Here is a 57,671-nt window from a genome sequence, read left to right as displayed (position 1 = left end):
AGGAACTTCGTATCTATTTTTTTATTATTTACTTTAAGATTCGTCCTGCTGATAGATACATCATAATCTTCATCCTCTTTGGTTTCTACGTATAATGTATAAGACAGTAAGGCTTCATGTTCCTCTCTTCCTATTTTCACGGTACATTTATCCTGTAAAAAATAAGTGGATGTAGGGAATATGTCAGCTTTAGAAGGTATCATTGCGTTCTTATAAATGTGGTTAGAAAAACATTCCTATTGATGTTAGTGATTAAGAGCTTTTATGGCCTGAGCATTGTTAATCGTATATAATGCAAAAACTGAAATAATACTTAAAATATATAATACAAACAGTATCAATAATTTCATTGTTTTTTTGTTGTCCTTTTCCTTTCGTAAACTCAATATCTGAATTAAAAAGAGGATAGGATAAATAAAAGCCATAGCTATAAAAAAGACGAAAAGATAAGTCATTAATAAAGAAAACACGGCCTGGAGGTTTGAAGTGTCAAAGCTTCTGTTGAAATAGGTATGTGCTGGTTTATCCCAGTAATAAATAAATGTAAGGATAGCAAATGCCACAAATATGACTACCTGAATATTGAAAATTTTTTTCCAGTTTTTTATTATAAAATTATTTATCATAATCCGTTCGTTAGTTATATCATTGAGTTATTTTCCTGCTACATACCCGAAGTATCCGTCTTCAAAAGGATCAAAAGACACAGTCCATACCTTACTGATATCCCCCCATGTAAATAGGGTCAATATCACTTTTTCATTTTTTTCATCTAATGTAACTCCTTTAAGTCCTACCCAGTGGTTAGGAATCGTAAATGTACCTTTGCTGTTATTCTGAAAATTACCGGCAGTAATAAGGAGGCCAATACTATAGCCGCTGGTGAGAAGCCCGGACAATTCATTTGCCGAATTTTTTGCACTTGCCCATTTACTTGTCACAAGGTTGGTCTCATTTTTCACATCAGTGTAAGAAAGAATGTTCTTCATCATGCTTGCCACTTCGTGAGGAAGTGTGAGTCCAGTACCTCCTTCTACAAAACCGCCTGCACTTGTACCGTCGGGATCGTAATCAAAAACACTATTCAAATAGTCCTTAATGGTGAATAAAAATATAAAGTCAGCATAAGACATTTTTCCACCATTGCTGTTATTCGGATAGCTGGCATCGGAATCTTTCACTTTGATAAGGTGCTCATCCTTATCCAGTTTAATTTTATATTGAGTAGACGGAACTATAGCTTCACCCGTACGGTGCATGTCTAAAATTATTTTTTCGTAATCAGAGGGTTTCTGGATAGCCAGAAAGTGCCCGATCAGTGCAATAGCACACATTGAGCTTTGTCCCTGATCTATATCTTTTCCGGTATTCATCCTTTGCTGGATTTCCGATTTTAATGTTTTGCGGTCAAAAAACCGGAATCTGTTGTGTTTGAAAAGGGTTAATTTTCCTTCATTATCTACATCGTTGATATATGCTTTGATCTCCAGATTATTTCCACATCCGTTGGCATCATTAAATGTTATACTGATTTCTTCACCAGTATTGGGACCTTCCAAAGCATTTTTGTAGAATTTACCTGTTTCAGTATCTGTATAGCTAACCGCCCACCGAATCATACTAGGATCCTTTGGTGCATCGTTGGTATATGTTTCTACTTTGAATGTATAGGTCTTTCCGTATACAAGCCCTGACTTTTCCTTGATCGTTTTACTTCCGTCGTTTAAAGAACCATCATCCAGGTCAGAAATCAGCTTAATACTTTTGACTTGCGTTGCCTCAATCCCTTTTCTGGGAATGTTGGTCTTTTCATCAAATACTACACCTGCGCCCATGGTTGCTTCTAGTTTTTGTATTATTGTTCAAACTCAAAATCTTCTTCCTTGTTTGAAAGAACATCATAAACCACATTGCCTCTTTCGGTTATATAAAAAATATCCCTGTTTCCTTTATCATATCTGATATAAGCAATGAGATCCTGGTTGTGACCGTCTAATCCTTCTCTTCCAGCCTTATACTGTTGATTCAGAACATCTGTTTTTTTATAGATATAAACAGAATATAACTGATAGTTCTTTATATCTGTCCCTGCTGTTTTGTCATCAATTTTCTTTTTCAATTTTTCATATTCATCAACGTCGTATGAAAAATTTCCTTCAACATAAAAATAGTCGATTCTATTTTTATTTTCTCCTGCTTTAAACTCGTAGTTAACGGGAGATAAAGCAACTAACTGAAAGTCTTCCGACTTGTTTTGGATACATGCCACAAATAATGTTAATAAAATGATTAAGTTTTTCATGATAAATTTAGTCCTTATCGGAATTGCCATTTAAATCTACGCTTTTTTCCATTTCTGTAATGAAAGGTCTTGCCGTTCTGTAATGCTGTAGAATATACCAGGCTTTGAAAAAATCTCCGGTATGGTATTGCGGGATAATGTCACCACCATGTTTTACGATATCATCCCAATCCAGACCATAGTGATCGTAAAACGTATATTTCAGCTTTCCGCTCCATACTTTGGTACATTTGTTATAAGAATAATCCAGGATTTCTGCTTTGGCACTCCATACCTGATGTACTGTAATCCCTAATCCTGACACTTTATCCCAGAATGACGAAAAATTTAAAAGTCCCATCGAAATAACTCCCATTGCAGCTGGATCATAATTACTTTTTTTCAGCTCCTTTTTAAAATCCGTTAGAAACTTATTATGATAAGTGATAAAGGCATCATTGCCTGCAATTTTTTTATTCAGAACATCACTCTTATAAGTTCCACCTGTGCCCTTTTTAAACCGATCCGACATTTCCAGGGCTACAGTTTCCATATCACCAATAGATAAAGACTTCATCAGCTGATCCAGATATGCTCCTAATGTTGCATCATTTAATTTAAAAACCGGATCATTTTGTATGGAGGCGGAAGATGCCGGCTTATCGGCAAAATACATATCTTCGGCCTTTGTTCCGTCAAAATTGAATCCAGGATCCCTTTTGGCCTTGCCAATCAGCTTCTGGCTTATTCGGACTACCCCTTCTTTGCATCCTTCATCACCTTTTCCATCTTTTCCGAAACCTTGTAATATGGCACGTTTCTGACTTGAGAGCTCAAGATTTTGCTTCGTAGCCTCAATAATTACATGTTCCGATTCTTCATTGGAAACTTTGCATAGATTAGTATAGTTATTACTGACCTGTATATTGATATTATTAGCTTTTTTTACAATGGCCATATCACTGTTTTTAATGTGAATTTCCTTGCTCTCCGCTTTGAGATTTTACGGTTTTCTCACTTTGTAAGATCATATTTTCTTTAGTACTCACAACGGTAACCTTTTCAGCATAAGAGTCGCTCTTTTTGGACTGAACATTTCTTTCATTTTCAGCAATCTCTGTTCTCATATCAGAAGACTCATGAATATTTCCTGTAGCAGTTTGTAAAAGGTCTCTTCCGGCTGTATCAACCATGTTTACTCCCGCATTCGATACGATATTGACATTTGCTGTAGCAAATATATTGCTGCCCGCTATGGAAGTAATATCATTTCCTGCGGACATTCTTATATTGTTTCCTGCAGTAAAGGTCATATCTTTTGGGGCATTCACAATAATGCTTCCTTTTCCATCCATAAAGTAGGTATTCCCACTCGGATCTTCTATATAGATACTTCCTTCTGCGTCATTAAAAATTACCTTATTTCCACTTCGCGTTTGTATCGATTTTATATGATTGTTAACGCCTCCTCCTAAACCAACTGCTCCATGAAACATTCCACCCATGGCGAAAGGGAAGTCGGGATGATGATATTCAAAGCCAACCATTACCTGATCTCCAACTTCCGGAATCGCTACAAACCCTCTGTTTTGAGTGATTACATCTGTCCCTCCGGCATCAGGGCTCATCATTCTTATAAAATGAGTGGTGTCATTTAGCTGCCAGTCAAATTGTACTTGTATCCGTCCCTGATTTAACGGATCTGTATTGGAAACTACTGTGGCAATCTGTGGTTCTGCACTTGGGGTAATAAATTCCGGTTTTGGAATAAATCCGGTCCCCTCGGCTATTGCTTCAAATGATCCTGTATAGATACCTCTGGTATTAACTTCATGAGAGACTTCAGTGATCATAAGCTTGGTGAAATAAGTCGTCTGGTTGCTATCCGGTTTTCTCATTTCTATATCTGCAACACAACCAGGATGTAAAAAAGGAACAGAGGTTGTCCCTGATACGGTAAAGACTTCTACTGCAGCACTTCCTGCAGCACTTTTTTGGGAATCATCAACATTTAACGACATATTGGCATTAATTGGAGATGGGTTCAGTGAACGGGTTTTATAGATGTCATTATTAAGATCATAAGCTTTAGCAGCAAGCTGTCCCAAATGCTTTATGCTTGCAGATGTACTTAATAATTTTGTGTGATTACTGCTGTTATATCCAAAAAACTCCGGTTTAGTATGCACCGCTCTCAGTTCCACGGAAACGTCACTTACATTACTTCCGTAAGTAAGGCGTATGGGTTGATCTTTGGGTGGAAGTTTACCGAAATACAGTGTTTCGCCATCATAATAGAATTGCTCTCCGTAGGTTTCGGCAAGCCTCGCAAGGTAATTGTAATGGGTTTCCTTGTACTGGGCGCTGTAATTAATATAGCTTTTGTTCTGGGTATCAACTTTATAGTCAAATTTACCTGAATTAAGGGTCTCCTTTAAAATCCTGTCGGCAATGATAGAAGTATTCACCGGTTTATCACCGCCAAAGCTTTGTGTATGTGGAGCGGAATCCATTAAAATAGTAGGGCTGTATCCTTTCAGAACAATATTGCCTAAACTCATTTTTTCCTGACTAAAAGCCACTTTGGTAATGAGTCCGACGAAAGTTTGTTCAGGACTCTCATTTTCAGCATCCTTATATTTAAAAACGACCGTTAGGCGTTTTCCGAGAAACTGCTGAGCCTGATCAAGCTCATGATTTTGCAAAGACCCTAAAGAATCGTGAGCTAAGGTCAACTCAAAGCTATGATGTCTTCTTGTACTTTGCTGTAAGCGGAAGTGTTTGAAATGGTTAATAATTTTACCTTCAATCACTACGTCCAGCTTCACCACACGCTGTACTCCTGCAATATGATTTTCAGCAATTTTGTCTGCGTTGGTAGTCTTATTTTTCATTCTTATGTTTTTGGTGTTCACTTACTAAATTAGAAATGTTTTCTAATTCAAGTTGATTAATTTTGTTAAATTTTAAAAACTGTAGTAGAATTACGACTTTTATAGATGTAAATGTTTATTTTATAATCGTTATATTGAAAAACAAGTATAAAATATTTTATTTACTAACTGAACAATTTAAGTGACCAAAGAGAATGATTAATTGTATAATATTCTCCCGGAGAGATAAAAAGATCATCCATAGGGATGATCTTTTATGTATAAATGTTTGTAGGCATTGATTATGCACCTGGCCAGATACCTTCATAGATACCGTTACCATAATGAATTTTTTCTGCACTTACGATGAAGCTGATCAGCATACTGTTGTCATCTACAGCATCAAAGTCTACTTCATGTTGAATTACATATCCGTTCTCCCATGTTAAAGTAATTAATGTTCCTTCTTCGTGAGATTTGTTGAAAGTAACTTCACCTGTTGTAGGCTTATATTTCCCGTTAAGTAAGCTTTCTAAGATGTCAGATTTTTCTGTAGCCTCGATCGTTAATTTGATGATTGCGTTGGAAGGGTCAGAAGCTACACGTCCTGAAACGTCTGTAGATCTTGATACGCTGTAGTTAAGCTTTAATAATTTCTGACCTTCACTTCCGTTGAATTTTAAGATTCCTCTTGAATTTGCTGCCATAATGGTAAATTTTAATCGTTATTAAATATTATATAATTCAGTGATTATGTAGCAAATGTATAGTACTTTAATCGGACTCAAAAATTTTTAAAGACAAGATTTGATTTTTGTAGTGGTTCTACGATTTCATGTCGTAGTTCTACGATATTTTGTCGTAATTCTACGATTTGTAAATTTTAAAAGTCCCTGAAATCCTTCTGTTAAAGGGATTTTGCGTTATAAATAGATGAGCTGGGTCTTGATAACTTTCCTTCCGAGACTTTCCAGTACACTTTTATAAGTTTCAATTTGACGGTCATTTTTTTCAGTAACTTCTCCGGTTTTAAAATCTACAATGATATAATCTTCACCATTTTTTAGAATTCTGTCGGGCCGGTAAATTCTGCTTTCCCCTCTTTCGGAGATCATGATATCTTTCTCGTTGATTACTTCCCATCTTTCGTCAAAGAATTCAGCATGAGCTGTAACGATTTCCTGAAGCGTTTCCTCAATTTCATTCTTTTCAGTTACTGTGATTTGCCCTTCCAGAAGGTAGCTTTCCAATACTTTCTGAATATCTTTTTTAGTGTTGATCTTAGATAACAGTTCGTGAACGAAAAGTCCTATCCTCACTTTCTCATTGCGAACCTGATAGTTCTTAGATGGTGTCGCTATTTTTACAGATGTATTTTTTTCGTTGATATTTTTGAGATTCCTGATATCTTTTGTCCTGAAAGATGAGGTTTTGACTTTAGAGTTTTTTTTGAGCATTTCAGGATGTACCTCATAAAGATCAAATTCATCAGACTGTTCTGTATTTTTACCTTGAATAAATTCCAGGATTTCGAGATTATTTGAAGTTTTATTTTGTTTCTGAATATAGAAAAACAGCTGTTCTACAGGACGAGTAGTGGCGACATACTGAAGACACAACCTGTCTATCAGATTTTTATAGAAATTCTTCTTATTGAATTTTTCAATTTCTTCATCATAGACTTCCAGGCTTTTGCTAAACTGATTGATATTAACAGATTTCAAAGCTTCATTGCTGTTGGTTTCAAACCAGTTGGAAAATTCAGCATCACGGTTTTTATTCATCATAGGAATAAAAACAACCGGAAACTCAAGTCCTTTGGCTTTATGAATCGTCATGATCTGGATAGCATCAATATTTTCTGAGGCCTGAATGGTATATGTGGAGGCTTCTTCATCCCAGTATTTTAAAAATTCTTTAGTGCTCGCTCCTGCATTTTGAGTAAAGTTAAAGAGCATTTCAAGAAAGTTTAACAGGAAGTCGGTTTCTTTATTATCAAAAGAAAACTCATTAATATAGTACTCTACAAAATTGTATAAATTAAATCGGGGGAAGTGATCTTGTTTTAGTCGTAAAGCATATTTGTTTTGGATAAACGGGAGGATGTCATCGTGGGATTCAATATCCAGAATTTCTTTCATACTCAGGGTAAAATCTGGCATGTTTACTTTTCCCAATTTATTCAGATAATACATCATCATGATTAAATTGGTTTTATTTTTAGGATTGGTTTCCCATTTTAAGAACTCAATGACAGCCTGAATGGTATTTGAGAGTTCTAGCGTCAGTCCTTTATCTGATATGGTTTTAATATTGGTTTCTTCTCCTCTATACCTCACTTTCAGGTTCCCTAGCTTCTGTGAATAGCTGAAAATATCAAAATTGCCACGACATAGAATAGTAATATCTGCAAACCTGAATCCGTTGTCAAGACAATCCTGAATGTCTTTCTGCATTCTTTCGGAAGTGTCATTGTAGAAATCCTCATTGGTGAGATTTTCAATAAGATTTACTTTGACCCTTCCATCAATTTCTGATTTAGGATTTTGTTCGGCATCCGTCCCAAATATATTTTTATGTTCCTCTTCAAGATTTAAGGCATGAAATTGATACAGTTCATTATTGAATCGAACAATATTTTTTGCACTTCGCCAATTATCTTTTAATACAAGAAGTTCGGCTTGTTTGGGAGAAATTTCTTTTTTGTTGATAATGTCCAGCATGAGCTTGCTCTCACCACCCCTGAATCTGTAAATACTTTGTTTGGGATCACCTACCAATGTAAATGTTGTATTCTCTGTCGAGACACTATGGTCTCTTAATGGGACGAAATTTTGCCATTGTAATTCCGAAGTATCCTGAAATTCATCAAAAAAATAGTGCTGAAACTGGGAGCCTACTTTTTCATAAATAAAAGCCGAAGGTTCATTTTTCAGGTTTTCATTGATGAGGATATTAAATTTAGAAAGGAGAACAAGATCATTTTCCTCTTCAATTTTTTTTAATTCATCCTGAATGTCCTTGTTTACTTTTAAAGGAAGTAATGCAGATAATATTTTCTCCTTTTTCTGTGTTTCAATATAAAGAAGAATAAGCTGCATTCTGTTTTCTAATAATTCATCAAGAATTTCTAGAATTTCAGGCTCTTTACTTTTTGATTTTGAGGCGGCTCCTTTTCTGTAATTATTAACCACAGAGTCTTCCTGAGTTGTCGGAAAAGGAAAACCGGGTCTCTTCTGATGGTAAAAATCCAGAACTTTAGTAAAAAACCCTCCAATACCGTTTTTACCTTGTGCAAAGTCCTCAACATCGATATTTCTTGATTTAAAAAGATCAATAGATTTCGTAGCGATTTCAACAGCTCTTTTCTTATTAAATACAATCTCTTTCCGGATAGTATTCTTTATATTTTCATAATTGGAATCGTCAAAATTGGTATTGCTTTTCAGCTGTTCATAGTGAATATCTTTTACAAACTCTTTTGCAGAGTCATAAAGATTCTTGTTAAGATTGATTCGCTCGTTATTTTCGAGGCTGTAATCCACATAATCCATGAAAGAATTTGATATTGCATCATTCTCACCGATCTGATCAAGCATTTTGTCTACAGCTTCAATGAGGAAAGGCTCTGCTTCAATCTCGAGATTAAAATTTTTAGCTAACCCTAATTCGTAAGAAAAACTTCTTACCAGGCGGGAATTAAAACGGTCGATGGTACCAATATTTAAGGTAGAATAATTATGAAGAATATAATCCAGTAATTTTTTAGACCGGATGTGCAATTCATCAATGGTTATCTTTAAACCTTCTTCTTCAAAAACTTTCTGAATGTTTTTTAAATCATTATTATCAGCGAAGTTGCTTGCAGAAAAGGCTCCCAACCAGGATAAAATTCTTTCTTTCATCTCATTGGCCGCTTTGTTGGTGAACGTTAATGCCAGAATATTTCTGATGGCATGCTGCTGATTAGGATAACGAAGACAGATCATCAGAAGCCTCTGAACCAGCGCATAGGTCTTTCCGGAACCGGCGGAAGCATTGATTACTGTATAAGAATTTTGCATTTTTTGAGATGAATTGAAGATGCAAGTTAGCTAAAATTTAAATGAAATTTTAACAATTGAAAATGGTGCTTTAACAAAATCAGAATGGAAAATCAAAAAAAATGCTAAAACGCGTTAACTGTGGTTAAACTTGTGGAAAACATTAAAAATAAGTTTAGATTTGTTTTATAAAAAAACTTTCCGTGAAATTAAAACTACTTTTTCTTTTATCATTCATTTTCTTCATTCAAAAAATAAAGGCACAGGATTATCTTTTCGGAAAAATAACTTCAGAAGAGCATATAGAAATGCCTGATGTTACTGTAATCAACATTAGAACTGATGAACGTGTAACCACTAATGCTGATGGACATTTTATGATCTCAGGCAGGGAAGGAGATGAACTTCGATTTATAAAAAGCGGTTACGAAAGGATGAACAGGAGAATTACAAAAGACAATATTTCAGCTCCTCTAAGCATAACGTTAATCCGGCAGACTACTCTTATTGAAGAGGTCGAAGTAAAGAAGGGACTCACAGGCGACATGAAAGTAGATTCTAAAAACCTGAACAGACCCAGAAAAGTAGAAAAGTTAACCCAAGATATTGACAAATACATTGCCCGAAAATCTGATCCGAGAATCCTGGCGGCAAAAGCAGGAGAGTTTGTCCAGCCAAAAGGACAAGGGTTTTCAATCGGGAAAGTGAAAGATAAGTGGGACGATGTGGATCTCATGCGTTACTTGCGTAAAAGCCTCGGAGATCAGTATTTTATAGATTTAAAAATAGATAAATCTTTAATCGAGCATTTCATTTATTATGTCTTAAGATCAGGTTTTGAGAGGAGACAGATCCTTAAATACGGTTTTTGCAGTGATGCAGACCTGATGAGATTTCAAAGAGCTGTACTGGCAAGAATTTCCTCATATCGTGCTCCTCAAACCCAGAGATAATCTATGAATGTTTTATGATTAAAAATACTTTGTATATCGTACCATGCTTTGCTTTTGCCCATTTTTATTCGCAACAAAAGATTTCAGGCAGAGTAGCGGATGAGAATAATAATGCTTTGGCGTCTGTTCTTATCTATAATATTTCCAACAACACAAAAACTCAAAGTGATTCTTCCGGTCAATTTGTAATTGAAGCTAAGGAAAACGAAGAGATCCGCTTTGTAAAGCAAGATTATTACCGTATTGATAAAAAGATCAATAAGGAGAATATAAATTTACTATTAGATATTAAACTCATCAAGATTGAAACTCTAATTCCGGAAGTTGAAATTCCTTACAAACCCACAGGTAATCTGGAAAAAGATAGCAAACATTATGATCAGGGAAGGAAGATCCATGTATTAAAATTTGAAATGGACGCCTATATGAGAAGCCCTTTGAAAGAGCCATTACCCGAGAACAAAATTTCTAAAACCTTTAGCGGGCATGATTTTAATGCAGGACAGGTCGATATGGTCAAATTGTTTCTCACGGGTATAGGTCTTATAAAAAAAGCAAGCCAACCCAAAGTTACCAAACCTGATTATTATGAAACCCAAAATTTCATTAACAGGCTTAAACTGGAGATCAATTTAGATTTTCTTGTAGAAAGGGGAATGAATGAAGAGCAGATAGATGAATTTCTGGTATATGCTAACGATAAAAGGTATCTTGCAAAAAAATACAGGAAAACTTTTAATAAAAGCGTGATCGAATCAGAACTAAGAATTGCTTTCATAGAATACGACAAGACCCACGTAATTAAAAATTAATAGTGCAATAAAACAATCATAATTAAATGAAAAATATAATTTTATTTATTGTTTTGTTTATATATGGAATTGCCTATTCGCAACAGATTGTTACGGGGAAAATAACAGATGATAATGACATTAATCTTGGATCAGTTACGGTCATCAACCTTTCAACAGATAAGAAAGTCTATAGTAATTCTTCGGGCGAGTTTTCTATTGAAGCTTCAAAAAATGATGAATTAAGGTTTGTAAGACCTGGATATGAAAGGATTTCTAAAAGAGTTTTTGCAGATGGTGTTGATTCTCAACTTTTCATAACAATGGTAAAAATTCCTGAAGAAATAGAGGAAGTAGAGGTAAAGAAATTATCCGGGGACCTGGCTAAGGATTCAAGAAGTGTTGCTAAAGTTGACAAAGGGGAAATTGTTCAGCAGGCAGTGGGCCTTCCACAACCTGTTGGAAAAATGAGGGAAAAACCGGCAGAAGTAAAACAGGTACTACTTCCGATACTTTTAGGGCAGCTGAATGTTCAGGGAGCCTTTGATCTCATTAGTGGAAAAGCAAGAAGACAAAAACGTCAATACAGATATGACGATCTGCAGGACAATATTTTATGGGTGAGAAAGAGAGTGGATGATGATTATTTTACTAATGCAGGGATTCCTGCGGAAAGAATCTCGGAATTTATAGAGTTTTCTTTTGTTATCAAACCACAAGCCCGAACTTATGTAAAAGCAAGGAATCTCTCGGGGGTGCTGCTGAGATTAGAAGAAACTATGCCGGCATTTTTGGAACGATTAAAAAAGGATTGAACGATTTGTTAAAGAAATCTTAAAATTACGGAATAGAAATTGATGTATCCGTTTATAAGAAAATTTAAATTTAAATGACCAATCAATCAAATTCACAAAATTTTATGAACAAAAATATCATAGTAATGGCTATTGCAGCCATTGGTTTTGTTCTTGGACTGGGACTACTGGGAAATGCTATTAAAAACAGAAATAAATCTGAAAATACAATCTCTGTAACTGGATTGGGAACAAAGCAATTTACATCAGACCTTATCACATGGTCCGGAAGTTTCTCAAAAAATAATTTTGACTTAAAACTTGCTTACGACGGGCTGCTTGCCGATAAAAAAGTGATCAATGATTATCTGATTTCAAAAGGAATAAAGCAAAATGAAATTATTTATTCCTCAGTAGACATTCAGAAACAATTTCGTAATTATAATGATGCCAATGGAAATAGTGTCCAGGGAGAATTTTCAGGATATAACCTAACGCAGACTGTTTCTATAGAAAGTAAGGAAGTGGCTAAGATCGAAAGCCTTTCAAGAAATATTACAGAGATTATCAATCGGGGAATAGAATTTACATCCTCTTCGCCATCTTATTTTTATACAAAGCTAACTGCTGTAAAGCAGGAAATGATCGCTACCGCTACAAAAGATGCCAGAGAACGCGCGGAAAAAATTGCGGAAAACTCAGGAAGTGGTCTTGGAAGTTTAAAAAAGGCAACCATGGGAGTTATCCAGATCACTGCACCTAATTCAAATGAAGATTATTCTTATGGTGGGGCTTTTAACACAACCTCTAAAGAGAAAGTGGCAAGTATCACGATAAAACTGGAGTATGAAGTGAAGTAATAGGAACTGTAATAAACTTAGTGACCATTTAAAGTTCCAAAATGTACGATAAAATTAAAGCCGGCAGATTGTGCTGGCTTTTTATATTTTAATGATAAACAACATCATAAATTTCTTCTTTTATCTTTTTAAGATCTTCAGGAGAATAATTAGCCAGCAGCCATAAGTCTAAAGGCTGCTTACCTTCCCCGTAACTTGGCTGTACATACATTTCTTCTATTAATGAGAATCCGTTTTTCTGGTAAAAAGAATATCGTCTCTGAGCATCTTCCCCAATATGGGCTGGTTCAATTTCAAGAATAATCCTTGGATAATTTTTGAATAAGTATTCTGTAATATGAGAACCTAGTTTCTGGCTTCTGAACTCTGCAAAAACCTCAAAATGTTCTACGAAAATGTAATCGCTTAATTCCCAGAAAATAAGATATCCAATCGCTTTAGATTCGTGCAATACAGAAATAACCTTCACATGAGGATTGCTGAATAACTTCACAAACTGATCCCAGTCTCTTCTTTCATCCTCGGGAAAGGTTGTGGAGTAGGAGTGATAAATATCTTTTATTTTGTAGTCTTCCGGTGAAGTTATAGGTAAAAATTCCATAATTATAAATCAAAAACACTTGGTCTCCTTGTGATGAAAATATCTTTAATCCAAAGCGTAAACGCTAATCCCAGATAGATAAGAAAAAAGAAACCCGCCGTGGCGAAAGTTGAGTAAATGAAGAATACCCGAAGTTTAGAAACAGGAATCCCAAGTTTAGCGCCCATTCTTGTAAGAACACCAAACCATTCTCTTTCCATTTTGTGACGGATATTATCAAGCATCTGAAGAATCTTTTAAAAGTTTAAATCCAATACTGCAATTTAAGCAATTTTTTTCTTCACAGGAATTTTTAAAATGATAAAGGAGGCTTTGGGTTTCTAAGGAACTGGTAATTTTCATCTTCAGATTTTTCCAGGATGTGATAATAGCATTCTTTTCCGGGGCTATTTCTGCATAAAATTTTAATATATCGTCAGTAATTTCTTCATTATGATATTTATGGTAGGTGTATTTTAATGGCAGAATCGTATTTAATATAATCAGCTCGATAAAGTCATTACTTAATGTTTTAACCTGATTAACTGAGGAAATTTTCCCAAAGTTAAAATGGGTATTCCAGTAGCCGGACGCCTGTACGTTCTTAAAAATATCAAACCAGTCCTTACTATTTTTTGAATGTATGACTTTAGAAAATAAATTTTGATGCCGGTGATAAAGATCGGCTAGTTGTGAAAGTCTGATGGTAGGAAAATTAGGAGGTCTCAACCTTAAAAACTTAGGTGGAAACCTCATGTCCAGAATTCGGTATTTTACCTTTATGAACTGAAATTCCCGTTTCCAGATTTCCATTTGTTCGTCTTCCGGATACTCAAGCCACCCCGAAATCCCAAAGAATAAAGCTTCAAGATGTTTTGGGTTTTGTCTGATTTTATTGATGACACTGTAATCAATACTTTCAGCAATTTGTCTGAATATATAGGCATTTACTTTTAGTCCGAAAGAATAGGCAAGACTATGAAAGAGGATAGCTTCGAAATTGTTTTTTGACTGTTGTAAAGCATATTCCAGTTCCTCTGATTTCTCATTTAGTTTTCTTAAAACATTTTCTTCGTGGAAATGAAGAGGAACATTACGCTGATCAAAAATACTTTCGCAGGGAATAAACTGATTTTCTTTGATGAGTTTCTCATACTTCCACAGAATATTTTCATCAATATAATTCTTCAGTTCAAGAGTAGGAATTTTCTTATCATTAAATTCTTCAATCACAATATCATTTTGAAAAACAACATGAAGAATAATATTTTGATAGTTGGGATCCCCGGAATGATTATGGAAGATCCAGTCTGAAGACTTTACATGAAGCTCTATGTTTCCACTCAGGATGAGGTTATTGATTTTAATGGAAGCCAGAAGAAAATCAGGCCCGGCATTGGTATTCCATTTCCCGAAATGTATGATCTCAACGGAATTTCCTTCAATATCCTTGAAGTCAAAATTTTTGAAAACTTTAAAGTTCCAAAGATATTGAAGTAATTTTTCCGTCATGAGTGTGTCACAAATATAATAGATCTATTATACTTTTAACAACTCGTTTTTAAAATTTTCTATGGTTGTTTTGTACATTTCTTCATATATAGGAAGAACGTTTTTCAAATCGAATTTTATCGCCTGTTCTTTCGCATTTATCTTCATTTTGGCTAAAAGTTCATCATTGCTCAATAACTTGATCGTATAGTTGCTCATAGCTTCTACATTTCCGATTTCAGCTAAGAATCCTGTTTCTCCCTGGACATTTACTTCAGGAATTCCTCCTGCGTTGGAACTGATCACCGGAGTATACGCTGCCATGGCTTCCAATGCAGCCAATCCAAAACTTTCCTGTTCTGATGGTAATAAGAAAACGTCAGAAAGCTGAAGAATTCTATACAGGTCATTTACCTTTCCAAGAAGCCTGATTTTAGAAATCAAATCCGGATTTTCTTCTAAAAACTGGTTCACCTTCTCCATATCCGGACCTTCTCCGATAATGATCAGTTTGGATTTTACCTTCTTATGAACATTCTTGAAAATTTGAAGAACTTCATCTACACGTTTTACAGGGCGAAGATTGGAAACGTGTATTAATATTTTTTCATCCGGATCAGCGAACTGCGTTCTCTGGCATTCATTACATTCATCAAATTCAGAATTGTCGATGAAATTCGTGATCACCTGGATTGGTTTTTTAATATTGAAAAACTGTAGCGTGTCTTTTTTTAAACTTTCAGATACAGAGGTAATTGCATCGGATTTGTTGATTGAAAACTCTACAGCATGTTTGTAGCTGGGATGTTGTCCTACCAAAGTAATATCTGTCCCGTGAAGTGTTGTTACCAAAGGAATGTCGTTATTATCTTCCTGTAGCATCTGTTTAGCCGTAAACGCTGCATAAGCATATGGAATGGCATAGTGTGCATGCAATAAATCCAGTTTATACAGATTAACAACTCTGTAGATCATCGAACTCAGTGCAATATCATAAGGTTGATATTGAAACAGGGGATAAGTTTGAACATTTACCCTATGAAAAAAAATATTAGGATTGGTAATATCGAGTCTCGCTGGAAGGGCTGAGCTAATGAAATGGACTTCATAGCCTTTATTAGCAAGAGACATTCCCAGTTCTGTTGCTACGATACCGCTTCCGCCGTATGTTGGATAGCAAAGTATGCCTATTTTCATTGGAATATTATTGTTTTGATGTTGTAAATATAGTTGAATTCACTTTTGTTTCAGAAGCAGTTGCAGGATTCAAATCGAGTCCCATTCCTGCTTTTAGTTGATCATTAACAAGTACCGGAAGTCTTCCCTGGATCTTTGTCTTTCCCAATAGCGCATTAGCTGTTGCAATCATGGAATCGTCATTGTTTTCATAAGAAACAAGAACCGTGGAAATTTTTGAAATATCAATATCTTTTAAAGCATAAGCACTTCCAAATACATTTAAAATAACTTTTTGATTTTTAGTTAAATCAGCAAGAATCTTTTTAGATTCTCCGGAAATTTTATATGGTTTATATGCTGTTGCATTATCCTTATGAAGTCCTGCAATAACTATAGAATTAGCTGGAATTGTACTGATTTCGTCAGCTTTTTTAAGAATGATATTTGAACCTAGCTGATTGGCAAACGTCTGATAAGGAGCTTCCTCTAAAGGAACATAATACACTTGTTTTCCGGTAATGGGAAGTAGCTTTTGCTCATCTTTTAATAGGGTAAGTGCATTAGAATAAAGATTCTGAACCAAAAGTTTGTGTGAATCGTTATTCAGGTCATTATTAATGTTTTCAGGATTTTTGGGATTGTATTTATCCAGCCCTAAATAATATTTGGTCAGTAATATTTTTTTTACACTTTCTTCAACTCTTGATAGTGGAACTTCTCCATTGTCAATAGCCTTCTGAATTAATTTTTTTCCTTCAGACACTCCCTGCGAGAAAAGCATAATATCATTACCTGCTTTAAAGGCTAATGCATCTAATTCCCCGGGCTTATATTTATTGGCTACTGCACCCATATTGAGTGCGTCCGTAATAATGAGGCCTTTATACCCTAACTTCTCTTTTAAAAGTCCGGTGATAATATTTTTGGAAACCGAAGCAGGAATTCCTTTTCCCGATTCTAACGTTGGCACATATAAGTGAGCTACCATTACTCCACCGATACCTTTAGTCATAAGAGCCTTAAAAGGTGCCAATTCAACAGCATTCAGCCTTTCGAGTTGGTGAGGAACTACAGGAAGATCCAGATGTGAATCTGTACTGGTGTCACCATGACCAGGAAAATGCTTAATGGCTGCTAGTATGTTGTTGTCCTGTAATCCATTAGAGTATGCTATTGCAGAGCTGATGACATTATCTACCTCTGAACCAAAGCTTCTGTTTCCAATGATTGGATTATTAGGATTTGTATTCACATCAACTACCGGGGCAAAATCCCAATTGATTCCCATCCTCTTACAGTCTTCGGCAATTTTAGAGGACATCTGGTAAATAAGATTTTTATCCTGTATGGCTCCTAAAGTCATCGCCCATGGAAATTTGTGAGCCGCTGCGATTCTCTGATATAATCCCCATTCAGCATCCATTCCGATCATCAACGGAACTTTAGATTTTTGCTGAAACTCATTTACCAGAGATATTTCTCTTGCTGCATCATCCTGCATCAGAATCAATCCGCCTATCTTATCACTGGTCACAATATTTCTTACCTGGTTGATATAATCCTCGCCTTTGTTGGTATAAAGAGCAACAATGAAAAGCTGTCCTAATTTTTCATCCTGGGAAAGCGATTTGTATGTTTGATTAACCCACTGGTTTGCTTTACTTACATCAGACTGTGAAATGCCCTTTGGTATATACTGGGCAGCGATTTTTGAACTGATAGATAAGAATATGAATAGAGAAGTGCAAACTATTTTGTTCATAACTTTTGAATAAGAACAAAAATACAATTAAAAAAATCATCAGAATGGATGTTTTTAAGTTTTTTGGTATATGTTTTGGATGTGCTTTATAAATAATATTAAAACTTTTATAAAAATGAAAAAATTTCTTCCAATCCTACTATTAGCTTTTGTCAGCTTATTTATATTCAGCTGTGATAATAAAGACGATGATAATAATTTTGTGGATCATGATACAATAGGGACTGCTTTTGACATTACCCCAACTTTTACGAAAACCAATGATAATTTATATCAGTATTCAGACGCATTTACAAATGAGTTAGTACAATCTGATGTTGTGCTTATTTACTTACAAACGGGTCTTACTAATAACAATGCTCCAATCTGGAGATTACTACCTTATACGTTCTTTACTAATAACAACGTTGCTGTTGATTATTCATTTGATTTTAGCAAATTTGATATAGGAATTAATGTTAACTCAAGCTTGAATCTAACGGCTAATCCAACGTACTATACGAACAAAAGATTTAGAGTGGTAATCTTACCTGCTAATACAGGTGGGAAAAATTCCAAGACTGCAGCAGCTCCTGTCGATTACAATGATTACTACAGTGTAATTAAATATTATAATATTGACGAGTCTAAAATAAAGACTAAGAATTAAGATATATCTTTTCAGTTTTTTTATAATTAAAAAGGGCTCCAGAATTTATTCCGGAAGCCCTTTGTTTTATTTTTAATTATCATTGTCATCCAGAAGATGACCAAAATAATCTTTCTTTGTTTTTAAATAACCTCTGCTGATATCATTCGCGGGTATTTGCAAAGGAACCCTCGAATTAAGGTGGATGTTACTTTCCGTAACATATTTTACTTTTTCAGGGTTATTGGTCAGAAGATTGATATCTTTAATTTCCAGCACATTTAAAATTTCAATGGCTACATTGAAGTTTCTGTCATCTGCTGGGAGACCAAGCTGTAGATTAGCTTCTACAGTATCAAATCCTTTTTCCTGTAAAGAATAAGCCTTTAACTTATTTATTATTCCAATGTTTCTTCCTTCCTGACGAAGGTAAACAATAACTCCTCCATTTTCATGGATATATTTCATGGCTGCATCTAATTGCTGCCCACATTCACATTTTTTTGAATGGAAAACTTCACCGGTAATACATTCTGAGTGGAAACGTACATTAACTGGTTTTGAAAAATCTGTATTTTCAGCGATAATAGCCATATGAGGCATCCAGTCATTTTCGTTTTCAGAGAAAGCGATCATTCGGAAAGTTCCGTGTTCCGTTGGAACGTTTGCTTCCGCTTGAATTTTAATCATTAATAATAAGGTCGTTGAACTAGTTTTTAATTTCCTTTAAGAGAATCCTCTATAACAGAAATATTGGTTTTTAACCTTACCAAATATCTGTTTAGGATTTCATCATCATCTTTTGGAAGATCCTGTCTGAGTTTCTGAATTTTTTTATAAGATTTTTCAAAGCTTTTAATGGCTCTGTTCTTTCCTGAAATATTGTTGGCGTCAATTGCATACAAGTAATTCTGTAGGCTGTATTTTAGCGACAGAACCTCTTCATTTATACTAATAGTTTTGAATTTAGGAAAGGTGGAAATTAAATTGGATATTTCAGAAGCATTTACATTTTCTTTGATATTGATGTCTATGCTTTTTTTTAGTCCTCTATCAGAATCTGAACCTTTTGCTTCACTATAAAAATTATTAGACAACGGAGAAAAATTTAATTTTTCCGATGCGCAAGAAGAAGTTAGTATAAACAGTATTCCAAAAAAAAATAATCTTTTCATTTTTGTTGCCCCTTTTGATAAAGGATTGGGTTAAGACTTTCATCATTATACATTTTCATTTGTTTGTATACTTTCATCTTAACATCACCGTTTTCAATATCAGTAAGCAACTGATTAATAGAAGTCGACAGATCCTCTTTCTGTATGAGAAGCACATCTAATTTTGCCTGGCAATTTAATCGATGTTCTTCTGAAGCAGATTCTCTGTTTGCTTCTAATGACATATGATAAACCTTTAACGCAAGTATTGATAATCTGTCTACAGCCCAAGCGGGTGTTTCTGTGTTTATCTTTGCATGAGGTTTAGGAGTTGTATTTTTAAATTTATCAAGAAACCAGCTGTCAATAAATTCCACCAGATCAGTTCTTTTCTGATTAGAGGCGTCTATTGTTCTCTTTAATTGAAGAGCTTCAACCGGATCTATGTTCTCATCTCTTATAATATCTTCCAAATGCCATTGAACGGTATCAATCCAGTTCTTTGCGTACAAAATTCGTTCCAAACTGTCTTTTTCGAAAGGATTATTAATTAGATGGTTAACGTCATCAAATACGTGGTAGTCTTCAATAGATTGATTGAAGACTTTCCATGCAGTCTCAGTGAAATTCATTAATTCTGAAGAATTTTAGTTGCTTGAAGGATTGTTCGTCGAAGAATTTTTATTTTCAGTAGGATTTTTATCTTCTTCCTTTACTGCGTCTTTGAATTCTTTGATCCCTGATCCAACACCTCTCATTAATTCCGGAATTTTTTTACCTCCAAAAAGTAAAACAAGCAGAATTGCTACGATAAGGATATGCTGCCATGATAAGGCAAGTATTGTTAATGTTTCCATTTCTAAATTTTTTACAAAGTTAGTCTTTTTTTAATAAGAAACCCACCCTAATGGATCAACAGGTGTAGTTCCGTTCCATACTTGGAAATCAAGGGTATAAGACCCATCAAAGTCTTGTCCTACAGTACCTACAATGGTGCCTGCGGAAACCTGCTGGCCTTTAGAAACATTGACACTTCCCAGATTTGAATAAATGGTAAAATAATTTCCGTGTTTCAGCATTACCGTTTTGGTTCCGTCACTGTTAGCCAGAACTGAAGATACAGATCCCGGGAACACTGATTTTGCCCGTGTACCCGATGGTACGGAGATTTTAATTCCGTTATTCTCTTCTGTGATATTTTTAAAAACAGGGTGTGGTTGTCTTCCGAAACGGTGGGTGATCTGGCCTTTGTCAACAGGGAAGCCTAGCTTTCCTCTGTTTTCAGCAAAATTATTGCCTGCCGCAGTAGAAACTCCAAAATTCGTCATCGCTTTGGTTTCTGCTGCTTTTTTCTCGTCGTCTTTTCTCTTTTCTAATGCGGCCTCAGCTGCTTTTGCGGCTGCCAGTTTGCTGGCTGCTTCTTTTGCCCTTGCATTGGCTTCCGAAGAAGCTTTTGCTGCGGCTATTTTCCGTGCTTCATCCCTTGCATTAGCTTCAGCTCTAGCTGCTTCTTCTGTACGTTTTCTTTCCTCTTCAGCTCTTTTTGCGGCTAGCTCCTCGGCTCTTTTAGCTTCAGCTTCAGCTAATTTTCTTTCTCTTTCAAGTGCTTCTGCTCTTGCTCTGTTTTCAGCTTCTATTCTTGCTTTTTCTCTTTCCGCTGCAATTTTAGCTAAACGGATTTTCTCAGCTTCAGCCTTTCTTCTGGCTTCTTCTTCCGCTTTCGCTATTCTGATTTCTTCTGCAATGATGCTTCTGATCTGCCCTTCAAGAGCTTTGGATTGGACTTGTTTTTGTTTTAATTCAGCAGTTAATTTCGATTCATTTTTCTTAAAATCCTCAACAAGCTGCTCTTTCTGAGCTCTTTCCACATTAATAGTAGCCAGATCTTTTTGTTGATCTATCAAAAGTTGTTGCTTATCTGCAACCGATTTTTGTCTTTGGGCAATTGTTTTTTTGATCTGATTTGCAGCGTCTGTAATTTCAGCTGCTTTTTTATCCTGATAGTCTGAATATTCTTTAAGATATTGAACTCTACGAATAGCTTCTCCAAGGTTTTTAGCAGAAAGAATAAAGGTTACTTTGTTTTGTACTCCCTTGTTTTTATAAGCATTTACTAAAACTTCTGCGTAATTTTTTCTAAGTACCGCCAATTCTTTATTTTGACGGTTGATCTCCAGTTGACGAAGATAAATATCATCTTCTATAAATCTTTTTTCCTTTTGAGTGTTGTTGTAAACTTTTTCTCTTAGGGTTAATTTTTTGTTGATATTATTAAGATAAGCTATGGAGAGTTTAGATTCGTTTCTTGTTTTAGCGAGATCTGAATTTATTTGTGTGATTTGTTTTTTAAGTTCAGCATTTTGCTTCTGCAATTGTTCTTTATTTTGTTGCCCATTGTGCAATCCGAACAATAAAATACCTATTAAAAAGCTAAATTTTTTAATCATTTAATTTCAATTTTCTTATAATTGGCTGGGACTGAATAGGCCACTTCCATCTTCGAAAAATCAAATTTCGTATTTTCTAATAAAATCTGGCTTGTTTTTGAACCTTTTATAATTATTTTAACATTTTTTGGTAGACGAATTTCATTATATTCAGCCCAATTGCTATAAGAAATTTCTAATTGGTCCGGAGATAAAACATCCTTTAACTGAACGTTCAGCAGATCATAATTATCATCATATTGTAATGAGATTTTATACTCTCTCGTTTTTTCATCAGTAACAATTTTTTGATTCACAGAAGAAACCAATTGATAACCCTGGGCATTTTTTGTAAGGATGAACTGAGAATCGTTAACTTTTATGAAAGTTCGTCCAAGAAGTATTTTTTCCAGGGATTGATAATCGATGAAATTTACATTTAAGAGATGGTTCAGATATTCAAAGTCAGAATCGATATAGGATTTACTTGTCCGGTCAAATCCCTTTACTCCTTCCGGAGTAGCTATTCCTCTGGCAGCATTAATAAATAGTACAGATAAATTCATCCATACTTTTTTATTTTTCTCAATATAGATCGTTGCATCCAGGGTAGGGACGAAATTTCCCGTTTCTACGTTAACTTTGCTGTTAATTTTAATCTGTTCGAATTGAGGAGGGATTATTACATGCTCGAAAAATGTAAGTTTATCCCTTACCGGTTCTCCTGCATCTTTTGGATTGTTGTTATTCTCCACAACTGTGCTGTCCTTAATTCCACCGTTGCCACTTTTGGAAACGTTCCGTGTTTTACAGGATGACAAGATAAGAAGTAATAAAACTAATGGGATCCAATTTTTCATGTATTTGTCTTTTCGATTAAAAATAATACTTTGCAATATTAACGCCAAACCACACAAAACATTTTGTGTGGTTTGAATATATCTTATTTATTGCTGCTTTTCTTATAACTATTTAGATAGAAAATCTAAAACAGAATAATCACCCAAAGAAATTTCTCTGGCAACTCCAAAATACTGTGCTGAATTACCAATCATAGAATTAGACAGGTTTCCATGGTTGATTCTTGTGTTTTCCTGGATCAATGAATTTTCAATATTAGAATTTACAATAATAGTATTGTTACCCAATGAAACCCCGGGACCTACCTTAGAATTCGAAATTTTTACATTTTCACCGATAAAGCAAGGCTGGATAATCAGCGAGTTTTCGATAACGGCCGAAGATGGATATTGAGACATCTCTTCTCTTTCGTAAGCAAGAATTTTGCTATTGGTTTCTACCGTAGCATTTTTGTTTCCACAATCCATCCAGTCATTTACTTTTCCTAAAGTAAATTTGGCACCTTTAGCTCTTAAGTTTTCCAATGCAGTTGTTAACTGATATTCTCCTCCATTTTTTATATCATTATCCATGATATAATTGATTTCATCCATTAACTTCTCAGCACTGTTAAAGTAATAAATACCTATAATGGCAAGGTCGGATACAAAAGTTGTTGGTTTCTCAACAAAATCTGTAATAAAACCATAATTGTCTAATTTCACAACACCAAATGCAGAAGGATCTTCTACACTTTTCACCCAGATAACACCATCTGAATTCTTATCAAGCTGGAAGTCCGCACGGAAAAGAGTATCAGCAAACGCGATAACTACATTGCCCTGCATAGAATCTTCCGCACATTTAATGGCATGAGCCGTTCCCAAAGGGTCATTTTGATAATATATGCTTCCTTTTGCACCTAGTTTTTCTGCAATATGGATCAGGGATTTTTCAATTTCAGGGCCAAAATCTCCGATAATAAAGGCTACTTCTTCAATTTCTTCACCGGCAACTTTAGCAATGTCTTCTACAAGCCTTTGTACAATTGGTTTTCCGGCAATGGGAATCAAAGGTTTTGGAACGGTTAGGGTATGTGGACGTAATCTGGAACCACGTCCAGCCATTGGAACGATAATTTTCATAAGTTATATTAGGGTATTTTTAGTTGTTTTTAATCTGATGGCTTTTGTTCATAAATAAAGCCATAGTATTGAAACGGTGTATTATATTAAATATTTGTTTAATTTTTTCAAATTCATTAGCATCAAAATAGAGACCAAAGTTTAGTTTTTTCTCATTCTTGCTAATAACATATTTTTCTCAGTATATAATAGAATTCCTGTGTAGAACAAAAACAATAGGTTTCCGATCCAGAAGTTATAGTCGGATACATTCGCTATGATATAACTGAAAACTCCCAAAAGTAATATGAAAAACGCGATTTTTTTCATTCGGTAGGGGATAGGATAGTATTTTTGGCCCAGGAAATAAGATAGTACCATCATAGTAAAATAAGCAGCTAACGTTACCCATGCCGAAACCATAAAGCCATATTTTGGTAAAAGCACAAGATTCAAAACAATCGTAAGAATAGCTCCGGTCCACGAAATATATGTACCTACCCGGGTTCTGTCTGTTACTTTATACCAGGTTGAAAGGTTATAATATATTCCGAAAAACAAGTTGGCAATTACAATAATAGGAATAATGTTGATGGCGATCCAATAAGAACTATTGGGAACCAGAAGAAGCTTTATCCATGATACATTCGCAATAATTCCCAATGCAACGATGGAGGCAAAAAAAGAAAAATATTCAGTTACTTTCGCATAGGTTAGTTTTGCATTTTCATTTTGCATTTGTTTGAAGAAAAATGGTTCGATTCCCATTCTGTATGCCGTTACAAACAGCGTCATGAGTACCGCCATCTTGTAGCATCCCCCATAGGCTCCTGCTGAGCTGTCATCAATAATGAATTTTTGAATAAATTTATCAAAATTTTCATTCACCATAAATGCAAGACCAGCAATCATTATCGGCCAGGAATATTTGATCATCTGAAGGAAAAGACCTTTTGAAAATTGAAATTTAAGCTTCAGAATAATGGGAAAAACCAGAAGAAATCCCAAAAAGCTTGCGACTAAATTACTATAAAACGGATAAGTTACTTTTTCCCGTAGCCCAAATTTGGAGCTGATCGTTTCAGGAATGTATAAAAATAAAGCAATTACAAAAATACTTTGAAATACTGCCTGAATTACCCTTACAGCAGCATATTTTATTGGTTTGTTATGGAACCTGAGCCATGCCAGAGGAATGACAAGAAGATTGTCAAAAAAAGCAATCCATGCAAACCATCGTATAAATTCAGGAGTCTTTGAATAGCCAAAAACATCGGCGATAGGCTGGTTGAAAAGCAATACTACGATAAGGAAGACAAGAGATAAAGAGGCTAAAAACCAAAAAGAGGTATTAAAGACTTTTTGCTCGTCATTCTTGTTGGAGGAAAATCTGAAGTAAGCCGTTTCGAAGCCGAAAGAAAGAACAATATTAACAAAAGAAATTAATGCATACAGATTGGTGAAGATGGCAAAATCATTAACATTAATATGCTTAATGAATAAATAATTCAGCAATACTACAATCACTCTCGGCATAATTGCCCCTATTCCATAGATAATAGTTTCGTTAAGAAGTTTTTTCAAAATGCGAAATTTCTTGCAAATGTAAATATTTAGAAATTGATTTTTTATCAGGGATATTAAAATTCATTCATAAACCTTAATTTTGTAAGGAATATAAAGTCTAAAGAAAAGTAAATGAGGACCCTTATCAAAAATGCTACTATCGTAAATGAAGGAAAAATCTTTGAAAGCGATATTTTAATTGAAGACGATTTAATTTCTAAAATACAACCCCATATTTCTGATGAAGCAGATCAGATTATTGACGGCTCCGGAAAATATCTTTTACCAGGAGTGATTGATGATCAGGTGCATTTTCGTGAACCGGGGTTAACTCATAAAGGAGATATTGAAAGTGAATCGAGAGCAGCAATTGCAGGTGGGATTACCAGTTTTATTGATCAGCCGAATACTGTACCTAACGCTGTAACGCAGGAATTGTTGGCGGATAAATATGAAATAGGATCCCAAAAAGCATACGCTAATTACGGATTTATGATGGGAGGGACTAATGATAATCTTGAAGAGGTGCTTAAAACCAATCCGAGAAATGTTCCGGGAATCAAGTTATTCTTAGGTTCTTCTACAGGAAATATGCTGGTTGACAATCCTGAAACCCTTGAAAATATTTTCAGCAATACAAAAATGCTGATTGCTGTTCACTGTGAAGATGAAGCAACGATAAGAGCAAATACCCAGAAATACATGGAACAATATGGAGAAGATATTCCTGTTAAGTTTCATCATCTCATCAGAAGTGAAGAAGCTTGTTATAAATCTTCCTCCAAGGCCATCGAATTAGCAGAAAAAACAGGAGCGAGACTCCATGTTTTCCATCTGTCAACAGCTATAGAGACAGCCTTGTTCAGAAATGACATTCCTTTAAAAGATAAAAAGATCACCGCGGAAGTTTGTGTACACCATTTAACATTTACCAACGATGATTATGAAACAAGAGGAGGTCTAATTAAATGGAATCCGGCAGTAAAGACTCAGAAGGACAAAGACGGACTTTGGGAAGCTCTTTTAGATGGTAGAATTGATGTAATTGCTACCGATCATGCTCCTCATACCTGGGAAGAAAAACAAAATGTTTATACAAAATGTCCATCCGGAGCACCGTTGGTTCAGCATTCATTAAATGTGATGCTCGAAAATTTCAGAAATGGGAAAATTTCTCTGGAAAAGATCGTTGAAAAGATGTCCCATAATCCCGCAATTCTTTTCAGAATAGAGAAAAGAGGTTTTATAAGAGAAGGATATAAAGCAGATTTGGTTTTGGTGGATTTAAATGAAAACTGGACAGTAAATAAAGAAAACATTCTTTATAAATGTAGTTGGAGTCCTTTAGAAGGTATGAATTTTCATTCTAAAATTACCCAGACATTTGTCAATGGGAATCTTGTATTCGATGATGGAAAAATTGCTGACGAAAAATTTGGTGAGCGATTACTTTTTGAAGTTGAGGATTAATTCGGGAGGAAGGTTGAAACCCAGTCCTGTATATAATAAAGAAAAAGACTACTCACAGTAGTCTTTTTTATTTTTGTTTCGAAAAATTGATCTTGTAAATCTGCAGATTTATTATTTTTTTGCTTTGCCACTCATATAAAAACTGAGTTTTCCACCTTTTATAATATCGGAATGCTTTAAGGTAAAGTTTTTAATTTCTTTACCATTTAAAAGAATCTTTTTAACATATACATTTTGTGGACTCTGATCAATTGCTTCAATTTCAAACGTTTTTCCATTTTCCAGATTAAGTACTGCGTAATCAACTGCCGGGCTTCCAATTGCATAATCTTCTGAACCCGGAGCTACCGGGTAAAATCCGAGTGAGCTTAAAATATACCATGCACTCATCTGTCCTGTATCATCATTTCCGCCTAATCCATCAGGAGTAGCTTTATATTGCATTTCAAGAATATGGCGAATCTGGGATTGTGTTTTCCATGGCTGCCCAGCCCAGTTATACAGGTAAGCTACATGATGAGCGGGTTCATTACCATGGACATATCCTCCAATGATTCCTTCTCTCGTAATGTCTTCAGTATCGGCAAAAAACTCATCGGATAAATGCATCGTGAACAATTCATCAAGTTTGGATGCAAATTTTTTCTTTCCTCCCATGATCGTAATAAGTTCATTGGGGTTTTGTGGAACGAAAAAGCTATAATTCCACGAATTACCTTCAATAAATCCCTGTCCGTGTGTACTCAGAATATCGAAATCCTTTTTGAAACTTCCATCTGCTAAACGGGGCCGCATGAAACCAATACTTTTATCAAAATTATTTTTCCAGTTTTCAGAACGTGTAATAAATTGATTGTAAATTTCTGTTTCTTCTAAATGTTTTGCCAGTTGAGCAATTGCCCAGTCATCATAGGCGTATTCCAGAGTATTGGACACAGAAGTTCCGCTTTTTTCAGCAGGAATATATCCTAAATCAATATATTGCCCAATTCCTTCATAATCTCTTTTATTTGCTGTTGCAACACAGGCATAGAGCGCTTCTTTTGCATCACCGGTATAAACACCTTTGATGATAGCATCTGAAACAACACTCACACTGTGATAACCACTCATGCACCAGTTTTCATTGGCGTAATGAGACCAGATCGGGAGCATTTTCAAAGAGAACTGCTTATAATGGGCCATCATGGATCTTACAATGTCATTATTTCGTTTAGGCTGAATAATATTAAATAAAGGATGTAATGCCCGATAGGTATCCCAGAGGGAAAATGTAGTGTAATTGGTAAAACCATCTGCTTTATGAATATTCTGATCTAAACCTTTGTATTCTCCATTGCTATCCATATATATTGTTGGATTAATAAAGGTATGGTACATGGCGGTATAGAAATTGGTCTTTTCGGTATCGGAACCTTTAATGATGATTTTATTCAGCTCTTTATTCCAATTTTCCTGTGTTTGGGCTTTTACCTGATCAAAAGATAAATTTCCTGTTTCTTTCTCCAGATTATCAAGAGCATTGTTTTGGCTCACCGGGGATAAAGCAAGTTTTACTTCAATGGCTTCATTTTCCTTGGTGTCAAAATCAAAATTCATTTTCAGATTTTTTCCGGCTATTTCAGGGAAATTTTTAGTCTGGTCGAATTTTCTCCAGAAGCCTCCATATACCTGCTTTCCATCATAATTTTTCTGGCCGTATGATTTAAATGGTTTTGAAAATTGTATCGCAAAGTATACTGTTCTGGTTCTTGCCCAACCATTAGTCTGTCTGTATCCGGTAATGGTATGATCATTTTCTACCCGAACATATGTCCAGACATTCTTTCCTTCGTAATTATAAATTCCAGCCATCAGATCCAGAATAATGTGGGCCTGATCAGACTTTGGAAACGTGTACCGCTGAACTCCGACTCTTGTAGTAGCTGTAAGCTCTGCCAAAATATTAGAGTCATCCAGTTTCACTTTATAGTAACCGGCTTCTGCTTTTTCATTCTGATGAGAGAACCTGCTTCTGTAACCACTTTCCGGATGAGAAGCGGTGCCCGGATTAAACTGAAGTTTTCCAACAGTAGGCATCATTAGAAAATCTCCTAAATCGGAATGCCCGGTTCCACTAAAGTGTGTAGAGCTGAAACCGACGATGGTTTTGTCTTCATAGCGGTAGCCAGCACAGTATTTATAGACTTCTCCATTATATTTTCCATTAAGTTCATATGAAATGGTATCTGTTTCAGGGCTGAGCTGTACGGAACCAAAAGGAACAGTGGCTCCGGGATAGGTGTGTCCCATTTTTTCAGTACCTATAAGAGGATTTACATATTGAGATAGTTTTTCAAATTTTTGAGCGTTATAATTAAGGCTAAAAAACAGGAAGAATAAAAGAAATGGAGTTCCTGATATTTTCATGGATGCATAAATTTTAGAGTGGTAAAATTAAATAAAAAACAAAGAACAATTATTTATAACATTTATTTATAAACTTATTCTGAGCTTTATCCGTTGAATATTTATTATTTTTAGGAAAAATTAAATCGTATGAATCTGTATACACAACCAATGTTGCGTGAAGACGCATTAAAAGATAAAGTAGCTATTGTAACGGGAGGAGGAAGCGGCTTGGGAAAAGCAATGACCAGATATTTTCTTCAATTGGGCGCTAAAGTGGTGATTACTTCAAGGAATATCGAAAAATTACAAGGAACGGCCAAAGAACTGGAAGAGGAAACAGGAGGAAAAGTGTTATGTGTGGCTTGTGATGTGAGAAACTGGGATGAAGTGGAAGCTATGAAGGAAGCCGCATTAAAGGAATTCGGAAGGATTGATATTTTGCTGAATAATGCCGCAGGGAACTTTATTTCACCTACAGAAAGATTAACACATTCTGCATTTGATTCTATTTTAGATATTGTTTTAAAGGGAACAAAAAACTGCACACTTTCCGTAGGAAAACATTGGATAAATTCCAAAACTCCCGGAACTGTTTTAAATATTGTAACGACTTATTCGTGGACAGGTTCTGCTTATGTCGTTCCTTCCGCATGTGCTAAAGCAGGAGTTTTGGCAATGACTCGGTCTTTAGCGGTAGAATGGGGAAAATATGGAATACGTTTTAATGCAATCGCTCCGGGACCTTTCCCTACAAAAGGAGCATGGGATCGATTATTGCCGGGAGATCTCCAGGAGAAATTCGATATGAGAAAAAAAGTTCCGTTGAGAAGAGTCGGAGAGCATCAGGAGCTGGCTAATTTAGCAGCTTACCTCGTTTCGGATTATTCTGCTTATATGAACGGAGAAGTTGTTACTATAGATGGTGGTGAATGGTTGCAAGGAGCAGGAGAGTTTAATATGTTGGAAGATATTCCTCAGGAAATGTGGGATGCTTTAGAGGCAATGATCAAGTCTAAAAAATCAAATTAATTCAAAATAAGTTAAAAAATCCCGGATTTGTAACAATTCCGGGATTTTTTTTACCTATCCATTAAGTAAGTATATAAATTTTTAAAATGAAGTGTAAAGTATCAACCTTTGTTTCTGCGATAGCGGTTTTTCTGTTTTCAGGATCTGCTTTTGCTCAGGAAACACCTAAATATGATTATGTAGAGGCATTTAAGCCGTTTTTCTATCCACAAACAGGCACGGAAACCCGTTCTGCAAGTGGACAGCCGGGACATGCTTATTGGCAAAATTATGCAGACTATAATCTTAACGTGAGTTTAAATGACACTAAAAACGAGTTAACCGGTACTGCTGAAATAAAATATACCAATAACAGCCCGGATCAGCTGAGTTTTCTTTGGCTTCAGCTCGATCAGAATTTGTTTCATCAGGATTCCCGTGGTAATGCGGTAGTTCCTATTTCAGGAAGTAGAAATGGAGCCCATGGAGAAAAATTGGAGGGTGGTTACAAAATTAAATCGGTAAAACTTGATGGTAAAGATGTAAAATATACGATTACCGACACCAGAATGCAGATTGATTTACCAAAAGCTTTGAAGGCAAAAGGAGGAGTGGCGAAAATTAGTATTGATTATTCATTTATTTCTCCTGAATATGGTTCTGATAGGATGGGAGTACAGGAAACTAAAAATGGTAAAGTTTTTACGATTGCACAATGGTATCCGAGGATGTGTGTGTATGATGACGTTCTGGGATGGAATACATTGCCATATCTGGGAGCTTCGGAGTTTTATCTGGAATATGGAAATATCAATGCCAGTATAACCGTTCCTGCTAATCATTATGTTGTTGCCTCAGGGGAACTTCTTAATGGGAAAGAAGTGTATAGCAAGGAGGAAAATAACCGTTGGGAACAGGCAAGAAATAGTGATAAAACAGTAATGATCCGCCCTGAATCGGAGATAGGTAAAAATCAATCTTCAGGAACGAAAACATGGAAGTTTAAAATAGAACAGGCCAGGGATTTTGCATGGGCATCATCTTCTGCATTTGTTTTAGATGCGGCAAGAATTAATCTGCCGAGTGGCAAGAAGTCTTTGGCAATATCAGCGTATCCGGCTGAAAGTGGAGGTGAAAAAGCCTGGGGAAGATCTACCGAATACACGAAAGCTGCGATAGAACATTATTCTCAGAAATGGTATGAATATACCTATCCTGCAGCTACAAACGTTGCGGGTAATGAAGGTGGAATGGAGTATCCGGGTATTGTGTTTTGTCATATGGATTCCAAGGGAGATGATCTTTGGGGAGTTACGGATCATGAATTCGGACACAACTGGTTTCCGATGATTGTGGGATCTAATGAAAGGTTATTTGCCTGGATGGATGAAGGTTTTAATACATTCATTAATCAGCTTTCTACTGAAGCCTTCAATAAAGGGGAGTATTACAAAAAGCAAAATATTGCACAAACAGGAAGTTATTTGATGAGCGATAATTTTGAACCGATTATGGTAGGACCGGATAATATGAAAGAACACAGTATCGGAGTTCTTGCTTATTTCAAACCGGGTATGGGCTTAGGCATTTTGAGAGAGTCAATCCTTGGACCTGAAAAATTTGATAAAGCATTTAAAACATATATAGATCGTTGGGCTTTCAAACATCCTACTCCCTGGGACTTTTTCCATACCATGGAGAACGTTTCGGGTGAAGAGCTTAATTGGTTTTGGCGAGGATGGTTCTTTAATAAATGGAAAATTGATCAATCCGTTAAAAGTGTAAAATATATAAGTGGTGACTTTAAAAATGGAGCTCAGATTACGGTAGAAAACCTGGGGCAATTACCTATGCCAACTACAGTTCAGGTAAGATTTAAAGACGGGACAACACAAATTGTAAAGCTTCCGGTTGAGGTTTGGAAACGTAATAAAGAATGGACTTTTCAAATTGAATCTGCTAAGGAAATCGAAGAGGTAAAGGTGGATCCTAATTCTCAGATTCCCGATATCAATCCGAAAAACAATTCTGCTTCTGTAACAGATACCAAGAAAATTGATAAAATTGATCCTAAAGATTTTACAGGGACATTTGGAAGCAAAGAGATTCCATTAAAGCTGACATTTAAAGTAAAAAACGGACAACTTTTCGGCCAGGCCGGTGGAGATGCACAATTTCCTCTTGAATACAACGGAGATAATAAGTTTCTTTTCGGGCAGTCTGTTTTTACATTTGCTAAAGACAAGAAAACAATGACGATTACTCAGGGTGAAAAGGAAATTAAATTAACGAAGGAATAATAATTCTGTTTTAAAAAAGAATACAGAAAATTAACAATATAATCATGGTTTTAAGGCTTCTCTCTGGTAGAGAAGCCTTATTTTTGTTTAATTATTATTTAAAATAGATGATTATGAGTTTTAGATTTTCAATTGTGTTTGTCTTGTTTTTTGTTATAGGGTTTTCACAAAACCTTAAAGTTATGAGTTTCAATATCAGATTACAGGTAGAATCTGATAAGGAAAATGCATGGACAGAACGAAAGCAAGATGTACAGGATTTATTAATGTATTATCATCCGGATTATTTTGGGGTTCAGGAAGCATTGCCAGAACAGATGAAAGACCTTAAAAAAGGATTGCAAAATTATAATTATGTCGGTGTGGGCAGGGACGATGGAAAAGAAGAAGGTGAATTTTCAGCTATTTTTTATGATAATGAAAGGTTACAGGTTGTGAAATCCGGTACATTCTGGCTTTCGGAAACACCGGATAAGCCTTCCAGAGGCTGGGATGCGGCATGCAACAGGGTATGTACATATGCAGTTTTTAAAGATAGAAAATCTAAAAAAGAATTCTTAGCAATGAATCTTCATTTTGATCATGTTGGAAATGTTGCAAGAGTGAAATCTGCGGAGTTGATTCTTAAAAAAATAAAAGAATTGAATCCTGGAAATCTGCCTTTAACTTTAAGTGGAGACTTCAATTTAACAGACAACAGTGAGCCTATAAAGATTATTTCCCAAAATCTGAAGGATAGTTTTTATAACTCTGAAACCCAACACTATGGTCCAAAAGGGACATTCACCGGATTTAATGTCAATGAAATTCCTAAAGACCGAATTGATTATATTTTTGTAAAGGGAATGAAAATAAAATCTCACAGGCATATTAATGACAGAAGAGAAAACCTGCTGTATCCTTCGGATCATTTTCCGGTTATTGCAGAGCTTTCATTATAAATCTAATCTTCTTTATTCGGAAAAATAATTTCAAATCCAATTCCTCTCAGGGATTGGATTAGCTTTTGTCTTAATAGGGCTAGAACAACAAAAAAACTGATAAACAAGGGTGGATGTAAAAAACATACGTTAAAATTTGCTAATATCAGTATCTGTGCGGTGATTAATTATATTTCTCTGTTACATTTTACCTAATTTTGAGACTTATTTTTAAAAAATAGATATGAAGAGATTGCTTTTTGGATGTTTAATGGTTGCTTCAGCACACTATTTTTCAGGACAAGAACTATACATACCAAGAAATGTAAAAAAAGCATATGAAAATGGGACGCGTGATATTTCCGGGGCTCCGGGTAAAAATTACTGGCAGAATAAAGGGATATACAATGTAGAAGTAAAAGTAGATGATAATACAAAAATCGTTTCCGGAAAAGAAACGATTACTTATAGTAACAATAGCCCCGGCGATTTACACTCTTTAGCCATAAGGTTTGTCAATAACCTTCATAAGCCACAAGCTCCGAGATCAGGCTTTGTATCCAAAGACTTTCTATCTTCAGGATTGCATATCAAATCTTTTATTGTAAATGGGGAAAAATATAACATAAACAGTGATGATTGGGGAACTGTTGCAAGTGTAAAGCTGCAAACCGCTATTAAATCGAAATCAAAATCAGAAATTAAAATAGAGTGGGAATATCCATTGTCTGTAAAAAGTGAAAGAGAAGGACAGATTGATCCTGAAACATTTTATGTTGCTTATTCTTTCCCAAGAATTTCAGTGTATGATGATTATAATGGCTGGGATATGCTGCCACATTCGGACAGGCAAGAATTCTACAATGATTTTAATGATTATAATTTTGCAATCATTGCACCCAAAAATTATGTGGTTTGGGCAACGGGAGAATTTCTCAATCCCGAAGCTGTTTTACAGCCTAATTATTTAAAAAGATACAAGACATCTCTGAGGAGCGATCAGGTTGTTCATATTGCAAGCCAGGAGGAAATGAAATCAGGAAAGGTAACTAAGCAGAATAAGTGGAATACCTGGAAATTCAAAGCCGCTAATATCACGGATTTTTGTTTCGCCTTGAGTAATCATTATGTATGGGATGGGGCAAGTGTTCAGCTCAAAACAAAACGAGCAAGTGTGCAGTCTGCATACAAAGCAGGTGCTAAAGATTTTGAACATTATGTAGACTGGATGCGTTATAACCTTGATTGGTATTCTAAAAACTGGCCGGGCGTGGAGTATCCATATCCTGTAATGACTGCTGTTCAGGGATATGCTGATATGGAATATCCAATGATGATTAATGATAACAGTATTCCGGATAATTTTGAAGATGCGAGATTAACGGCAGATCATGAAACTGCTCATACCTATTTCCCTTTTTATATGGGGATCAATGAAACACGATATGCTTTTATGGATGAGGGTTGGGCAACAACCCTCGAATATCTGATTGGAATTGATGAGAATGGTGAAGCTAAAGCAAAGGATTTTTATAAAAATTTCAGGGTAAAGAAATGGATCAATGATCCTTCTGCCGAACAGGATCAGCCCATTATTACCATGAGTACACAGGTAAGTGGAGCAGGATATGGGAATAATTCTTATGTAAAGGCATCTCTGTCTTATCTGGCTTTAAAAGATTATCTTGGGGATGATCTGTTTAAAAAAGCATTACACCATTATATGAACAATTGGAATGGAAAACATCCGATTCCATGGGATTATTTTAATTCTATGAATACAGGATCAGGGAAAGATTTGAACTGGTTCTGGAATAATTGGTTCTATACAAACAATTATATCGATCTCAAAATTACAAAAGGAACTCAGGAGAACGGATTGCTTACAATAAATATTGATAATGTCGGAGGTTTTGCAATTCCTTTTGATGCTGTAATAACTTATGACGACGGAGGAATTGAAAGTCTTCATTTTACACCTTCATTATGGGAGAAAAATCAAAAACAGGCAGTTCTTACGATTCCTGTAAAAAATAAAGTAAAATCGATCAAACTTGATGGGGATATTTTTATGGATTATACTCCTGAAAATAATTCTAAAAATTTATAATCAAAAAGCCTTCAGTATTCTGAAGGCTTTTTGATTATTAGAAATAAGCTGTTAATCTTAATCCAATCGTTATATATCTAACTTTTTCTTTAGCAAAAGAAGTGTTGAATACTTCGTTCATTTCTTCGTCGTCTTTCACCAGGTCGCTAAAGTGGTAATTCATCGTGGACTTAATCTGGTTGTATTCGGCGTAGGCGGTAATCCCGAGTTCAGGATTGAATTTATAAGTAATAGCACTTCCTAAATTAAGCCTGAAAGCCTTTGAAGGTTTATAAGTTGCCAGCTCCAATTGATTGTCTGGAGTGCCAATATGCTCACTTTTAACAAAAATTTTTCCGCTTGCAGGTATTGAATAGCCACCTGTAGCTTTTAACATGACTTCCCAGTTTTTTGCAAATTCATGAGAAAAATATGGACCCAAACCAAAATTGAGAAATCCTAATGACTGAGTCGTGATATCAAAGTTTTCATAGTGTTCCTCATCATCCAAAGTAAGTCTTTGAGGTTTGATCGGGAAACTACTAAAGCTAAGATCTCCTCCAATTCCCCATTTTTTTGAAAAAAAATAGGCTCCTTCTAATCCTGCATCAAAACCAACCTGCTTTCTGTTATCGAGCTCAGATTCTTTCAAGAAGTTCGTGGTAGCGAGTGCTGATCCCACTTTTATAGACAGAAAAGAAGGATATCCGTTACTTTCTATCCTGGAAAGCAGGCTTAGATTATCTCCTTTATTCTTGTAAAATTTATCAATGAAAAAATATCCTAATTCAGTAGAAATAATCCCTACTCCTGCACCCGCAAGAATATCAGGCATCCAATGTCTGTTATTCAGGTTTCTTCCAAGTCCTGTCAATGTAGCTGCGCCATATCCTCCAATACTGTAAGCCGGATTTACGAGTCCATACTCCTTGTGTAGAAAGCTGGCGTTGGCAAAAGCCATTGCAGCGTGCCCGGATGGAAAAGAGTTTTTGGCTGATGCATCCGGACGTTCAACTTTAGATGTGTACTTTACAGAATTGACGATGATTCCCATAATAGCTAAACTTGTGGCATAAGATAAAGTAGCTCTTCCAATATTATTACGTCCTTTAATTCCCGCTAACTTCAAACCGTACACCGTAGCAGCAGGAGCATATTGAAGGTAATCGTCAAAACTAGCCTTAAAATCCGGCAGATATCGATTTCTGATGTCACGGATGTTTTTACGCTCACCCCAGGTAGCTGCTGAAGCGGTAAATAATAATGTTGGGGCAATTGATTTTTGGACCCATTCTTTTTTTAAGAAAGGTACCTTCTCTGAAAGTGCGGGAGGTTCTGAAATAGAATGAGAGAGATTGTTTTCTTGCTGAAGAGTATCCTGTGCCTTGTATAGGCATAAGGTAAGCAGCATAAAAAATGCTAATACTAATTTATTCATCATTGTGTGTTTTTTATTTTAAATTTTAAAATTTGCCAAAAATATAAAAAAAAACCTTTCTCAAAACTGAGAAAGGCTTTTTTAACATATTAAGAAAACTTATAATACTCTTAAACCTGCTCTAGGACCAGAAGAACTTACAACTGCCTGCATTCTTGTTTTTTGCCCTGCAGAGAACATAAACATTGCAGCATCATCTACATAGTCCATATAGTTCATGAACATAATAGATCTTGATACCCCACTACAAGTATTGTATACAGGATATGTAGGTTTGTTATAATTAGCTCCTGTTTGTGTAGGTGTATCCGCTACCTGATCGTTTCCGCAATTTGCATCACCCCAGATATGTCTAAGATTTAAATAGTGTCCTACTTCATGAGTAGCCGTTCTTCCCAAATTGAAAGGAGAAGATGCTCCTGTTTTTCCAAAATAAGGAGCTGCAATCACCACCCCATCATTCCATAATCCTGCTGATTCAGGGAAGGTCGCATATCCAAGAACTTGTCCCATGCTGCCTACTACCCAGATGTTGAAATAGTTGGTAGGATTGGTGGCGTCAATACCTCCGGAAGAAGCTTTTTTCATGGCATCATTAGTGCTCCAGCTTGTTTTAGTTGTAGATTTTCTTACGGTATTTGCTAGTCTGAATCTCACTTTTACATCTCCTGATTTTACAGATTGAAATTCTGTTGGTATTTTATTTACATCACTGTTCGTACCTCCGTAGTCAGCATTAAGAACAGCAATTTGCTCTGCTATTCTGGCATCAGAAACATTTTGTGCAGAAGTATTGTACAATACATTTACTACCACAGGAATTTCAACAGTACCATCTGCAAGAACTTTCCCCATTTTAATTGCGTTTGCAAATCTTTCAGTATTCGCTTCAATAGCTGCATACTTTTGTCTGAGTTCAGGATTGTTCTGAAGTGTTTGCTTTCTGATTTCTTCTGAAGGACAAGATCTTCTGTTGGCTAAATCTGAAGCAGTTGCAGATTTGTTTGCAGTCTCTTCACCTTGATTTGAAACATTGTCGCTGTTACAAGCGGACATGAATCCTAATGCCAGGATTCCAAATAATAGTTTTTTCATAGTTTCTATAAATTTATTTGTGGAAAAACGAAATTATATTATTTTGGGTGAGTTTGCAAAATCTCATTTTTATGAATTGCTATTATTTTATGGGTTTTTATAACTTTTAATTCAGTAATTTATTTCCTTTTATGGTGATTTTATACTTTACTGGCGGTGTTTTCGTGTTTTTACTCATTTTCATAATTTCCATATCTGAATCTTTATTTTGTTTATAATCATGTAAGTAAAATTGATATTCATTGCATAATTAATAAAACGTATTATGGGAAGGTATGATTTACTGCTCTTCGAATGTTTTGTCCTTCTTTTGCCAGTATTTACAGTGTAAAAAGTCCCTTTCTGAATTTCAAAAAGGGACTTTTTATAATTTAAATTGGAAAAGGTTTTTAATCGGTAAGCAATTCGAGAAACTAGTCGAATCCATTTTTCATGGCGAAAACAGCGAGTCCCACACGGGTTTTCAAATCTAATTTTTCACAAAGCTGGTCTCTGTAACTTTCCACAGTTCTTGGACTGCAGCACATTTTATCAGCTATTTCTTTATAACTTAGTTCAGTAACTGTATATTTCAGGAATTCTTTTTCACGCTCAGAAATCCGCACTGTATCTTTAGATTCAGTTTCATTGTTCAGATTAGAAAATATAATGCGTGACGCCCATTCCGGATAAAAGAATCCTTCCGTATTTAATTTCACAAGAGCTGTTTCCAGTTCTTTAGGGTGGGTGTTTTTTAATAAATACCCTTTTGCCCCGTTTTTTATCATTTTGATGACGCTTTTGTCATCCCCTTGCATGCTCAAGGCCATTACTTTAATATCAGGGTGGTTTTCTTTGAGCCATAACACGGTTTCGAAACCATCCATAATTGGCATGCTGATGTCGAGTAAGATAATATCAGGAATTTTATTGTTATTTTCGAATTTCTGAATAAGATCTTTTCCGTTTTCACAGACATAAATAACTTCAAAATCTTTAAAGTTGTCAATAATACCTTCCAATGCCTTCGCAATAAGGATGTGGTCGTCAACGATAACAATTGTTTTTTTCATGGCTGTCTTTTTAGTGTAATATTAACGGTTGTTCCTTTGTTCTTTAAACTTTCCAGAGTGAAGTCTGCTCCTATGATTTCCGCTCTGTTTTTCATATTGGTTAATCCAATGCCATTAGATCTTATGTTAGTCCTGTCAAATCCGATACCGTCATCCTGGATATTCAGTTCCCAAAGTGCTTCATTCGAAGTATTGAGGTTAATGAAAATATTTTTGCAGTGGGCATGCTTTATACTGTTCTGAATAAATTCCTGGGTGATTCTCAAAAGTACATTCTTATGTACGAATCCCAGATCCAGTTGTTTAAAATTATGTTTAAAGCTTACATTACATTTTTTAAAAGCATTGGTGTTGTCGACTTCTTCCTGAATTAAGGTTACGATTTCCTTTTGATTGATATTATCATCAGTTAAAGTTTTCGAAAGACTTCTAAGGTCCTGAAGGGATTGGTTGATGATCTGTGATACCTGTTCTATTCTTTCATTGACTTCAGGAACTTTATTTTCGTATAAAAGTTGCTGAGTGTACAAGCTTACTAATGTGAGTTTCTGTCCTATGTTGTCATGAAGTTCACGGCCAATCTGTTGCATAGTAGCCTGTTGGATCTCCAGCTGAGTGGCCAAGAGCTCCTTCTGATGGATTTCATTTTTTATTTCAATTTCATTTAAATACTCTTTTTTTCGCTGTCTGTATTTTCTAATGTATACCATTAGCGCAGCTACGAATAATACAAAGAATACGTTAAATAAAATAATGGTTATTAAAAGTTCCGTTTTCCCCATATGAATGAAGCTGAAAATAATAAATACATGATAATATCTGAAATCTGTGAGTAATTGCAATAAATACTCCAGATTTCCCGGTTGTCATAATATAGAAGTGTATAAAATGTAAAAAATGGAAGTGTTCCAATATAAAATAATGTTACTCCCAGATTTATATAAAACATTTTATTGTTACTGAAATTGATTATATCTTCAGAATTCACCTGTTTATAGTACTCCATGATAACTAAAATCATTAAAAGTAAACACCCAAAAGTATAATTAAATGAATAAATTATTTTACTTTCCTTAAAATACAGTTCACTGGGAATAAATGAAATCAGATAAAATAATGAAAGGATCCCGAATAGTTTTCTATTGTTGAATGATTTTGCAGCATATAACCAATAGAAAAACAAAAATTCCATGGGGATTACAAAATAATTATAATATTTGATTTTTGAAAATAAGGAAAAATTTCCATACCTGCCAAAAGACTCAAATATAAAAATTGCTATCAAATATATTGAAAAGTACTTCCAGTATTGATTTTTTAATGACTTTAGAAAAAAAATCGAAACTAAAGCGGATAAACCTTCTGTACAATATAATGAATAGTCCAGTACACTTCGCAATGAATCCATTTTTTACTTAATAGTTTTGAACAATTGGAGAATCAGGAGGAATTAAGCTTCCGTGGTTTTGTGCTAGTCCGCCTTCTTCTTCAATAGGATCTGTTGTATTTCGAGATTTTAATGCCATAGCGATTACCTGACCATTGGAATTGGATGGATTGAAATCGTAATGTAAAATCTTTCCGTTTTTGTCTTCTTTTTTTAGAGTGGGAACCATTATTAAAGTATGTCGTTCAGCGTACTCTTTTGGAACAGTATGACTTTCCATAATTGTCCAATTGTCAATCTTAGGATAAGCAGCATAATAAAATCTAATACCCAAATCACTTTCACTGGTTGCGGGATTCACTTTCTTAGCTTCTGTTTCAAGATCGTTAATGAATTTTTTCAATTTAGGCAAGTCAAACCAGATAGAATCTGCATCAGTCATTTCAAGAGTAGAATTAATTGCTTTCAGTTGATTATTACGGTAATTATTAATCAGCTCCTGAATAAAGACATTACTCATAGTGTTTGGAAGACTTAGTGTCTCCACATCACCTTCGAGAATAGGTTTTGTTTCCATAATGTTAGTTTTTTAAACACAGTGTTAGTTAGTAATGCAAATCTCGGAAAAATTTTAGGTTAAATGACAGGGATTTCTCCTATTTGTTATCCGTGATTTTACGGGAAGATGGATTTTCTTTATAAAATGGTAATTTTTTGGTGAAAAAATTGATGTTTCGAATCTTAATTAGATTTTATTTTTATGTTAAAATAAATGCTTATTATATTATAATTATTAATAATTGAATATATTTACTTGTAGAAAAAAAAATAATTTTGAAAACAAAACTTTTTAGCATTGCCATATTGGGACTTTTATCGGTTGGAATGTTATTTCAATCATGCAACAGTGATAATGAAAGTGAAGCATCAAGCGATAAAGTAATTTCTCAAAATTACAAGGACCGATTAATTGATAGTAAAACAGCTCAGGCGCTGGCAGATACTTATCTCACTAATAACTACGCTGTATTATTAGGGGGACGAACAGCTAGGGGATTGTCAGCCGAAGATGCAAGACAGGTAATTTATCCAATAGAAATTTTGGAAGCGTTTATTGCAAATGTAGAAGAGAAAGCAGGGCAAGATGCATTAATTGGGGTTAATATCGGACAATACCCTTCTTCCGAAAAAGTGGACGCTCATCAGAGAGAAGATTATAAAGGATATCAGACTATGTATCTAATGTCTTACAAAACTCCTGCAGATACTGTTTCTGCGGCTAATTGTGTAGAGGCAATGAATCATGGTAGTATTATTCCTCCTGATGCGACAGCAGATAAAAATGATATCTTAGATAAGAATATTAATAATTATCTCATTGCTAATGAAACAGCTTCACTTTTAGACAAAACCTATGCATTAAACAATGAAAAGACGTTGGATGCAAAAGGGATTGAAGTTAAAAAGCAATATTTTTATAGTATTGGTTTATTGAAGGGATATCTTCAATATGTAAAAGAACAGGCTGTGATTAATGGTATTACTGACGTGAATATTGCAATTAATATGGGACAGAATAGCTTCAGTTCGGGCGCTGTGAATAAAGGGAAGCAAAAGGCAGGAAGCCAATGTATCTTTTTTACAGCATTTCCTAAGGGAAATGATGCAAATAGTAAAAATTTGAATATTCTAAATAATCTCCCGGCTCTTAAATAACTTTGATGTCCGGATAAAAATAAAAAAGCGGTAGAAATAATAATTTCTACCGTTTTTTTTACACTTGAATCTTTTTTGATATCGTTATGTGTTACTTTCATAGCGTTGTCCAGATGTTATGTCAATGTGAATTAACAAAAATAAGTGCTGTAGATTTTGTCTACAGCACTTACTACAAAAATAATATATATGAAAAAAACTATTTATTTTTCCGCCGGTCTGAAAACCAGACCTGTTTCATCGAAATAATCCAAAGTGATTCGGTCTCCGTCATTTACATTTCCGGCCAGAATCTCGCGGGATAGTTTATTTAAAACTTCCTGCTGGATAACTCTCTTTAAAGGTCTTGCACCAAAAGCAGGATCATATCCTTTATTCATTAAATAATCTACGGCATCCTGAGTTGCTGTCATGATAATATTTCGTTTTGCTAACATATCATTAAAGCCTCGCAACTGATACTGAACAATTTTTCCAATTTCCTTTTTTCTTAAAGGCTGGAATAATACAATCTCATCAATTCTGTTTAAGAACTCCGGACGAAGAGTTTGCTTTAATAAGTCAAAAACTTCTTCTTTTGTTTTCTCTACGATTTCATCCTGATTGGCTTCAGTAATGTTTTCAAAATTTTCCTGAATCAAATGTGAGCCCAGGTTAGAAGTCATAATGATAATTGAGTTTTTAAAGTTGACAACTCTGCCTTTGTTGTCTGTCAAACGACCATCATCCAAAACCTGCAATAAGGTATTGAAAACATCAGGGTGGGCTTTTTCAATCTCATCCAAAAGAACAACTGAATAAGGTCGTCTTCTCACTGCTTCTGTAAGTTGTCCTCCTTCATCATATCCTACATATCCGGGAGGCGCTCCTACTAATCTGGAAACAGAATGACGTTCCTGATATTCACTCATATCTATTCGGGTCATATTGTTCTCATCGTCGAATAAAAATTCAGCCAGCGCTTTTGCTAACTCTGTTTTACCGACACCTGTTGTACCGAGGAAAAGAAAGGATCCTATTGGTTTTTTCTCATCACTCAATCCTGCACGGTTTCTTCTGATCGCATCAGAAACAGCCTGAATGGCTTCTTCTTGTCCTACAACCCTGTGATGAAGTTCTGTTTCAAGGTGCAGCAATTTCTCCCTTTCCGATTGTAAAAGTTTTGTTACAGGAATTCCTGTCCACTTAGCAATTACTTCGGAGATATTTTCTGCAGTTACCTCTTCTTTTATTAATTCGTTCTGATGATTTTGCATTTCAAGTTCCAGCTTCTGCAAGTCATCTTCTTTTTCTTTGATTTTTCCATATTGGATTTCTGCTACTTTGGCATAATCTCCAGCTCTGGAAGCTCTTTCCGCTTCTAGTTTTAAAGATTCAATATCTTTTTTAATCTGTGTAAGATCTTCACTTTTTTGTTTTTCTTTCAACCATTTTGCATTAATCTCATTTCGTTGTTCGGAAATTTTTGAAATATCTTCTTTTAAATGGTCAATTTTGGTCTGATTGCCTTCTCTTGAAATAGCAGCCAGCTCAATTTCCATCTGCATAAGCTTTCTATCCAAGACATCAAGCTCTTCGGGTTTGGAGTTGATTTCCATTCTCAACTTGGCAGAAGCCTCATCAATAAGGTCAATTGCTTTATCCGGTAAGAATCGGTCTGAGATGTATCTTTGAGACATTTCAACTGCTGCAATAATAGCCTCATCTTTGATTCTTACTTTATGATGCGCTTCGTATTTATCTTTAATTCCACGTAAAATAGAGATCGCAGATTCTGTATCCGGCTCTTCCACCATTACTTTCTGAAAACGTCTTTCAAGGGCTTTGTCCTTTTCAAAATATTTTTGATATTCATTCAAGGTAGTGGCACCTATTGCTCTTAATTCTCCTCTTGCCAAGGCGGGTTTTAAAATATTTGCTGCGTCCATAGCGCCTTCACCACCACCAGCTCCTACTAATGTGTGGATTTCATCAATGAAAAGAATAATTTGTCCGTCAGACTTTATTACCTCATTAACGACAGACTTCAAACGCTCTTCAAATTCTCCCTTATATTTTGCTCCGGCGATTAATGCTCCCATATCTAATGAATATAAAGTTTTATCCATCAGATTTTCAGGAACGTCTCCGTTAATAATTCTATGTGCAATCCCTTCTGCAATTGCAGTTTTACCTACACCTGGTTCTCCAATTAGGATCGGATTGTTTTTTGTTCTTCTGGAAAGAATCTGTAATACACGACGGATTTCTTCATCACGTCCGATTACCGGATCCAGTTTTCCTTCTGCTGCTAATTCATTAAAATTTTTAGCATATTTATTGAGAGATTGGTAAGTTTCTTCTGAACTTGCAGAATTTGCTTTGCTCCCTTTTCTTAATTCCTTAATAGCGCCTTCCAGTAAGCTTTTGGTAACCCCCATATCTTTAAGCATTTTAGAAACTTCAGATGAAGTATCCAAAAGTGACAGCCATAAGTGTTCGATTGTTACATACTCATCACCCATTTTCTTTGCAATGTTCGGCGCATCCAATAGGACTTTATTTGCTGATTGTGAGAGATAAATATTACCTCCCTGAACTTTAGGAAGTCTTTCTAAACTTTCACGGTTTCTCTCTCTTACCAAAGATGCATCGGCTTCCGATTTTTTCAGTAAAAAAGGTGAAATATTTTCATCTACCTGAAAGATTCCTTCCAGTAAATGTTGAGGTTCTATGCTTTGATTACCCAATTCCATAGCAACTTGCTGGGCTGCCTGAATGGCTTCTTGTGATTTTACAGTATATTGATTTAAATTCATATTTTATATTTTTGGGTTGACTTAAAGTGTATAGATTTTAGACATCAGATTTCAGACCATTCAGACTTTGAATTAAATTTAATTTCTTAAATCCGTATCTAAAGTCTGATGTCCTTGATCTAATTTAATCATTTAATTCGGGTCGTATAACACAAAAAGTGTTCAATTATTGAATTTATAAATAAATTGGACAAAATTTCCGAATATTGTATTTTTAACACTGAGGTAACTAGACAAAATTTCCATTTTCATCATATCATCTGTAAATTTTGACATTCTTTTTTATTTTGAAATCAGATTAAAAGAGGTATGTAAAACTTTTATGAGGCAAAAAACAACAGTTTGGATCAAAAAAGTTACTTTTGCAATCTACTGATGGAGCTTAAAGAAAAACAAAAGAAAATATTAGACGAAGCCGTTCAGCTTTTCAAAGAGAAAGGCTATATGGGAAGTTCTGTAAGAGATCTGGCAACTCAATTGAATATAAAAGCTGCCTCTCTCTATGCACATATACGTTCTAAGGAAGAAATCCTTGAATGGATTTGCTTTGGTATTGCTCAGGATTTCTTTGTTGAGCTTCAGGAAGTATTGAACACAGATATCAAACCCAGTGATAAGCTGAATTTATTTATTGATAAACACTTATCTGTTGTTCTCAAAAATCCCGATGTTACTCATATTTATTCCAACGAATGGAAACATCTTGAGGAAAGGCTTCCTGAATTTGTTGAGTTGAGGAAAAAATATCAACAGGAAGTCGAACAATTAATTTCCGGGATCTATAAGGCCGAAAATTGGGAATTAAAATCCCCATCCTTTACTACAAGGTTTATTCTTCATACACTCAATAATTCTTATTTCTGGTTCAAAAGAAACACAGGATCAAATGTAGAGATCACTGATGAAATCAGGAATAAGATACTCTTTGGACTGCTTGGAAATCAAAAGAGATAAAAAAATTACCGTTCTGGTTATTTAGAATCATTCAAAATATGATTAAAATCATAAAAATTTTGTCAGCTTCCAAAATCTTTTTAAATTTACACCTAACAAATGTTAGTTAGTTTTATGGATTTTTCAGTTGAATATTTAGAGCTCGACCAGCTTAGGGAGCTCCAGTCCAAAAGATTGGTAGATCTTGTAGGTTATCTTGAGGAAAGATCAGATTTTTATAAAAGAAAATTTAATGAAGCGGGAATATCACCTCAGGAAATAAGGTCGATTGAAGATATTTCGAAATTACCCATTACTTATAAACAGGATTTGCGGGATCACTATCCATTTGGATTATTTACGGTTCCGAAGAATGAATTACAGAGAATACATTGTTCAAGTGGAACTACAGGAAAACCAACGGTAGTAGGATACACGAAGGAAGATGTTGATCTTTTCAGCGAGGTGGTTGCAAGGTCTTTGAACGCAGCAGGAGCCCAACCTGGGATGCAATTGCATAATGCATACGGTTATGGAATTTTTACCGGCGGATTAGGTCTGCATTATGGAGCTGAAAAGCTTGGAATGAGTGTTCTTCCTATTTCGGGGGGAATGACAACGAGACAAGTGGATTTGATAATGGATTTTAAGCCTGAAGTAATTTGTTGCTCACCTTCGTATGCTTTAACAATAGCTGATGAATTTGCTAAAAGAGGAATTTCTGCTGATGAAATCAGTTTAAAGTATGCTGTGTTGGGTTCTGAACCATGGACAGAAATCATCAGACATCACATTGAAGAGAGGCTGGGGGTTCATGCGACTAATATTTATGGATTAAGTGAGATTATCGGACCCGGAGTATCGATGGAGGATTTCGAAGAAAAAGGTGGTTCCTATATCTGGGAAGATCATTTTTATCCCGAAATTTTGGATCCGAATACAAAACAACCGGTTCCATTTGGAGAAGAAGGCGTACTGGTGATTACCACTTTGACGAAAAAAGCGATGCCACTTCTAAGATATTGGACAAATGACATTACAAGTCTTTACTATGATGAGAGTGGAAAAAGAACGATGGTAAAAATGAGACCTCTTATCGGAAGAGCTGATGATATGCTGATTGTAAGAGGGGTAAATGTTTATCCAAGCCAGATTGAAGAAGCTTTTTCACATGTAGAAGGAGTCGTACCAAATTACTATCTTACACCTATCGAAAAGGAGCAAATGTGCGTTGCTTTAGACATTGACCTGGAAATAGATAATGATTTTATTAAATCTCATCAACTTGAAATAAATACCGATGATTATCTTATTTTTGTCGGAAATTTTGGAAAAAATATTGAAAACGAAATAAAGAAACGGGTAGGAATAACCACAAAAGTGAAAATCCACACTCAGGATAGCTTACCTAAATGCGAAGGTGGAAAAATTAATAGAATACTAAAGAAAAAATGAATTCATTTTATAAACTAAAAACGGTAAAAGTTCAGAAAGATACCGATGACGCTGTGAATGTAGCAGTGGAAATTCCTGATGAACTAAAAGATAAATTCAGATTCAAGCAGGGGCAATACCTTAACTTCCGGATGATGATCGACGGAAATGAGGAGAGACGTTCTTATTCTATCTGCAATGCTCCAAGTGAAAAAAGCAATACATTGGAAGTATTGGTCAAACTTTTAGAAGGTGGAAAGGTTTCAGGATATTTTAATGAACATCTTCATATGGATGAGGTGCTTGAGGTAATGCCACCTATGGGAGGTTTCAATACCACCTATCACCCATCGAATACCAAAACATATGTTGGTCTGGCTGCAGGAAGTGGAATCAGTCCGGTTCTTTCCAATATCAAGGAAAGTCTTTACCAGGAGCCTAATAGTAAGGCATATTTATTTTACAGCAACAGAAGCATGAATCATGTGATGAAGAAAGCGGAGATCGATAAACTGGTTGAGCACTTCAAAGGAAGGCTGAATGTAGTATATCTGGTAAGTCGTGAAAAGCATGAAGATCCTATTTTTGAAGGAAGAATCTCTCCGGAAAAACTGAATCATTTATTTGAAAGATATACCGATATAGATGTTAAAGAAGCTACCTATTTCATTTGTGGTCCTGCAGAAATGATCAAAGGTATTGCTGATTATCTGAAAAAAGAAAAAAAGGTACCTGCTATTCAGGTTTTATTTGAATATTTCACAGCTCCGGATGAAGAAAATTCTGAGGAAATGAGTGATGAATTCAAAGCTATCGCCAATATAGAAAGTATGGTAACGGTGATCATTGACGACGATGAATATTCCTTCCATCTTAATTCTAAAAAAGAGAGTATCTTAGATAAAGCATTAAAAGATCAGTTGCCTGTTCCTTTTGCTTGTAAAGGAGGGGTTTGCTGTACGTGTAAAGCAGAGGTTTTGGAAGGAGAAGTCTTCATGGAAAAAAACTTTGCACTTACCGAAGAAGAAGTAGCCAGAGGTTACGTTCTGACATGTCAATGTCACCCGACAACCAATGTGGTGATGCTTAATTATGATGTTTAAATTGTATTAACGATTAAATGTAAAAAGTATTCATGAATACATTAATACGTTTTACATTTTACAAAAGACAAAAGAAATGGACTTAGAAAAATTTGTTCAATACGTTCACGAAGAAAATAAAGTAGAGCCCAAGGATATTATGCCTGATGATTACAGGAAATTATTGGTTCGTCAGATTTCACAACATGCCCATTCCGAGATTGTAGGAATGCTACCGGAAGCTAACTGGATTTCCAGAGCTCCTTCTTTGAGAAGAAAAATGGCTCTTTTGGCTAAGGTTCAGGATGAGGCAGGGCACGGGTTATATCTTTATGCTGCAACTGAAACTTTAGGAAACGGAACAATCAGGGCAGACAGAGATGCTACTTATGAAGATATGTTGGAAGGAAAGGCTAAATACTCAAGTATCTTTAATTATCCTACACTGAGCTGGGCAGATATTGGAGCTATTGGCTGGCTGGTTGATGGCGCTGCAATTATGAACCAGGTAATGCTGATGGGTAACTCTTACGGACCTTATTCCAGAGCAATGGTAAGAATCTGCAAGGAAGAATCTTTCCATCAGAGACAAGGGTATGAGATTTTAATGGCACTTTGCCGAGGAACAAAACAACAGAAAGAAATGGCTCAGGCAGCGTTAGATCGTTTTTGGTGGCCGGCTCTGATGATGTTTGGACCTAATGATGACAGCTCACCAAATTCGAAGATCTCTATGAACTATAGAGTAAAACGAGAAAGTAACGATAGCCTTCGTCAAAGGTTTATTGACGTTACTGTTTCCCAGGCTGAGTTTTTAGGATTAACGATTCCGGATAAAGATCTGAAGTGGAACGAGGAGAGGGGGCATTATGATTTTGGAGAACTTCCATGGGATGAATTTATGACCATTCTGAAAGGAAACGGACCATGTAATAAGAAAAGATTACAAACTAAAGTAAAGGCACAGCAGGAAAACCTTTGGGTGAAAGAAGCTGCAGCAGCTTTTGCGGAGAAACAACAAAAAGAAGTGATATAAGGTGATGATTTGAAAATGTACTGATTGAAAATTAATTAACACATTTTCAAATTCTCAAATTTTCAAATTTATAATTGACTATGGCAAATTTAGATATGTGGGAAGTGTTTATTCAGACTAAACCGGGATTATCCCACAAACATGCAGGAACAGTGCAGGCACCAACCGCAGAAATGGCTCTTCAGAATGCAAGAGACGTTTATACCAGGAGAAAAGAAGGAACATGCGTTTGGGTTGTTCCCAGCAAATATATTGTAAGTTCAGAAGGTATGGATCAGGAATCATTTTTTGATCCGGCAGATGATAAATTATACCGCCATCCAACCTTCTATGACATTCCTAATGATGTAAAAAATATGTAATTAATAAAGACTTCAGTATATGAGACTTCAGATATGAAAATTAAATATCTGAAATCTGAAATCTGAATCTGAAATCCATCAAAAAATGAATCCATTATATAATTATTTATTAAAATTCGCGGATGATAGTTTCATCATGGGGCAGGGACTATCCGAGTGGTGCGGTGAAGGTCCTTATCTGGAAGAAGATATTGCATTGACCAACATTGCTCTTGATGAACTTGGACAAGCGAATAACTTTTATCAGTATGCTTCAAGAGTAGCTGATAATGGTAAAAGCGAGGATGATCTGGCATTTTTGAGATATGAACATGAATACATCAATGCTCATTGGGTAGAGCTCCCTAATGAAGATTATGCCCAGACAATTCTTAAAGTGTATGTTTTTTCTATCTATCAGAAATTAATGTATGAAGCTTTATCAAATTCTTCAGATGAAGACTTATCCGCGCTTGCCCAAAAATCTTTAAAAGAGGTTAAATATCACTATACTCATGCTTCATCCTGGATGAAAATTTTTGCACAGGGAACAGAAGAAAGTAAAGTACGTCTGATAAAAGCAATTGAAAATATCTGGGAATACACAAAAGGTCTGTTTGCAAAGGTGGAAGGCGAAGATGATCTGATCACTCTTAATATTGTACCTGATGTTGATGCCCTTTATGAGCAGTTTATTGCTGTTACAGAAAAAGATTTTGCTGATTTTGGACTAGAATATCCAACGGATCATTTTATGCAGCCAAAGTCAAGAACAGGTTACCATACCGAGTATTTCGGATATATTCTTTGTGAATTACAATATATGCAGAGAGCATATCCGGGGTGTACCTGGTAGTAAAATAAGATTTATTTGAAAATATACCCCCATTTAAAAATTAAACAATTTTATAATGGATTTTCAAATAGGCAAATGATTAATAAGTAATGAACCAATTATTAAACATATTATCCCAGGTTCCTGATCCGGAAATTCCGGTAATCAATATTGTGGAATTAGGTATTGTAAGAGAGGCAAAAGCTACCAGCGAGAGTTCTTGCGAGGTAATAATTACGCCTACTTATTCTGCGTGCCCCGCTATGTTTACCATTGAGGAAGATATCATGAAAATCATGAAGGAAAACGGGTGGGATGCAAAGGTTGTTACCAAAATGTTTCCAATTTGGACAACGGATTGGCTAACAGATGAAGCAAGAGAAAAACTCCGTGAATATGGAATTACTCCTCCGGAGAAAGGGGCAGATGAGCACCATATAGGGAAACCTAAAAAATGTCCACGCTGTGGTTCTATGCATTCTAAGCAGATCAGCAGATTTGGATCTACATTATGCAAAGCATCATACCAATGTCTGGACTGTTTAGAACCTTTTGATTATTTTAAATGCCATTGATAAATTAATGTACTTGTTATATTTAAGGCATATGGCTATGTAAAGCATAACGAAGCTACTGCCGGATTACTAAGCTGGTAGATGGTTACATTAATTTATATTGTTAAATTAGAGCATTGTTAAATAATAAATTTAAAAACTATGTATACACAACTTGATATCGAGACTCATTTTGATGGAAAACTCAAAATTGCCTACCTGAATCAACCTGAATCATTAAACGCATTAACAAAACCTTCTTTGGCAGATTTGAAAGATTTTATAAAATCCTGTAATGAAGATGAAACGGTAAGATGTGTGGCGATTTCCGGAAGAGGAAGAGCATTTTGCTCAGGACAGAATTTAGATGATGCTTTTGTACAGGGAAATGAACACCATGATCATGATATCATTAGAAAAATAGTAGTGGATTATTACAATCCATTGGTTACAGAAATCACACATTGCAGAAAACCTGTGGTTGCACTGGTAAATGGCCCGGCAGTTGGAGCAGGTGCCATGCTTGCCTTGATCTGTGATTTCGTATTAGCAGTTGACAAATCTTATTTTGCACAGGCTTTTTCAAATATCGGGTTGATCCCTGATACGGGAGGAACTTATTTCCTTCCAAAACTATTGGGAAGACAATTAGCCAATTACCTTGCATTTACAGGAAAAAGATTGTCAGCAGAAGAGTCAAAAGCTTACGGTTTGGTAGCTGAAGTTTTCAACGAAGAGGAATTTATTCCAAAATCAATGGAAATTCTGGAGAAAATGGCCAATATGCCTACCGCTGCTATAAAACTTACTAAAAAAGCATTTGCTCAGTCGTACAACAATACACTCAAAGAGCAACTGGAGTTAGAAGGCGACCTGCAACAGGAAGCTGCAGAAACAGAAGATTTCATAGAAGGTGTAAACGCCTTTTTACAAAAAAGAAAACCTGATTATAAGGGAAGATAATTAATTTGAGAATGGGCTAATTTGAAAATTTGAAAATGAGAGATGACAAAGAAAATATCATTGTAAATAAGACTTTTGACTTTGCATTGAACATTATTGAATTTTCTGAAGAACTATATAAGGCTAACAGATTTCCATTGGCAAACCAGATTTTTAAATCAGGAACTTCAATTGGGGCTAATGTTAGAGAAGCTCAAAATGCAGAAAGCAAGGCCGATTTTATTCATAAATTAAAAATCGCTGCTAAAGAAGCTGAAGAAACAGAGTATTGGCTCTTGTTATGTTCTCAATCTCAATATTTAAAATCTCCGGATGAAAAAATACGATCAGATTTAAAAGAGATTGTGTTAATCTTATCTAAAATTATTTCAAGTTCAAAAGCTTAAGTAATTTTCAAATTAGCTCATTTTCAAATTTTCAAATTTAAAATATGAATGTAGGAATTATCGGTGCCGGAACTATGGGAATAGGCATCGCACAAGTAGCAGCAACAAATAGCTGTAAAGTTTGGGTATATGATGCCAACTCAAAACAGGTAGAAACGGCAACGCTAGGTTTGGAAAAAACATTAACCAAACTAGTAGATAAACAGAAGATTTCAGCTGAAAAAATGACCGAAATTCTGGCTAATGTCTCTATCGCTACAGAACTGAAAGATTTCAAAGACTGTGAATTAGTCATTGAAGCAATCATTGAAAACAAAGAAATTAAAACTAAAGTTTTCGCAGAACTGGAAAATCATGTTTCCGAAAACTGTATTATAGGTTCCAATACATCGTCCATTTCTATCACATCTCTTGGCGCAGAATTGAAATATCCTGAACGTTTTATCGGAATCCACTTTTTCAACCCTGCACCTCTGATGCCTTTAGTTGAAATTATTCCTTCGTTATTAACAGAGAAGTCTTTAGCAGAGAAAATGTATCACCTCATGAAAGATTGGGGAAAGGTTCCGGTTATTGCTAAAGATATTCCAGGATTTATTGTTAACAGAATTGCACGTCCTTTCTATGGTGAAGGATTGAGAATCGTTGAAGAAAATATTGCTACACCAGAGCAGGTAGACGATGCCATGAGGACCTTAGGAAACTTTAAAATGGGACCTTTTGAATTAATGGATCTCATTGGAGTTGATGTTAATTTTTCAGTTACAACAACTGTTTATAAGGATTATTTTAATGATCCGAAATATAAACCTTCCTTGTTACAGCAACGTATGTCTGAAGCAAAACTTCATGGAAGAAAGACCGGAAAAGGTTTTTTTGATTATAGTGAAGGAGCTCAGAAACCGATTGCTCGAAAAGATGATGCGTTGTATGAGCAGATCTTCTTAAGAATCATCTCCATGCTGATCAATGAAGCTGTAGAAGCTAAAAGATTAGGTGTAGCGAATGATGAAGACATCGAGCTGGCAATGCAAAAAGGAGTCAACTATCCGAAAGGTTTATTAAGCTGGGGGAGAGAAATAGGATATACAAAAATCTCGGAAACCCTGCAGAACCTTTATAACGAATATCAGGAAGAAAGATACCGACAAAGCCCTTTATTAAATAAGCTTGCTTAATTTGAAGGATAAAACTATTATAATGGATTTAGATATTTTCGGAGCAGAATTAAAGCAGAGGCTTTTGATGGAAAAAGAATACCTGGTCCGGGAATGTTCTTTGATCAAAGATGATCAGGAAAGGTTGGAATTGCTGGGGAAATTTAATGATAAATATAAGGAGGCGATCAAGAGGATAGCTGATGAAAATAATTTCGATCTGAATGCTTCGTATCCTTCCGAAGACTTTTCATATGAACATATGATTCTAGGTAAAACTATGGGGATTTATGATGTATTGGTTGAAGAATTATATGAAGAAATAACAAGTATAAACTAAAAATGAATCCAAAACAAATTGCAGATTATATGCTCGGTCAGGATTATTTTTCCCAATGGATGAATATCAGAATGATTGAGGTGAAAGAAAATTATTGTCTAATAGAAATGCCTATTAAAAAAGATATGATTAACGGACTTAAGACGGTCCATGGAGGGGTGACGTTTGCTTTTGCAGATTCTGCACTGGCCTTTTCATCAAATAATTCCGGGGACGCTGCAGTTGCGTTAAATTGTATCATCAATTTTACTAAAGCAGGAAAAGAGGGTGATATCTTTAGGGCAGAAAGTAAGCTGGTTAACGATACCCGGAAAACTGCTGTTTATGATATTCAGATCACCAATCAAAATGAAGAGCTTATTGCAAAATTTGTAGGAACAGTATATAAGATCGGAAAAAAAGTAACAGAATTATAAAATCAGACATAAGACTCAGATATCTGATTAAAAACGAGTGAAATCTTTTTGTCTGGTATCTCAAAATCTAAATAAAAAATGAACAACGTATACATTGTAGATTATATCAGAACTCCTATTTCAAAATTACAGGGAGGATTATCAGAAGTAAGAGCTGATGATTTGGCATCAATTGTTATCAAAGAAATTGTTGCAAGAAATCCCGAAGTTCCGGTAGAAGAAATTGAAGACGTTATTTTCGGGTGTGCTAATCAGGCGGGTGAAGATAATAGAAATGTTGCAAGGATGGGTCTTTTACTGGCTGGTCTTCCTTATAAAATCGGAGGAGAAACTGTCAACAGACTATGCGCTTCCGGAATGTCCGCCGTGGCAAACGCTTTTCGTTCAATAGCTGCTGGAGAAGGAGAAATTTATATTGCAGGAGGAGTAGAGCATATGACCCGTTCACCGTATGTGATGTCAAAACCAAGTGCTGCTTTCGGAAGAGACAGCCAGATGTTTGATACTACTTTCGGATGGCGTTTTATCAACCCTAAAATGAAAGAACTATATGGTGTTGATGGAATGGGAGAAACTGCCGAAAATTTAGCAGATATACATCAGATCAATAGAGAAGATCAGGATAAATTTGCCCTTTGGTCTCAGCAGAAAGCAACAAGAGCTCAGGAAAGCGGAAGACTGGCAGAAGAAATTGTAAAAGTTGAAATTCCTCAGAGAAAAGGTGATCCAATCATTTTCGAAAAAGACGAATTTATTAAACCTTCTTCATCTATGGAGGGATTGGCAAAACTTCGTCCGGCTTTCAGAAAAGAAGGAACAGTTACAGCAGGAAACGCTTCGGGAATGAATGACGGAGCTGCTGCTTTAATTTTAGCGAGTGAAGAAGCGGTTAAAAAGTATGGTCTTAAGCCAAAAGCAAAGATTTTAGGATCCGCAGTAGCAGGTGTTGAACCAAGAATCATGGGAATAGGACCGGTAGAAGCAACTCAAAAACTACTGAAAAGATTAAACCTTTCTCTTGAAGATATGGATATCATCGAGTTGAATGAAGCATTTGCAGCACAGGCACTGGCCGTAACTAGAAGTTTAGGGTTGAAAGATGATGATGAAAGAGTAAATCCAAATGGAGGTGCCATTGCAATAGGCCATCCACTGGGAGTTTCAGGAGCAAGAATCGTAGGTTCTGCAGCAATGGAGCTTCATAAACAGGATAAGAAATATGCGTTGTGTACCCTTTGTATAGGTGTAGGACAAGGATATGCGATGGTAATTGAAAAAGTATAATTAATTTGGAAGTGAGTTAATTTGAGAATTTGAAAATGCTTAAAGACATTTCTAATTTTCAAATTATCGCATTCTCAGATTTTCAAATTAAAAAAAGATGAATATCTATTCATACCACGGGATTCGTCCCATTATAAAACCTTCTGCTTACATTCATCCGCAGGCAGTCATTATCGGGAATGTAGAAATAGGTGAAGAAGTATATATCGGTCCCAATGCGGTAATCCGTGGGGACTGGGGGAAAATTATCATCAAGGATGGAGCTAATGTGCAGGAGAACTGTACCCTGCATGTTTTTCCCAATATAGAAACGATATTAGAAGAATCTGCACATATCGGACATGGAGCTATTATTCACTCCGGACACATCGGCAAAAACTGTCTGATCGGAATGAACGCTGTGGTAATGGACAAAGCTTATATTGGCGATGAAAGTATTGTCGGAGCATTGGCTTTTGTACCGGCGAATTTCAGATGTGAACCCAGGAAACTGGTTGTAGGAAGTCCTGCAAAAATCATTCGTGATGTTTCCGATGAAATGATTCATTGGAAAACAGAAGGGACAAAGTTATATCAGGAACTGGCAAGAGAGGGAAAAGAAGCTATTCTGCCTTGTGAGCCTTTTACAGAATATGTCCAGCAGATTCCAACGAAAATTGTGGATTACAGTATCTGGGATGATATAAAACAATAACCATACAATTAAATATGATTAAAAAAATTGCACTTGTATGCAGCATGATGTTGACGATGAATAGTGTGTTGTCAGCACAAACTGTTGCTACAAAACCGCTTACAATTGGAGAAGTGAGGACGATTAAGTCTAAAACCTTAAATGAAGACAGGATATTGAATATTTATCTTCCACAAGGATATGACAAAACAAAATCATATCCGGTAATCTATCTGTTGGATGGAAGCATAAATGAAGATTTTATTCACGTGACGGGATTAGTACAATTCTTTAATCAGATGTATTCCATGCCGGAAACCATTGTAGTGGGAGTTGCTAATGTAGATAGAAAAAGAGATTTTACTTTTCATACAGATTTAAAAGACTTGCAGAAAGACTATCCTACCACAGGGCATTCTGATCAGTTTATTACATTTATGGAAAAAGAGCTAAAACCCTATGTTGAAAGCCAGTTTAAAACTACGGAAAAATACCTTTTTGGCCAGTCTCTGGGCGGACTTTTAGCAACGGAAATTCTTTTGAAAAAGCCGGAAATGTTCAATAACTATTTTATTATCAGTCCAAGTTTATGGTGGGATGATGAAAGTCTTTTAAAGCAAGCATCTCAATTACTTTCAAAATCTCCGGATACTAAAAAGTTTGTTTATCTGTCTGTTGGAAAAGGTGAACATCCTGTAATGATAAAAGATGCGGAGACTTTCTACGATGTTTTGAAAAAAGCCGGAAAGAAAAACTGGACATTAGAATATAAAATGATGGAAACAGACAATCATGCTACTATTCTTCACAGAAGTTTATATGAAGGATTGGTGAAAATGTTTCCTTACCAGGAACCGAAGTAAATCAGTTTCACTTGATCGGTGTTCCTAAAAAAATTAGATCGTAATAGTAATTTGGTCATTACTGTGAATACCTTAGGGCTCACTAATTAATTTAAGTAAAAAGTAAAAAACTATATGGAAAAGTTAAAAAACTATATCTACGGACAATGGATAGAAGGGACCGGAAACGGGGTTCCTTTGTACAATGCCGTTACAGGAGAGCAGGTAGCTGTTTCCGATACTGAAGGCCTTAATTTTGAACAGGCTCTTGATTATGGAAGAACTGTAGGATATAAAAATCTTTCTTCAATGACTTTCTATGACCGTGGAGAAATGTTGAAAAAAGTGGCGCTTTACCTGCTGGAAAGAAAGAAAAAATACTACGA

The 57,671-nt window shown here is 35.4% G+C and carries 54 protein-coding genes (2 of these 54 cut by a window edge); 27 read left to right on the top strand and 27 right to left on the bottom strand.

Features of this window, described 5'->3' with window-relative positions; all coding sequences use genetic code 11:
- The 7 genes from AC0INN_RS21565 to AC0INN_RS21535 all read right to left on the bottom strand — a co-directional run.
- Nucleotides 1-203: the beginning of a hypothetical protein gene (locus tag AC0INN_RS21565; protein WP_273650597.1), read on the bottom strand. 601 nt of this gene lie to the left of the window's left edge; the window shows 203 of its 804 coding nt (coding positions 1-203); it begins with the start codon at nucleotides 201-203; its stop codon lies beyond the left edge, outside the window.
- Between the two features lie 450 nt (nucleotides 204-653).
- Nucleotides 654-1,835, bottom strand: coding sequence for a hypothetical protein (locus tag AC0INN_RS21560; RefSeq protein ID WP_273650598.1), 1,182 nt, complete (start codon nucleotides 1,833-1,835; stop codon nucleotides 654-656).
- A 20-nt stretch (nucleotides 1,836-1,855) separates the two neighbouring features.
- The gene (locus AC0INN_RS21555) at nucleotides 1,856-2,302 is read right to left on the bottom strand and encodes a hypothetical protein (protein ID WP_273650599.1); all 447 of its coding nucleotides are present in this window, start codon (nucleotides 2,300-2,302) and stop codon (nucleotides 1,856-1,858) included.
- Nucleotides 2,303-2,309: 7 nt separating this feature from the next.
- On the bottom strand, nucleotides 2,310-3,239 hold the full coding sequence (locus tag AC0INN_RS21550) for a DUF3289 family protein (protein WP_273650600.1): 930 nt from the start codon (nucleotides 3,237-3,239) through the stop codon (nucleotides 2,310-2,312).
- A gap of 10 nt (nucleotides 3,240-3,249) precedes the next feature.
- Nucleotides 3,250-5,175 (bottom strand): type VI secretion system Vgr family protein, encoded by a 1,926-nt coding sequence (locus AC0INN_RS21545; RefSeq protein ID WP_172284350.1) that lies wholly within the window; start codon nucleotides 5,173-5,175, stop codon nucleotides 3,250-3,252.
- A 281-nt stretch (nucleotides 5,176-5,456) separates the two neighbouring features.
- The gene (tssD, locus tag AC0INN_RS21540) at nucleotides 5,457-5,861 is read right to left on the bottom strand and encodes a type VI secretion system tube protein TssD (protein WP_172284349.1); all 405 of its coding nucleotides are present in this window, start codon (nucleotides 5,859-5,861) and stop codon (nucleotides 5,457-5,459) included.
- Nucleotides 5,862-6,077: 216 nt separating this feature from the next.
- The gene (locus AC0INN_RS21535; protein WP_273650601.1) at nucleotides 6,078-9,218 is read right to left on the bottom strand and encodes a UvrD-helicase domain-containing protein; all 3,141 of its coding nucleotides are present in this window, start codon (nucleotides 9,216-9,218) and stop codon (nucleotides 6,078-6,080) included.
- A gap of 182 nt (nucleotides 9,219-9,400) precedes the next feature.
- Between AC0INN_RS21535 and AC0INN_RS21530 the strand changes: the two genes are divergently transcribed.
- The 4 genes from AC0INN_RS21530 (at nucleotide 9,401) to AC0INN_RS21515 (ending at nucleotide 12,595) form a co-directional block, all read left to right on the top strand.
- A complete protein-coding gene (locus AC0INN_RS21530) occupies nucleotides 9,401-10,150 on the top strand; it encodes a peptidase associated/transthyretin-like domain-containing protein (RefSeq protein ID WP_273650602.1) in 750 nt (249 codons plus the stop codon).
- A 14-nt stretch (nucleotides 10,151-10,164) separates the two neighbouring features.
- Nucleotides 10,165-10,962, top strand: a complete 798-nt coding sequence (locus tag AC0INN_RS21525) for a carboxypeptidase-like regulatory domain-containing protein (protein WP_273650603.1) — start codon at nucleotides 10,165-10,167, stop codon at nucleotides 10,960-10,962.
- A gap of 26 nt (nucleotides 10,963-10,988) precedes the next feature.
- Nucleotides 10,989-11,756: a carboxypeptidase-like regulatory domain-containing protein gene (locus AC0INN_RS21520; RefSeq protein ID WP_273650604.1), complete on the top strand. Its 768-nt coding sequence runs from the start codon at nucleotides 10,989-10,991 to the stop codon at nucleotides 11,754-11,756.
- 104 nt (nucleotides 11,757-11,860) lie between these two features.
- The gene (locus AC0INN_RS21515; protein WP_273650605.1) at nucleotides 11,861-12,595 is read left to right on the top strand and encodes an SIMPL domain-containing protein; all 735 of its coding nucleotides are present in this window, start codon (nucleotides 11,861-11,863) and stop codon (nucleotides 12,593-12,595) included.
- An 88-nt stretch (nucleotides 12,596-12,683) separates the two neighbouring features.
- Here the strand turns inward: AC0INN_RS21515 and AC0INN_RS21510 are convergent, their stop codons facing one another.
- Genes AC0INN_RS21510 through AC0INN_RS21490 form a run of 5 tightly spaced genes read right to left on the bottom strand, consistent with a single transcriptional unit; the run spans nucleotide 12,684 to nucleotide 17,607 of the window.
- Nucleotides 12,684-13,196, bottom strand: a complete 513-nt coding sequence (locus AC0INN_RS21510) for a GNAT family N-acetyltransferase (protein WP_273650606.1) — start codon at nucleotides 13,194-13,196, stop codon at nucleotides 12,684-12,686.
- A gap of 2 nt (nucleotides 13,197-13,198) precedes the next feature.
- A complete protein-coding gene (locus AC0INN_RS21505) occupies nucleotides 13,199-13,420 on the bottom strand; it encodes a PspC family transcriptional regulator (RefSeq protein ID WP_007839346.1) in 222 nt (73 codons plus the stop codon).
- A complete protein-coding gene (locus AC0INN_RS21500) occupies nucleotides 13,413-14,687 on the bottom strand; it encodes a DUF2851 family protein (protein WP_306615044.1) in 1,275 nt (424 codons plus the stop codon). The genes AC0INN_RS21505 and AC0INN_RS21500 overlap by 8 nt, the downstream gene beginning before the upstream one ends.
- 27 nt (nucleotides 14,688-14,714) lie before the next feature.
- Entirely contained in the window at nucleotides 14,715-15,863 is a 1,149-nt protein-coding gene (bshA, locus tag AC0INN_RS21495; RefSeq protein WP_306615042.1) for an N-acetyl-alpha-D-glucosaminyl L-malate synthase BshA, read from the bottom strand.
- A gap of 7 nt (nucleotides 15,864-15,870) precedes the next feature.
- Entirely contained in the window at nucleotides 15,871-17,607 is a 1,737-nt protein-coding gene (locus AC0INN_RS21490) for a glycoside hydrolase family 3 protein (RefSeq protein WP_273650608.1), read from the bottom strand.
- Nucleotides 17,608-17,722: 115 nt separating this feature from the next.
- On the opposite strand from AC0INN_RS21490, the gene AC0INN_RS21485 reads away from it, so the two are divergent.
- Nucleotides 17,723-18,256, top strand: coding sequence for a hypothetical protein (locus AC0INN_RS21485; RefSeq protein ID WP_172284331.1), 534 nt, complete (start codon nucleotides 17,723-17,725; stop codon nucleotides 18,254-18,256).
- Nucleotides 18,257-18,328: 72 nt separating this feature from the next.
- Here the strand turns inward: AC0INN_RS21485 and ribA are convergent, their stop codons facing one another.
- From ribA to AC0INN_RS21445, 8 genes are all read right to left on the bottom strand, one after another.
- Entirely contained in the window at nucleotides 18,329-18,925 is a 597-nt protein-coding gene (gene ribA / locus AC0INN_RS21480; RefSeq protein WP_273650609.1) for a GTP cyclohydrolase II, read from the bottom strand.
- Between the two features lie 26 nt (nucleotides 18,926-18,951).
- Nucleotides 18,952-19,410 (bottom strand): hypothetical protein, encoded by a 459-nt coding sequence (locus AC0INN_RS21475; protein ID WP_172284328.1) that lies wholly within the window; start codon nucleotides 19,408-19,410, stop codon nucleotides 18,952-18,954.
- Complete coding sequence (locus AC0INN_RS21470; protein ID WP_172284326.1) at nucleotides 19,407-20,021, bottom strand: DUF4254 domain-containing protein; 615 nt, start codon at nucleotides 20,019-20,021, stop codon at nucleotides 19,407-19,409. Before AC0INN_RS21470 ends, AC0INN_RS21475 begins: the two co-directional genes overlap by 4 nt.
- A 15-nt stretch (nucleotides 20,022-20,036) precedes the next feature.
- Nucleotides 20,037-20,246, bottom strand: a complete 210-nt coding sequence (locus AC0INN_RS21465) for a twin-arginine translocase TatA/TatE family subunit (RefSeq protein WP_172284324.1) — start codon at nucleotides 20,244-20,246, stop codon at nucleotides 20,037-20,039.
- 30 nt (nucleotides 20,247-20,276) lie between these two features.
- Entirely contained in the window at nucleotides 20,277-21,836 is a 1,560-nt protein-coding gene (locus AC0INN_RS21460) for a peptidoglycan DD-metalloendopeptidase family protein (protein WP_172284322.1), read from the bottom strand.
- Entirely contained in the window at nucleotides 21,833-22,675 is an 843-nt protein-coding gene (gene lolB1 / locus AC0INN_RS21455; protein ID WP_273650612.1) for a lipoprotein insertase outer membrane protein LolB1, read from the bottom strand. Before lolB1 ends, AC0INN_RS21460 begins: the two co-directional genes overlap by 4 nt.
- 108 nt (nucleotides 22,676-22,783) lie before the next feature.
- A complete protein-coding gene (locus tag AC0INN_RS21450) occupies nucleotides 22,784-23,800 on the bottom strand; it encodes a sugar phosphate nucleotidyltransferase (RefSeq protein WP_172284320.1) in 1,017 nt (338 codons plus the stop codon).
- A gap of 141 nt (nucleotides 23,801-23,941) precedes the next feature.
- The gene (locus AC0INN_RS21445; RefSeq protein ID WP_273650613.1) at nucleotides 23,942-25,363 is read right to left on the bottom strand and encodes a lipopolysaccharide biosynthesis protein; all 1,422 of its coding nucleotides are present in this window, start codon (nucleotides 25,361-25,363) and stop codon (nucleotides 23,942-23,944) included.
- 114 nt (nucleotides 25,364-25,477) lie between these two features.
- Between AC0INN_RS21445 and AC0INN_RS21440 the strand changes: the two genes are divergently transcribed.
- Complete coding sequence (locus AC0INN_RS21440; RefSeq protein WP_306615034.1) at nucleotides 25,478-26,815, top strand: dihydroorotase; 1,338 nt, start codon at nucleotides 25,478-25,480, stop codon at nucleotides 26,813-26,815.
- 111 nt (nucleotides 26,816-26,926) lie between these two features.
- Here AC0INN_RS21440 and AC0INN_RS21435 read toward each other — a convergent pair whose 3' ends face one another.
- A complete protein-coding gene (locus tag AC0INN_RS21435; protein WP_306615032.1) occupies nucleotides 26,927-29,224 on the bottom strand; it encodes a GH92 family glycosyl hydrolase in 2,298 nt (765 codons plus the stop codon).
- A gap of 129 nt (nucleotides 29,225-29,353) precedes the next feature.
- Here AC0INN_RS21435 and AC0INN_RS21430 point away from each other — a divergent pair, with 129 nt between their 5' ends.
- From AC0INN_RS21430 to AC0INN_RS21415, 4 genes are all read left to right on the top strand, one after another.
- Nucleotides 29,354-30,235, top strand: coding sequence for an SDR family oxidoreductase (locus AC0INN_RS21430; protein WP_306615030.1), 882 nt, complete (start codon nucleotides 29,354-29,356; stop codon nucleotides 30,233-30,235).
- 86 nt (nucleotides 30,236-30,321) lie between these two features.
- Entirely contained in the window at nucleotides 30,322-32,514 is a 2,193-nt protein-coding gene (locus AC0INN_RS21425; protein ID WP_306615028.1) for a M1 family metallopeptidase, read from the top strand.
- A gap of 182 nt (nucleotides 32,515-32,696) precedes the next feature.
- Nucleotides 32,697-33,455, top strand: coding sequence for an endonuclease/exonuclease/phosphatase family protein (locus tag AC0INN_RS21420; protein WP_306615026.1), 759 nt, complete (start codon nucleotides 32,697-32,699; stop codon nucleotides 33,453-33,455).
- Between the two features lie 223 nt (nucleotides 33,456-33,678).
- Nucleotides 33,679-35,544 carry a M1 family metallopeptidase gene (locus AC0INN_RS21415; protein WP_306615024.1) on the top strand — a complete coding sequence of 622 codons (1,866 nt, stop codon included), beginning with the start codon at nucleotides 33,679-33,681 and terminating at the stop codon, nucleotides 35,542-35,544.
- 37 nt (nucleotides 35,545-35,581) lie between these two features.
- Here AC0INN_RS21415 and AC0INN_RS21410 read toward each other — a convergent pair whose 3' ends face one another.
- From AC0INN_RS21410 to AC0INN_RS21390, 5 genes are all read right to left on the bottom strand, one after another.
- On the bottom strand, nucleotides 35,582-36,964 hold the full coding sequence (locus AC0INN_RS21410) for a phosphatase PAP2 family protein (RefSeq protein WP_306615022.1): 1,383 nt from the start codon (nucleotides 36,962-36,964) through the stop codon (nucleotides 35,582-35,584).
- A 96-nt stretch (nucleotides 36,965-37,060) separates the two neighbouring features.
- On the bottom strand, nucleotides 37,061-38,056 hold the full coding sequence (locus tag AC0INN_RS21405; RefSeq protein WP_172284312.1) for a zinc metalloprotease: 996 nt from the start codon (nucleotides 38,054-38,056) through the stop codon (nucleotides 37,061-37,063).
- A 413-nt stretch (nucleotides 38,057-38,469) separates the two neighbouring features.
- Nucleotides 38,470-39,108, bottom strand: a complete 639-nt coding sequence (locus AC0INN_RS21400; protein ID WP_172284311.1) for a response regulator transcription factor — start codon at nucleotides 39,106-39,108, stop codon at nucleotides 38,470-38,472.
- On the bottom strand, nucleotides 39,105-39,890 hold the full coding sequence (locus AC0INN_RS21395) for a sensor histidine kinase (RefSeq protein ID WP_273650619.1): 786 nt from the start codon (nucleotides 39,888-39,890) through the stop codon (nucleotides 39,105-39,107). Before AC0INN_RS21395 ends, AC0INN_RS21400 begins: the two co-directional genes overlap by 4 nt.
- A 633-nt stretch (nucleotides 39,891-40,523) precedes the next feature.
- Nucleotides 40,524-41,072 carry a hypothetical protein gene (locus AC0INN_RS21390; RefSeq protein WP_172284309.1) on the bottom strand — a complete coding sequence of 183 codons (549 nt, stop codon included), beginning with the start codon at nucleotides 41,070-41,072 and terminating at the stop codon, nucleotides 40,524-40,526.
- A gap of 257 nt (nucleotides 41,073-41,329) precedes the next feature.
- On the opposite strand from AC0INN_RS21390, the gene AC0INN_RS21385 reads away from it, so the two are divergent.
- The gene (locus tag AC0INN_RS21385) at nucleotides 41,330-42,211 is read left to right on the top strand and encodes a hypothetical protein (RefSeq protein WP_273650621.1); all 882 of its coding nucleotides are present in this window, start codon (nucleotides 41,330-41,332) and stop codon (nucleotides 42,209-42,211) included.
- 203 nt (nucleotides 42,212-42,414) lie between these two features.
- Here the strand turns inward: AC0INN_RS21385 and clpB are convergent, their stop codons facing one another.
- Nucleotides 42,415-45,009, bottom strand: coding sequence for an ATP-dependent chaperone ClpB (gene clpB / locus AC0INN_RS21380; protein WP_273650622.1), 2,595 nt, complete (start codon nucleotides 45,007-45,009; stop codon nucleotides 42,415-42,417).
- 342 nt (nucleotides 45,010-45,351) lie between these two features.
- Between clpB and AC0INN_RS21375 the strand changes: the two genes are divergently transcribed.
- The 16 genes from AC0INN_RS21375 to paaZ all read left to right on the top strand — a co-directional run.
- On the top strand, nucleotides 45,352-45,963 hold the full coding sequence (locus AC0INN_RS21375; RefSeq protein ID WP_228457057.1) for a TetR/AcrR family transcriptional regulator: 612 nt from the start codon (nucleotides 45,352-45,354) through the stop codon (nucleotides 45,961-45,963).
- 114 nt (nucleotides 45,964-46,077) lie between these two features.
- Nucleotides 46,078-47,397 (top strand): phenylacetate--CoA ligase family protein, encoded by a 1,320-nt coding sequence (locus tag AC0INN_RS21370; protein WP_172284306.1) that lies wholly within the window; start codon nucleotides 46,078-46,080, stop codon nucleotides 47,395-47,397.
- Entirely contained in the window at nucleotides 47,394-48,479 is a 1,086-nt protein-coding gene (locus AC0INN_RS21365; protein WP_306615016.1) for a 2Fe-2S iron-sulfur cluster-binding protein, read from the top strand. The genes AC0INN_RS21370 and AC0INN_RS21365 overlap by 4 nt, the downstream gene beginning before the upstream one ends.
- A 76-nt stretch (nucleotides 48,480-48,555) precedes the next feature.
- On the top strand, nucleotides 48,556-49,494 hold the full coding sequence (gene paaA, locus AC0INN_RS21360) for a 1,2-phenylacetyl-CoA epoxidase subunit PaaA (protein WP_172284304.1): 939 nt from the start codon (nucleotides 48,556-48,558) through the stop codon (nucleotides 49,492-49,494).
- A gap of 80 nt (nucleotides 49,495-49,574) precedes the next feature.
- Nucleotides 49,575-49,856 (top strand): 1,2-phenylacetyl-CoA epoxidase subunit PaaB, encoded by a 282-nt coding sequence (gene paaB, locus AC0INN_RS21355; RefSeq protein WP_172284303.1) that lies wholly within the window; start codon nucleotides 49,575-49,577, stop codon nucleotides 49,854-49,856.
- Between the two features lie 73 nt (nucleotides 49,857-49,929).
- Nucleotides 49,930-50,691, top strand: coding sequence for a 1,2-phenylacetyl-CoA epoxidase subunit PaaC (paaC, locus tag AC0INN_RS21350; protein ID WP_306615073.1), 762 nt, complete (start codon nucleotides 49,930-49,932; stop codon nucleotides 50,689-50,691).
- Nucleotides 50,692-50,780: 89 nt separating this feature from the next.
- On the top strand, nucleotides 50,781-51,245 hold the full coding sequence (gene paaD, locus AC0INN_RS21345; protein WP_273650625.1) for a 1,2-phenylacetyl-CoA epoxidase subunit PaaD: 465 nt from the start codon (nucleotides 50,781-50,783) through the stop codon (nucleotides 51,243-51,245).
- 141 nt (nucleotides 51,246-51,386) lie between these two features.
- Nucleotides 51,387-52,187, top strand: a complete 801-nt coding sequence (locus tag AC0INN_RS21340) for an enoyl-CoA hydratase/isomerase family protein (protein ID WP_172284297.1) — start codon at nucleotides 51,387-51,389, stop codon at nucleotides 52,185-52,187.
- Between the two features lie 35 nt (nucleotides 52,188-52,222).
- Nucleotides 52,223-52,573, top strand: coding sequence for a four helix bundle protein (locus AC0INN_RS21335; RefSeq protein ID WP_172284295.1), 351 nt, complete (start codon nucleotides 52,223-52,225; stop codon nucleotides 52,571-52,573).
- A gap of 44 nt (nucleotides 52,574-52,617) precedes the next feature.
- Nucleotides 52,618-53,751: a 3-hydroxyacyl-CoA dehydrogenase NAD-binding domain-containing protein gene (locus tag AC0INN_RS21330; RefSeq protein WP_306615012.1), complete on the top strand. Its 1,134-nt coding sequence runs from the start codon at nucleotides 52,618-52,620 to the stop codon at nucleotides 53,749-53,751.
- 22 nt (nucleotides 53,752-53,773) lie between these two features.
- Nucleotides 53,774-54,070, top strand: a complete 297-nt coding sequence (locus AC0INN_RS21325) for a hypothetical protein (protein WP_273650627.1) — start codon at nucleotides 53,774-53,776, stop codon at nucleotides 54,068-54,070.
- Between the two features lie 2 nt (nucleotides 54,071-54,072).
- Nucleotides 54,073-54,486 carry a PaaI family thioesterase gene (locus AC0INN_RS21320; RefSeq protein WP_172284290.1) on the top strand — a complete coding sequence of 138 codons (414 nt, stop codon included), beginning with the start codon at nucleotides 54,073-54,075 and terminating at the stop codon, nucleotides 54,484-54,486.
- A 78-nt stretch (nucleotides 54,487-54,564) separates the two neighbouring features.
- On the top strand, nucleotides 54,565-55,770 hold the full coding sequence (gene pcaF / locus AC0INN_RS21315) for a 3-oxoadipyl-CoA thiolase (protein WP_273650628.1): 1,206 nt from the start codon (nucleotides 54,565-54,567) through the stop codon (nucleotides 55,768-55,770).
- A gap of 97 nt (nucleotides 55,771-55,867) precedes the next feature.
- Nucleotides 55,868-56,464 (top strand): acyltransferase, encoded by a 597-nt coding sequence (locus AC0INN_RS21310; RefSeq protein ID WP_172284286.1) that lies wholly within the window; start codon nucleotides 55,868-55,870, stop codon nucleotides 56,462-56,464.
- Between the two features lie 14 nt (nucleotides 56,465-56,478).
- Complete coding sequence (locus AC0INN_RS21305; protein ID WP_273650629.1) at nucleotides 56,479-57,306, top strand: alpha/beta hydrolase; 828 nt, start codon at nucleotides 56,479-56,481, stop codon at nucleotides 57,304-57,306.
- 114 nt (nucleotides 57,307-57,420) lie between these two features.
- On the top strand, nucleotides 57,421-57,671 hold the start of the coding sequence (paaZ, locus tag AC0INN_RS21300) for a phenylacetic acid degradation bifunctional protein PaaZ (protein ID WP_273650630.1). The gene runs 2,245 nt beyond the window's last position; the window shows 251 of its 2,496 coding nt (coding positions 1-251); its start codon is at nucleotides 57,421-57,423; its stop codon lies off the right edge, out of view.

This window comes from Chryseobacterium subflavum, from assembly GCF_055762745.1.
This window is presented reverse-complemented; position numbering and strand designations above follow the sequence as displayed.

Excerpts from the sequence above, each read along its gene's own strand:
- AC0INN_RS21560 (WP_273650598.1), bottom strand. The coding sequence starts at position 1,835 with ATGGGCGCAGGTGTAGTATTTGATGAAAAGACCAACATTCCCAGAAAA.
- AC0INN_RS21555 (WP_273650599.1), bottom strand. The coding sequence starts at position 2,302 with ATGAAAAACTTAATCATTTTATTAACATTATTTGTGGCATGTATCCAA.
- AC0INN_RS21550 (WP_273650600.1), bottom strand. The coding sequence starts at position 3,239 with ATGGCCATTGTAAAAAAAGCTAATAATATCAATATACAGGTCAGTAAT.
- AC0INN_RS21545 (WP_172284350.1), bottom strand. The coding sequence starts at position 5,175 with ATGAAAAATAAGACTACCAACGCAGACAAAATTGCTGAAAATCATATT.
- tssD (WP_172284349.1), bottom strand. The coding sequence starts at position 5,861 with ATGGCAGCAAATTCAAGAGGAATCTTAAAATTCAACGGAAGTGAAGGT.
- AC0INN_RS21535 (WP_273650601.1), bottom strand. The coding sequence starts at position 9,218 with ATGCAAAATTCTTATACAGTAATCAATGCTTCCGCCGGTTCCGGAAAG.
- AC0INN_RS21525 (WP_273650603.1), top strand. The coding sequence starts at position 10,165 with ATGATTAAAAATACTTTGTATATCGTACCATGCTTTGCTTTTGCCCAT.
- AC0INN_RS21520 (WP_273650604.1), top strand. The coding sequence starts at position 10,989 with ATGAAAAATATAATTTTATTTATTGTTTTGTTTATATATGGAATTGCC.
- AC0INN_RS21515 (WP_273650605.1), top strand. The coding sequence starts at position 11,861 with ATGAACAAAAATATCATAGTAATGGCTATTGCAGCCATTGGTTTTGTT.
- AC0INN_RS21510 (WP_273650606.1), bottom strand. The coding sequence starts at position 13,196 with ATGGAATTTTTACCTATAACTTCACCGGAAGACTACAAAATAAAAGAT.
- AC0INN_RS21505 (WP_007839346.1), bottom strand. The coding sequence starts at position 13,420 with ATGCTTGATAATATCCGTCACAAAATGGAAAGAGAATGGTTTGGTGTT.
- AC0INN_RS21500 (WP_306615044.1), bottom strand. The coding sequence starts at position 14,687 with ATGACGGAAAAATTACTTCAATATCTTTGGAACTTTAAAGTTTTCAAA.
- bshA (WP_306615042.1), bottom strand. The coding sequence starts at position 15,863 with ATGAAAATAGGCATACTTTGCTATCCAACATACGGCGGAAGCGGTATC.
- AC0INN_RS21490 (WP_273650608.1), bottom strand. The coding sequence starts at position 17,607 with ATGAACAAAATAGTTTGCACTTCTCTATTCATATTCTTATCTATCAGT.
- AC0INN_RS21485 (WP_172284331.1), top strand. The coding sequence starts at position 17,723 with ATGAAAAAATTTCTTCCAATCCTACTATTAGCTTTTGTCAGCTTATTT.
- ribA (WP_273650609.1), bottom strand. The coding sequence starts at position 18,925 with ATGATTAAAATTCAAGCGGAAGCAAACGTTCCAACGGAACACGGAACT.
- AC0INN_RS21475 (WP_172284328.1), bottom strand. The coding sequence starts at position 19,410 with ATGAAAAGATTATTTTTTTTTGGAATACTGTTTATACTAACTTCTTCT.
- AC0INN_RS21470 (WP_172284326.1), bottom strand. The coding sequence starts at position 20,021 with ATGAATTTCACTGAGACTGCATGGAAAGTCTTCAATCAATCTATTGAA.
- AC0INN_RS21465 (WP_172284324.1), bottom strand. The coding sequence starts at position 20,246 with ATGGAAACATTAACAATACTTGCCTTATCATGGCAGCATATCCTTATC.
- AC0INN_RS21460 (WP_172284322.1), bottom strand. The coding sequence starts at position 21,836 with ATGATTAAAAAATTTAGCTTTTTAATAGGTATTTTATTGTTCGGATTG.
- lolB1 (WP_273650612.1), bottom strand. The coding sequence starts at position 22,675 with ATGAAAAATTGGATCCCATTAGTTTTATTACTTCTTATCTTGTCATCC.
- AC0INN_RS21450 (WP_172284320.1), bottom strand. The coding sequence starts at position 23,800 with ATGAAAATTATCGTTCCAATGGCTGGACGTGGTTCCAGATTACGTCCA.
- AC0INN_RS21440 (WP_306615034.1), top strand. The coding sequence starts at position 25,478 with ATGAGGACCCTTATCAAAAATGCTACTATCGTAAATGAAGGAAAAATC.
- AC0INN_RS21435 (WP_306615032.1), bottom strand. The coding sequence starts at position 29,224 with ATGAAAATATCAGGAACTCCATTTCTTTTATTCTTCCTGTTTTTTAGC.
- AC0INN_RS21430 (WP_306615030.1), top strand. The coding sequence starts at position 29,354 with ATGAATCTGTATACACAACCAATGTTGCGTGAAGACGCATTAAAAGAT.
- AC0INN_RS21425 (WP_306615028.1), top strand. The coding sequence starts at position 30,322 with ATGAAGTGTAAAGTATCAACCTTTGTTTCTGCGATAGCGGTTTTTCTG.
- AC0INN_RS21420 (WP_306615026.1), top strand. The coding sequence starts at position 32,697 with ATGAGTTTCAATATCAGATTACAGGTAGAATCTGATAAGGAAAATGCA.
- AC0INN_RS21415 (WP_306615024.1), top strand. The coding sequence starts at position 33,679 with ATGAAGAGATTGCTTTTTGGATGTTTAATGGTTGCTTCAGCACACTAT.
- AC0INN_RS21410 (WP_306615022.1), bottom strand. The coding sequence starts at position 36,964 with ATGATGAATAAATTAGTATTAGCATTTTTTATGCTGCTTACCTTATGC.
- AC0INN_RS21405 (WP_172284312.1), bottom strand. The coding sequence starts at position 38,056 with ATGAAAAAACTATTATTTGGAATCCTGGCATTAGGATTCATGTCCGCT.
- AC0INN_RS21400 (WP_172284311.1), bottom strand. The coding sequence starts at position 39,108 with ATGAAAAAAACAATTGTTATCGTTGACGACCACATCCTTATTGCGAAG.
- AC0INN_RS21395 (WP_273650619.1), bottom strand. The coding sequence starts at position 39,890 with ATGGGGAAAACGGAACTTTTAATAACCATTATTTTATTTAACGTATTC.
- AC0INN_RS21390 (WP_172284309.1), bottom strand. The coding sequence starts at position 41,072 with ATGGAAACAAAACCTATTCTCGAAGGTGATGTGGAGACACTAAGTCTT.
- clpB (WP_273650622.1), bottom strand. The coding sequence starts at position 45,009 with ATGAATTTAAATCAATATACTGTAAAATCACAAGAAGCCATTCAGGCA.
- AC0INN_RS21370 (WP_172284306.1), top strand. The coding sequence starts at position 46,078 with ATGGATTTTTCAGTTGAATATTTAGAGCTCGACCAGCTTAGGGAGCTC.
- AC0INN_RS21365 (WP_306615016.1), top strand. The coding sequence starts at position 47,394 with ATGAATTCATTTTATAAACTAAAAACGGTAAAAGTTCAGAAAGATACC.
- paaA (WP_172284304.1), top strand. The coding sequence starts at position 48,556 with ATGGACTTAGAAAAATTTGTTCAATACGTTCACGAAGAAAATAAAGTA.
- paaB (WP_172284303.1), top strand. The coding sequence starts at position 49,575 with ATGGCAAATTTAGATATGTGGGAAGTGTTTATTCAGACTAAACCGGGA.
- paaD (WP_273650625.1), top strand. The coding sequence starts at position 50,781 with ATGAACCAATTATTAAACATATTATCCCAGGTTCCTGATCCGGAAATT.
- AC0INN_RS21340 (WP_172284297.1), top strand. The coding sequence starts at position 51,387 with ATGTATACACAACTTGATATCGAGACTCATTTTGATGGAAAACTCAAA.
- AC0INN_RS21335 (WP_172284295.1), top strand. The coding sequence starts at position 52,223 with ATGAGAGATGACAAAGAAAATATCATTGTAAATAAGACTTTTGACTTT.
- AC0INN_RS21330 (WP_306615012.1), top strand. The coding sequence starts at position 52,618 with ATGAATGTAGGAATTATCGGTGCCGGAACTATGGGAATAGGCATCGCA.
- AC0INN_RS21325 (WP_273650627.1), top strand. The coding sequence starts at position 53,774 with ATGGATTTAGATATTTTCGGAGCAGAATTAAAGCAGAGGCTTTTGATG.
- AC0INN_RS21320 (WP_172284290.1), top strand. The coding sequence starts at position 54,073 with ATGAATCCAAAACAAATTGCAGATTATATGCTCGGTCAGGATTATTTT.
- pcaF (WP_273650628.1), top strand. The coding sequence starts at position 54,565 with ATGAACAACGTATACATTGTAGATTATATCAGAACTCCTATTTCAAAA.
- AC0INN_RS21310 (WP_172284286.1), top strand. The coding sequence starts at position 55,868 with ATGAATATCTATTCATACCACGGGATTCGTCCCATTATAAAACCTTCT.
- AC0INN_RS21305 (WP_273650629.1), top strand. The coding sequence starts at position 56,479 with ATGATTAAAAAAATTGCACTTGTATGCAGCATGATGTTGACGATGAAT.